Annotated in this window: 44 protein-coding genes (1 of these 44 running past the window's edge); 23 read left to right on the top strand and 21 right to left on the bottom strand. The window is 48.9% G+C overall.

The window, feature by feature from the left end; translation table 11 throughout:
* The 11 genes from IEV98_RS21420 to IEV98_RS21370 form a co-directional block, all read right to left on the bottom strand.
* Positions 1 to 373 carry the 5' portion of a hypothetical protein gene (locus IEV98_RS21420; RefSeq protein WP_188508102.1) on the bottom strand. It extends 92 nt beyond the left edge of the window, so the window shows 373 of its 465 coding nt (coding positions 1-373); the start codon lies at positions 371 to 373; its stop codon lies beyond the left edge, outside the window.
* Positions 374 to 658: 285 nt separating this feature from the next.
* On the bottom strand, positions 659 to 1,834 hold the full coding sequence (locus tag IEV98_RS21415; protein WP_188508101.1) for an AbiH family protein: 1,176 nt from the start codon (positions 1,832 to 1,834) through the stop codon (positions 659 to 661).
* Positions 1,835 to 2,477: 643 nt separating this feature from the next.
* A complete protein-coding gene (locus tag IEV98_RS21410; RefSeq protein ID WP_188508100.1) occupies positions 2,478 to 4,982 on the bottom strand; it encodes a S8 family peptidase in 2,505 nt (834 codons plus the stop codon).
* Between the two features lie 36 nt (positions 4,983 to 5,018).
* Positions 5,019 to 5,996, bottom strand: coding sequence for an AAA family ATPase (locus IEV98_RS21405; protein ID WP_188508099.1), 978 nt, complete (start codon positions 5,994 to 5,996; stop codon positions 5,019 to 5,021).
* Positions 5,997 to 6,235: 239 nt separating this feature from the next.
* Positions 6,236 to 6,979 (bottom strand): TIR domain-containing protein, encoded by a 744-nt coding sequence (locus tag IEV98_RS21400; RefSeq protein WP_188508098.1) that lies wholly within the window; start codon positions 6,977 to 6,979, stop codon positions 6,236 to 6,238.
* A gap of 107 nt (positions 6,980 to 7,086) precedes the next feature.
* The gene (locus tag IEV98_RS21395) at positions 7,087 to 8,139 is read right to left on the bottom strand and encodes a hypothetical protein (RefSeq protein WP_188508097.1); all 1,053 of its coding nucleotides are present in this window, start codon (positions 8,137 to 8,139) and stop codon (positions 7,087 to 7,089) included.
* 515 nt (positions 8,140 to 8,654) lie between these two features.
* On the bottom strand, positions 8,655 to 9,566 hold the full coding sequence (locus tag IEV98_RS21390) for an abortive infection family protein (RefSeq protein ID WP_188508096.1): 912 nt from the start codon (positions 9,564 to 9,566) through the stop codon (positions 8,655 to 8,657).
* 373 nt (positions 9,567 to 9,939) lie between these two features.
* The gene (locus tag IEV98_RS21385; RefSeq protein ID WP_188508095.1) at positions 9,940 to 10,443 is read right to left on the bottom strand and encodes a hypothetical protein; all 504 of its coding nucleotides are present in this window, start codon (positions 10,441 to 10,443) and stop codon (positions 9,940 to 9,942) included.
* A gap of 422 nt (positions 10,444 to 10,865) precedes the next feature.
* Positions 10,866 to 13,850, bottom strand: coding sequence for a hypothetical protein (locus IEV98_RS21380; RefSeq protein ID WP_188508094.1), 2,985 nt, complete (start codon positions 13,848 to 13,850; stop codon positions 10,866 to 10,868).
* A gap of 228 nt (positions 13,851 to 14,078) precedes the next feature.
* On the bottom strand, positions 14,079 to 14,561 hold the full coding sequence (locus tag IEV98_RS21375) for a hypothetical protein (RefSeq protein WP_188508093.1): 483 nt from the start codon (positions 14,559 to 14,561) through the stop codon (positions 14,079 to 14,081).
* Between the two features lie 547 nt (positions 14,562 to 15,108).
* Positions 15,109 to 15,624: a hypothetical protein gene (locus IEV98_RS21370; RefSeq protein WP_188508092.1), complete on the bottom strand. Its 516-nt coding sequence runs from the start codon at positions 15,622 to 15,624 to the stop codon at positions 15,109 to 15,111.
* A gap of 796 nt (positions 15,625 to 16,420) precedes the next feature.
* Between IEV98_RS21370 and IEV98_RS21365 the strand changes: the two genes are divergently transcribed.
* Genes IEV98_RS21365 through IEV98_RS21355 form a run of 3 tightly spaced genes read left to right on the top strand, consistent with a single transcriptional unit; the run spans position 16,421 to position 22,492 of the window.
* A complete protein-coding gene (locus IEV98_RS21365) occupies positions 16,421 to 17,869 on the top strand; it encodes a TlpA family protein disulfide reductase (protein ID WP_188508091.1) in 1,449 nt (482 codons plus the stop codon).
* Entirely contained in the window at positions 17,866 to 21,096 is a 3,231-nt protein-coding gene (locus IEV98_RS21360; protein ID WP_188508090.1) for a SusC/RagA family TonB-linked outer membrane protein, read from the top strand. The genes IEV98_RS21365 and IEV98_RS21360 overlap by 4 nt, the downstream gene beginning before the upstream one ends.
* A 7-nt stretch (positions 21,097 to 21,103) precedes the next feature.
* Positions 21,104 to 22,492: a RagB/SusD family nutrient uptake outer membrane protein gene (locus IEV98_RS21355; protein ID WP_188508089.1), complete on the top strand. Its 1,389-nt coding sequence runs from the start codon at positions 21,104 to 21,106 to the stop codon at positions 22,490 to 22,492.
* A 63-nt stretch (positions 22,493 to 22,555) separates the two neighbouring features.
* Here the strand turns inward: IEV98_RS21355 and IEV98_RS21350 are convergent, their stop codons facing one another.
* From IEV98_RS21350 to IEV98_RS21325, 6 genes are read right to left on the bottom strand one after another with little or no spacing between them, the layout of a single operon-like run.
* Positions 22,556 to 22,873, bottom strand: a complete 318-nt coding sequence (locus IEV98_RS21350; RefSeq protein ID WP_188508088.1) for a hypothetical protein — start codon at positions 22,871 to 22,873, stop codon at positions 22,556 to 22,558.
* 12 nt (positions 22,874 to 22,885) lie between these two features.
* Positions 22,886 to 23,413: a MauE/DoxX family redox-associated membrane protein gene (locus IEV98_RS21345; protein ID WP_188508087.1), complete on the bottom strand. Its 528-nt coding sequence runs from the start codon at positions 23,411 to 23,413 to the stop codon at positions 22,886 to 22,888.
* 5 nt (positions 23,414 to 23,418) lie between these two features.
* Entirely contained in the window at positions 23,419 to 23,649 is a 231-nt protein-coding gene (locus IEV98_RS21340) for a hypothetical protein (RefSeq protein ID WP_188508086.1), read from the bottom strand.
* Entirely contained in the window at positions 23,646 to 24,074 is a 429-nt protein-coding gene (locus tag IEV98_RS21335; protein WP_188508085.1) for a hypothetical protein, read from the bottom strand. Before IEV98_RS21335 ends, IEV98_RS21340 begins: the two co-directional genes overlap by 4 nt.
* A 4-nt stretch (positions 24,075 to 24,078) precedes the next feature.
* The gene (locus IEV98_RS21330; RefSeq protein WP_188508084.1) at positions 24,079 to 25,005 is read right to left on the bottom strand and encodes a hypothetical protein; all 927 of its coding nucleotides are present in this window, start codon (positions 25,003 to 25,005) and stop codon (positions 24,079 to 24,081) included.
* 52 nt (positions 25,006 to 25,057) lie between these two features.
* Positions 25,058 to 25,648, bottom strand: coding sequence for a Crp/Fnr family transcriptional regulator (locus IEV98_RS21325; protein WP_188508083.1), 591 nt, complete (start codon positions 25,646 to 25,648; stop codon positions 25,058 to 25,060).
* Between the two features lie 551 nt (positions 25,649 to 26,199).
* Between IEV98_RS21325 and IEV98_RS21320 the strand changes: the two genes are divergently transcribed.
* The 11 genes from IEV98_RS21320 to IEV98_RS21270 all read left to right on the top strand — a co-directional run bounded on the left by IEV98_RS21320 (position 26,200) and on the right by IEV98_RS21270 (position 33,365).
* Positions 26,200 to 26,367 carry a hypothetical protein gene (locus IEV98_RS21320; RefSeq protein ID WP_188508082.1) on the top strand — a complete coding sequence of 56 codons (168 nt, stop codon included), beginning with the start codon at positions 26,200 to 26,202 and terminating at the stop codon, positions 26,365 to 26,367.
* 49 nt (positions 26,368 to 26,416) lie between these two features.
* Positions 26,417 to 27,415 (top strand): lysophospholipid acyltransferase family protein, encoded by a 999-nt coding sequence (locus tag IEV98_RS21315; RefSeq protein WP_188508081.1) that lies wholly within the window; start codon positions 26,417 to 26,419, stop codon positions 27,413 to 27,415.
* Positions 27,416 to 27,481: 66 nt separating this feature from the next.
* Positions 27,482 to 28,537, top strand: coding sequence for a sensor histidine kinase (locus tag IEV98_RS21310; protein ID WP_188508080.1), 1,056 nt, complete (start codon positions 27,482 to 27,484; stop codon positions 28,535 to 28,537).
* A gap of 3 nt (positions 28,538 to 28,540) precedes the next feature.
* Entirely contained in the window at positions 28,541 to 29,320 is a 780-nt protein-coding gene (locus IEV98_RS21305) for a LytR/AlgR family response regulator transcription factor (protein ID WP_188508079.1), read from the top strand.
* 8 nt (positions 29,321 to 29,328) lie between these two features.
* Complete coding sequence (locus IEV98_RS21300; RefSeq protein ID WP_188508078.1) at positions 29,329 to 29,907, top strand: hypothetical protein; 579 nt, start codon at positions 29,329 to 29,331, stop codon at positions 29,905 to 29,907.
* A 46-nt stretch (positions 29,908 to 29,953) separates the two neighbouring features.
* Positions 29,954 to 30,298, top strand: coding sequence for a MerR family transcriptional regulator (locus tag IEV98_RS21295; protein ID WP_188508077.1), 345 nt, complete (start codon positions 29,954 to 29,956; stop codon positions 30,296 to 30,298).
* A gap of 619 nt (positions 30,299 to 30,917) precedes the next feature.
* Entirely contained in the window at positions 30,918 to 31,559 is a 642-nt protein-coding gene (locus IEV98_RS21290; protein ID WP_188508076.1) for a DUF6266 family protein, read from the top strand.
* A gap of 63 nt (positions 31,560 to 31,622) precedes the next feature.
* Positions 31,623 to 32,261: a DUF6266 family protein gene (locus IEV98_RS21285; RefSeq protein WP_188508075.1), complete on the top strand. Its 639-nt coding sequence runs from the start codon at positions 31,623 to 31,625 to the stop codon at positions 32,259 to 32,261.
* The gene (locus IEV98_RS21280) at positions 32,258 to 32,707 is read left to right on the top strand and encodes a DUF5675 family protein (RefSeq protein WP_188508074.1); all 450 of its coding nucleotides are present in this window, start codon (positions 32,258 to 32,260) and stop codon (positions 32,705 to 32,707) included. Before IEV98_RS21285 ends, IEV98_RS21280 begins: the two co-directional genes overlap by 4 nt.
* A gap of 273 nt (positions 32,708 to 32,980) precedes the next feature.
* Positions 32,981 to 33,205: a hypothetical protein gene (locus IEV98_RS21275; protein WP_188508073.1), complete on the top strand. Its 225-nt coding sequence runs from the start codon at positions 32,981 to 32,983 to the stop codon at positions 33,203 to 33,205.
* Positions 33,195 to 33,365, top strand: coding sequence for a hypothetical protein (locus tag IEV98_RS21270; protein WP_188508072.1), 171 nt, complete (start codon positions 33,195 to 33,197; stop codon positions 33,363 to 33,365). The genes IEV98_RS21275 and IEV98_RS21270 overlap by 11 nt, the downstream gene beginning before the upstream one ends.
* Before the next feature lie 53 nt (positions 33,366 to 33,418).
* On the opposite strand, the gene IEV98_RS21265 is transcribed toward IEV98_RS21270, so the two are convergent.
* The 4 genes from IEV98_RS21265 to IEV98_RS21250 form a co-directional block, all read right to left on the bottom strand.
* Positions 33,419 to 33,763, bottom strand: coding sequence for a HepT-like ribonuclease domain-containing protein (locus IEV98_RS21265; RefSeq protein ID WP_188508071.1), 345 nt, complete (start codon positions 33,761 to 33,763; stop codon positions 33,419 to 33,421).
* A complete protein-coding gene (locus IEV98_RS21260) occupies positions 33,763 to 34,044 on the bottom strand; it encodes a nucleotidyltransferase family protein (protein ID WP_188508070.1) in 282 nt (93 codons plus the stop codon). Before IEV98_RS21260 ends, IEV98_RS21265 begins: the two co-directional genes overlap by 1 nt.
* A gap of 151 nt (positions 34,045 to 34,195) precedes the next feature.
* Positions 34,196 to 34,489, bottom strand: coding sequence for a thioredoxin (gene trxA, locus IEV98_RS21255; protein WP_188508069.1), 294 nt, complete (start codon positions 34,487 to 34,489; stop codon positions 34,196 to 34,198).
* 20 nt (positions 34,490 to 34,509) lie between these two features.
* Positions 34,510 to 35,307 (bottom strand): META domain-containing protein, encoded by a 798-nt coding sequence (locus IEV98_RS21250; RefSeq protein WP_188508068.1) that lies wholly within the window; start codon positions 35,305 to 35,307, stop codon positions 34,510 to 34,512.
* Between the two features lie 163 nt (positions 35,308 to 35,470).
* Here IEV98_RS21250 and IEV98_RS21245 point away from each other — a divergent pair, with 163 nt between their 5' ends.
* The 9 genes from IEV98_RS21245 to IEV98_RS21205 all read left to right on the top strand — a co-directional run.
* Positions 35,471 to 36,790 (top strand): ATP-binding protein, encoded by a 1,320-nt coding sequence (locus tag IEV98_RS21245; protein WP_188508067.1) that lies wholly within the window; start codon positions 35,471 to 35,473, stop codon positions 36,788 to 36,790.
* 172 nt (positions 36,791 to 36,962) lie between these two features.
* Complete coding sequence (locus IEV98_RS21240; protein WP_188508066.1) at positions 36,963 to 39,311, top strand: ABC transporter permease; 2,349 nt, start codon at positions 36,963 to 36,965, stop codon at positions 39,309 to 39,311.
* A 155-nt stretch (positions 39,312 to 39,466) separates the two neighbouring features.
* On the top strand, positions 39,467 to 40,027 hold the full coding sequence (locus IEV98_RS21235) for a biliverdin-producing heme oxygenase (RefSeq protein ID WP_188508065.1): 561 nt from the start codon (positions 39,467 to 39,469) through the stop codon (positions 40,025 to 40,027).
* Positions 40,020 to 41,546, top strand: coding sequence for a GAF domain-containing protein (locus IEV98_RS21230; RefSeq protein WP_188508064.1), 1,527 nt, complete (start codon positions 40,020 to 40,022; stop codon positions 41,544 to 41,546). The genes IEV98_RS21235 and IEV98_RS21230 overlap by 8 nt, the downstream gene beginning before the upstream one ends.
* Positions 41,547 to 41,568: 22 nt before the next feature.
* Positions 41,569 to 46,386 (top strand): chemotaxis protein CheB, encoded by a 4,818-nt coding sequence (locus IEV98_RS21225; protein ID WP_229738892.1) that lies wholly within the window; start codon positions 41,569 to 41,571, stop codon positions 46,384 to 46,386.
* A 10-nt stretch (positions 46,387 to 46,396) separates the two neighbouring features.
* Positions 46,397 to 46,777 (top strand): response regulator, encoded by a 381-nt coding sequence (locus IEV98_RS21220; protein WP_188508063.1) that lies wholly within the window; start codon positions 46,397 to 46,399, stop codon positions 46,775 to 46,777.
* 324 nt (positions 46,778 to 47,101) lie between these two features.
* On the top strand, positions 47,102 to 47,935 hold the full coding sequence (locus IEV98_RS21215; RefSeq protein ID WP_188508062.1) for a sulfotransferase family protein: 834 nt from the start codon (positions 47,102 to 47,104) through the stop codon (positions 47,933 to 47,935).
* A 37-nt stretch (positions 47,936 to 47,972) separates the two neighbouring features.
* Positions 47,973 to 57,230, top strand: a complete 9,258-nt coding sequence (locus IEV98_RS21210) for an Ig-like domain-containing protein (protein ID WP_188508061.1) — start codon at positions 47,973 to 47,975, stop codon at positions 57,228 to 57,230.
* A gap of 142 nt (positions 57,231 to 57,372) precedes the next feature.
* The coding region (locus IEV98_RS21205; RefSeq protein WP_188508060.1) for a type IX secretion system membrane protein PorP/SprF at positions 57,373 to 57,671 on the top strand (299 nt) is incomplete at its 3' end.

Below are 57,671 nucleotides of genomic sequence, written 5' to 3'. Positions count from 1 at the left end.
TTCCGGTTTCGTACATCCCTTTTGCTTCGATTGTCAAATACGAGTTCCAGTAATTGTTATAAACAGTAGTGAACGCTTCTTTTGTACTGGGAGCAAGGGAGTCATAGTCATCACGTAAATCGAGCTCCACCTTGAGTTTGTCCGAACAATGAGTGGATTGCAACGAGTGGAGCGACCAGTATTCGTCGACGCCACTATATGTACATATCAAAATAACCTCTTGGTTCTGATAGTTGGGTAGGTCGCACAAGTCGACTACGGGCAATCCGTCGACCGTCTTGGGCGACATTTCGTTTATTTTCGGGGAGCATGAAAATATGCCAAGTAACCCAGTAAAAATGGCGATTTTTAGGTTCTTGGTTATATTTCCCATAGCCCTCAAATATACGAATTGATTTGTTGATTGGTGCTGCAAGTATTTGGAATAAGCGCTGTGTTCTTAGGTCGCATTTTGCGATCTTAGGATTTGATTGAACTCATCCCGTGTCGATCCAAACATAACATGTTAAAGCATCAGATTTTTTCTTTATTCACAGGCAAGCAATAAATTGGGTATTTACCAAAGCACATCATCATGTGGAAGACTATTTTTTCAAAATCAATCGGCTCATCTGCATTTTGCGGATTGGATTAGGAAAATCAGATTCATACCTCGTGATCATTGCGCAGCATTTGTTAGCGATTCATTTTGATTGTATTGAGGCATAGGTATTGATCTCGTAAACGGGACAATTTTCTTACGCATATCCGACTTGTTTCTAAAGTGTCTAGATATTTCCTCCGTCAATGTCGTGAAATTATTACCCATCTCGTTTTGGTGATAAAATATCTTGATTGATTTGCATTGGGGGTGTTCAAAAATCATGTTTAGCATTGTTCGGTCTGACAGCCCGCAGGAATGGCCCATTATGTAAACTTGATAATCAGAAGAATCAATAAAGCGGATGAGGTTGTGATAATTTTCTGTTTTAAAATATCCAAAAGATTTGATGAACTTAAAAACCCCTTTCAAGTTTTCAGTCTCCAGTTTACTATAATCGTTGTCTAACTCGTCCCCGAAGCCGAAAATCAGTGGATTGTTTTCATCATTGATTCGACCATGTATGTGGGCCACTTTCGGCTTGTTTAGTGAATTGCTGGCTCCCCTAAATGTTAAGGTATTATCTTTTAAATACATTTTGAGAGTATCTGTATAATTGAAGTCTAGAAACATGATGTCCGTCGGATTTTGAGAACTCCGTTGGTACGGTTTTATAAGTATGTCCTTCTTTTCAATTGGCTCCATGAACAAGTTATAATATGCTTGAATGGGCAGCGGAGCAGGCAGTGTCAATAAATATTTTTCGAGTCTATCACGCAGGAACTCTAAAATGTTATTCGCGCCATCAACCATTGCTTGGCTATTTTGATGCCTTTGAATAAGATGTTGTTTAAGTGTTTCGTAGTATAAATTTTCGATGTCAACCCATCGTTCATCACACCATTGCGAAATCCAGGTTTTCCAAATATTGGAAAAGTTTGAAGCCAATATGTAATGGTTAGCAATAAGTGAACGACCGACATGGAAAGACCCTTTGCCTTTCAGATATTCAAATAGCGCCCCTTTTCCCTGTTGGTGTAGATAGCGTACCAACTCATATGTGTTGGAAATTCCGTCGCAAATAACCGTCTGTTTTCTAGAGTTGGTTATGGTCATTACCAAATCTTTGTAGACCCCTTTGTCGTTTGCTTCATTTAAGCATTCACCGAAATGCCAAATGAGGAAGTCCGTATAGCTCGTTTTCAATCCATGAGCAAGGTCGAAACCGTTCCCAATTAATATTAAGCGATTCATAGTAGCAACAAATGTGCTAGGAAGAACAAAACTCCTATAATAAGCGAGATAGATTGGTTCTGCGTCCACTTTATCGATGCATCGCCTAAGTCTTGGGCAATTTCTCGAAGCGCTTTAAAGTGGTTTTTGAAAGCACTCTGGTTAGATGGAAAGCTATCAATTTCTTCCTGAGAGAACTTATGATAGCGTGCCTTCCATACTAATTTGAGTGACTCACACCGATTCCTTTTGGTGGTGTTTCTTAATATTTCATACCCCAACCTTTTGTTATGTTTGTCTAGAATCCTGACACGAATGTTTAAAATATACCGTGTTAACCTAAAATCATAAAGCCGTGAAAACATTACCTTAACACCCCAATAAATTGAAATGGTCATGGACCCGATAAATAGAACTAGAAAGACCTTTTCAGCAGAGGGGTCGTCTGTATACCGAAATGACAACGTTTTAAAATCTTCTTTATCAATGCCCAACGGCAAAAAGCCGACCGCTAAAGTTAACAGTAGATTGTTCGCGAAGGATAGTTGATTAATGGCAATCGTCCTATATTCGTTGCGTGCGGTTCGATATTTTTGTAATTGGCGCAGTTTCTTTTGGTCTTCGGGGTCACACATATGAATACAAATGATGTAGTAGTTAAAGATTAAGTTGTAATCTCCACTGGCACGAATGTCTCTATCAATTGCGCTACGGGGTTATAAATATCCACACCCACGTCAGGAGCCTCGATACTTACCACCAAGCTATAGCGTACTGTATTTTCATATCGCTTCAACTTCTTGCGAGTTTTCCACCATCCGCCTACCGGATGAATAGCGATGGCATTTCTCATAGCTAAGTCTGCCGCCGTACCTTCCCAAATATCTTTGTGGACTGACCCTTTATCTCGGCATTGTGCACCAAGCTGCCAGCCGGTCTCTTTGCCCTCAGCGACGTATTCGTTGTCCTTCATAGCCTCGCTAACACGCCCCATGAATGCATCCGGACTTTCTGTCGGGCTAATCATTTTGAACCGTAACCCGTGCGAAGCATAATTATTGGGTTCCACGTAACGCTTGTTGCCAGGGTTCGGTTCGATAAAATAAGATAACGTGATTTTGAGCCGAACCGTTGTAGCACCCAATTCCCATAAAGCATCAGTTGGCCACGGTAATTGGTATAGATGGAATTCATCCGTTTTAACGCGGGAGTCTCCCCATTTAAACGGTTTGAGCTGAGACTCCGCAATCAATGTTAATGCATTCTCGGCGCTATTGCTTGCGCGATTGAGATTAGGTACTCCATATCCAACTTGTTTTAATATCTCGATTCGTTCAGCTGGTGGCAAGTCGCCAATCTTAGCGTGTGCAATGCCAATCATCTGTGGTGTCCACTCCGCAGAATGAACGATTAACGCACGTAAGGTTTCCGGCCGCAATTCTGGATACCGGTAGTACAGTCGTGCGGCCAGTCGGCTCGCTAATGCCGTCGCCCCACTGGTGTCACCGAAAGTAGTAATCCATCGATTCAGTACACTTCCCTTCGCTGTCGACAGTAGAAAAAGCGAATCCGGTTCTAGTAATGCTCCATGTTGTTCGGCATAATTGCCGCCCTCCATAACAATATCCGGTTTCCGCGGCCATTTATTGTCCCATCCAATAGCTGTTGAATTACTGGGTGCCATTGCTCCCCGTTGTGCGAGGGGAGAAGTACCCGGGTATTGATCCAGATCAATACGATCTTTTTGCGTATAGCTGCCAACCGTAATGGCATTAAATGCTTGCGCCGGTTCGTGTATACTTGTTTCCCGATTTGACTGTGGGTAATTTTGCAGTTGCTCGGCGGTGAGGTTCCCCGAAGATACCATCGTCAGTCGTGCGTCATTCGGAAGCTCAACGCTTCCAAACGCATGCTGGTCAACCGCGGCCGACCAGGAAGTCGGCCCGCCGCCATGTTCTACAGTATCCGAGGTCACAGCCAAGCAATACACACGTTTATGATCAAAATTGATGATTTCTGCGCGATCCATTGCCTCTTGGGTCACATAGCCATAGTTTTGCGGGTTATGGGCATTCCCTGGACTGATTAATTTGACGCTTTCGAAATGGTGGTATACACGAATTCGGTCTTGAGAATCAAACGCATCTGTAAGATCCCCGTACAGCATTAGCCCTGCCATAGGTGTTCCATGGCCTGTCGTGCCGTTGCCACTATCATTGCGGCCGGCTTCCGGGATAATCGTGTCAAGATTATGCTCAGGAACTAAGTCTGCCAATAACGGATGCCCCCGATTTACACCTGTATCCAATAGACACACGGATATCGTGCTTCCTTCCGTCAAATTATCCACCCGTTGGCGCAGGTCATCTACCCAATCATTTTGATCTGCTCGCTCCAAGCCAGTGAAAAACTCCGCCGTTTCCCTTGGTTTCCGCAATTCGGCCAATCGGTTGGTATAGAGCAGTGACACGCTCAATTGCTCGGCGGTACCTTTCACGAGCCCTACGCTATGTTCAGGGAAGTGTAGCCACTGTATGCCAATTTGGATATCATAAGGTTCCAGTGCAACTGTCAAATAGTCAATGACATTTTCCAAGCCACCGTTATCCAGCCACACCTCCCACCACACTTCTTGATCTATCGGCGGGAAATCATCCTCGCCTTCCTGCCAGAAACTTCTCAGCGTAGCAGCTTGGATATCTTCAATATTACTAACTAGAGTATTGTATTGCGGTTTTGGATTGCCGGCCAGCTCACTTTGCCAGGTGTATTTGGTTAGGTAGTCCTCAATCATATTGAGGAAGCCAGCAATGGCTTTTTGGTCAAGGTAAATCGCGCTTTTATATACAATATGCTGATTTCCGTCGCTATCCGTAAATGGTGTTTTTTTTACGTAGGCGACGCGAAAGCTCTTTCTTGCACTGTCAAATTTATCGACATCTAATTCGAAGTCAATTGCCGATGTGAACTCCAAATAGACGAAATCCTGTTCGTCCCGACCTTCCCAGAAATCCTGTAATGCTTCATTAAAACGCACACGGATACTATTGCCATGTTGCTGCCGGTTAATATCACTTCGTGCCAAAACACCAGCGCCTCCGCCACCCGTTGTATACGGGTGCACGCTTAAAAACCGTTTGTCCACGAATAGATGGTCAAAATCAGGCATAGGCCAATAAAATTAGTTAGTCGCTAAGTCAGTTTCTCAAAACGGGTTTTTCCGTTCATTAACGTAATGCAGCACACGCTCCTGCGATACGGCATTTTCGCCATATACCAAAGCATCCTTTGCAATATCCGTGCAGATACGGTGCATATCTGCGAAACTCAAACCTATGGAGGCTTTGGCAATTTGGCTTATGTCAAATATCGGAAAAAATCCGAAACTTTTCAACTCTAATTCAAGGAGATGGGCAATGTCGCTTTCCGTCGGGAGGGGAAAGCGGATGATATCGTCGAACCGGCGGAACAAAGCGCTGTCCAACGATTCGGGCATATTAGTGGCGGCAATGATCAGGCTGCGCGAATCGTCCTTTTCAATCTGCAAAAGGAAGCTGTTCAATACGCGTTTGATTTCGCCCACTTCGTTGGAGGCATGGCGCGTGGTTCCGATACTGTCGAATTCATCGAATAAGTATACCGCTCGGAAATCATGCATGGCGTCAAACACTAAGCGCAGCTTCGCGATGGATTCGCCCATATAGCGGCTTATAAGCCCATCCAATCGGATAACGAAGAGGGGAAGGGCCAACTCGCTAGCCAGCATGTGGGCGCTCATAGTTTTGCCGCAGCCCGGTGCTCCAGTAAAAAGCAACTTCTTACGCGCTTTCAGTCCGTGGCTCTCCAATACGTCGATCTTCCGTTGTTCATCCAGTACGCGTTGTAGGCTTTGGTGTATAGCAGGTGCCAATACCATGTCTTTGAGCCTCACATCTGGATGGATCAGCTCCAGCAGGTCATTTAGTTCCTTTTGTGCGGCATTGACGGGTAGCTTGCGGAAAATGGTTTGTTGGGGTGTGTTGGCCTTGGCGTTATCGATGAGTTTCTTTAATTCTGCAGCCAGTGCGGTGTGCCCTTTACGGGCTTCATCGGCAGCGATCTGCATGGCTGTTGCGTAGAAGCGGGCGTCATCACCCGTTCCAAACGAACGTATCAAGCTTTTTATTTGTTCTGCCGCTGCCATGTTTTATCGAAGGTCGCTTTTTTATTTCGTTAGGTATTGCTCAACTTAGCAAAGTTAACATATTGTCGCTTTTTTCGGTTAGTCTATACAAAATATGTGCAAGAATAATGAAAGCTAACATACTATTCTATTATCTTATCAAATTTCGTGATCTGAGTGTTCTTTGATCTTATTATTCAACCAGACAAAAAGCTATCGATCAAATTGGTTAAGCAAAGGTGAAATAGATAGCTTTATAATCAAATCATTAGTACTTTTAGTTCTCTATTAAGAGCGCCAAAAGTTGCTTCTACTGTGTCTTTGGGAAACGCTATGTATACAAGTCCATGTATATTACTAGGAATGCTGACCCCTTCTTCGTGGAGTAAAACGACTTTTTCAAGACCCAGCTTTCCTTGAAAAAATCCAATCTCGTGTAGCACGTTTTCCCTAGCCCTTATCTCACTATTCTCGAATTTATCGTCGCCTGTCATTATTATTATAGCTATCTGACAACGTTGCGCCTCTTCGGCGAGTTTGTGCAAAATCGTTCTTCCATGATTTGGTTGTTGTGCTAACTCTATAGTCTGATAACCTAGATCTTTTTCCAAATGTGATTGCACTTTGAACCATTCCTTGCTCAAACCGTGACTAATAAAAATAAAATTCTTTCTTTCTATTTCCGCATGATTTTCCCCAATTCTCGAATTTGCAAATACTTCTAAAATATAATCTAAATTTTTTGCCAACCCTGTTATATCATGTTGTTCATAAATCGGCCCAGCACTCCCATTTCCAATGGAAGTGGGTATTTTTAATTCAGGCAAGTCTGAATATAGTTCGGGTCTTATCTCCTTTATCTCATTTATTAGCTGCGAATACAACGGAAATAAGTGTTTTACTTGGCTACCTATTACTCGTCTGGTTTGGCTAAATTCGATCGAATCGAAGCTCTTTTTTAATGCTGCAATTTTTGCAAATACAATGGCGGCCGTATTATTCATTATTTCAATGTTTATTCACTTCAAAATTAAACTGTAAATTCCCGTTTTGGATACTTTATAATAGGAACATATATGCAGACATAAAAATGCAATATATAGACGACAACCTATAGGTCATTAATGATGTCAATGTTTTCACCTATAGTGAGGCGACCGTCTTCAATTTTCAAAAACGGTAACCCTTTGATCAACATTTCCATCTGCCGTTGGCCTATTATTCCTTCAGCGAGCAACTCTTTTAGTACTTCTTTTCTTTTTTTGAATAGAATTAGTCTTTTTTCTTCATTTTCCAGTCTCTTTCTCTCAATGTCATATCGCAGAGATTCAACTTCCAATTTCTTAACTTCTTTTAGATCTTCAGCTGTTAATCCGTTTTCGTGTTCTTTTGAAGTTAATGTTCCCCGTTTATTGTCAACTTGCTCTGACTCTATCTTTTCAATTCCAGACCTATCCTCTTCAATTTTGCCCATAGCAAGCTGTCTCGCCGATTCGAGAAGCTCCATTGCTTCCTCTTTACTGCCGATATCGTCAAAGACGACTTTTATTCTCGCTTTAATGGAGCCAATATGAATATCTTCTAATGTTACGGATAAGCCATGTACAGTGTTTAACCCTTGAATAAAAGTGTGTAAGAATTCTAAAGGTAAATGTCTTTCATTGGTAGGAACATCAAAATTCATCTCGATAATCCATTCTTCTTTTTTCCTCCTTTTCGATTCACCGCTTCTAAAAACTTTATCATATACCGTTTGTAACAAATCCACAGTTATCTCCCCCTCCAACTTGTCATTCAATTCAGTATTATCTGAAAGTATGTACTTATGTAAATCGGTTATATCATTATTAGTTAGAGCGACACTTAGATCTTTTAATTGAGTCAAATTATCAGATATCCGAATAAACGATTTATCTTCATTATGTTCGCTAATTATCACATTAGCCTTAAAAGCTTGTAGAAGAATCTTTGATTTTAAATAATCGATATCAGACAAATCTTGGTATTTTCGTTCAAGGAAAAGAATCGTTTTTTCTAATTCATTCTTGTTGACATCCAATTTACCTTGTAAGCTGAGGTTCTCCACTTGAGCCATGAGGTCTTCGAATGGATTTTTTCCATTTCCTTCATCTATTAATTCTAAGTCAATAACTGCTGAATTCATATTACTGGGTTTATAAAATATTAGTAAGTATAACGGTCACATTAGCCGACTAGAACCTAGTTTGTCATAGACCAAAATTTACTCACATTGGCCCAGGCTGTACAATTGGTTTCGCTAAAATTAAAAACTTAAATATTGAAATCCAAACTTAAAGTAAGGGAAATGGCTACGCACTAGCCATTTCCCTAAAAATCAAAAATCAAAGTGTGTTTATGGCCTCTATTAATATGTAAAGATATTTACCTTGTTCTGTGTGGTCAATGGCTAATCAGCATTTTTTAAAATAGTCGTGCTGCATATAGCAACAGCATATGGGCGCTAATTGGGTGGGAATAGTTGAATGAGTTTTGAGTTTAGTGAGGTAATTTCTATCTTCGTCCTAGGTTGATAGCCCCTAACCCTTTGGGGCGGACAATACCATCCGGCAGCCTCCGGCTTCAGCAGCTGCCATAGCGGCGGTTGCATAGATTGAATAAAGTAGTTTCGCGGCCGCACATACGTAGAAAGAATCTCTGTTAGCTACTCTTGAGTCGATTTGTCTCCAGCAAGTAAATGGCTAAAGTCGAAGCGGCACCTACAGCTAATTTTGCATGCCGGGGTTGTAATCCCTTGAATTTGCCATCCTTTCCATGGCCGCTGCCATATTCATTCCTCACTTCGGTAATGCCTTGAACAACGGACGATAAACTGCCCAGAATTTGTTTGATGGAGGATGCAGCTCGCGTTTCATTTGGAATATCTTCGGGGGTAAGTTTCAGTGTTTTAGTGGTTTCTTTCATCAATTTCGGTAGGTCCCAAGCTTTGTCGTACTTCATTTCTCTTTCTTCGAGAATGGATTTACAACACGTTTCAATTAATTCCTTAGCGACACCAATCGCTACATGAGGTGCGCTCTCAATAGAAGACTCCATTAGGCTTATCTGCTGGGAAACATATTCCGCACTCATGTACGATTTTATCTCATGGCCCTTTTGGACAATAGATTCTTTACCTGTGATTTTAAGCCGTCCTACGAATATTGGTTTTCCTGCTAGCTTCGATTTTTCAACGATTTCGAAGTTATCTTCGGACAGAACCTCATTGTACAATTGGGTCAATCTAACGACTTGGGTTGGGTCAATACGTACAAGTGGGTGGGCCATCTCGCATATGAAGTTTAGGAAAATTGAATCATCGCAATGCAGGAGATCAAAACGTTTATCCTGATATACCCAATTGTCCGGCCAATCAGTCGGATTGTTTACACGGTGTTGCCAGATATCACTTGCAGCATTTGAAAACCGGCTATCATAAGACTCCATCTGTTCAAGGTCGAATATCCTACTCAAAAAGTCGATTTCATCCAAACGTCCGTGCCAACAGATGCCCTCAGCCTGGATGAAGTCAAATATGTTTCTGCGTGTTATCGGTTGTATTTGATTGGCCATCTTGATTCAGCTATTTGACATTATCATTTTGGTGCTTCATTCCTGTCTACGTTTTTCTTTCAGACTATTTTATCGAAGATCTCTGCTTTCCTAAGTTGATTTATAAGAATTTTTAAACAGTGGGAACAATGCTCAGTTACTAAAACCGCTAAACGCGCATGTAGGTTTTGTTGTTTGATATGTTCCATCAAATGGTTCTTTCTCTTTCATTTGTCACTCGGATTTACGAATCTATTGTTTTTTATCCGTTTATCCAGTGACACAATTTAAGTTACACTCTCATTTTTTGAGTTATTCAGATTTGGATTTTGAACTAAGAAGCTTTTTTAATGAATGCGGTTATTTTAGACATACAGTTTGCCGTAATGTGCAATTACTTTCGAATTCTTAATCCTTGTTCTTGTAATTTTAAAAGTTTACGAATTTCGGACATGTTTTTTACTTGAGAAGAACAAAATTCAATCAAATCGTATTCAATTAAACGTTGAATAATTTCTGCATTATCCGAAATAGATTTAATTTTATTAAATAATTCCTCATTGATATTCCCTGCATTTAAATTTTCTTCATTCCCACAGATAACCTTATGAATCAACCAATTTCTTTGCTTTAAAAAATCGTTTAGTGAATCTTGTAATGATGGACTGTACAGTTGCTCTTTGATCGCGATTTTTATGGCATGACCGAAAGTGTAGCACTGGTTTTGTTTTAAAAACTCATTCGCTTTTTCTTTAGTTTCTGTGGGATTCATTTTAAGAGTTATTGAATGACTTAAAGCTTGTTCAGCTAATTGGGTTTTCAATAAAGCTTCTCCTAAAAAACAATACAAATTTATCTCAATATCGTTGGCAGGTATTTTTGTAATATAATCTTTCATGTACTAAACGAATTTTTAAAATTATGCCTAACGGTTCGGGGCTTTGCGAAGTGGCGGGCAATGATTGTATGATGTCTCCGTTGATCATGTATTTAAAACCCCTATCGATTGCTTATGTTCTCTAAAACAGATGTAGCGGCAATATTAACTAATATTTTTAGCTTTGTACAAAAAATTACCAGAAAATACAACAAACCATGATAAAGGTATGGAATCATACTTTAACGATGCACTTTTGTTGAAATCTTACAATTGTTGATAAACTTTGTTTGAAAGGTCCATGACAATCACTATTTCTTACTGGCTTGATGGAGGTTTTCCACTGATTTTTGCATGTCCTCGCTTATTATTCTGCCAATGCCTAAATAATACTTCGTTTAGAACTTTAGGACAGTAGAAGATACAGATTCCGCTATGTAATCTTAATTAATCATTCCGATAACGTATGCTTTTTCATCGGTAACACTGAACTCGACCCCGACTCTTAATGTCAACTCGACCCCATTTTGTAATTCCAGTGTTTTCTTTTCAATCACATCTTGATTTTGTTCGTTAGGGATCCTTCTTTTGACTTTAGTCTTAGCTTTCTCTTTATTAATTTCTTGTATCGTTATGTCTAAGCTATCAACAAAATTCTCCGATAATGCAGCATATGTCATCTTAAAAGCTCTTTTAAAATCCGCAATTATAACCCGATTGACCAAACTATTAGAACTAAATGCATAGACGGGTGCTTCTTTGAACCAACCAACTATTCTAGGGCGTGAAGTGGAGATATCCCCCGAATAAGGCCTAAAATCCTCATGTTTACTCAATTCATTATCCATGTACCAATTGTATTGTTCAATCATAATACAATCTGTGTTAACACCTTCATCGACTAAATTAATGACCCCTTCAACCAAAATACTTAATATATTATTTCCTTTCAACACGGTGGATTTGTCCGCAACTCTGAAAAAAGTATCGTTAGTGTCCTGACCTACTTGTGATGCTATGCTTGGTAGAAAATCTAAATGTTGTCCCTTTTTTATAAAAAACCTTTTGTAATCTTTGTAAAAGTGTTTTGTTAGACCAATAAACGGTAAGCCAGTATCAGACGTTTCAGATATCCCTATTTCCTTAAAAAGCCTAAAGATTTGGGCTTTTTTGTTCCATGCAATTTTTGCTTTCTCCGTTTGTTCTGTTATGATTGATTTGTCCATCTTTGAATTCGCTATCCTTTTCAATTCATCAATTTCCTGATTCATAGCCAGCCAACCAAAAAAATCAATGACTTTTTGGGCTTTGTCTTCTAAATCTTTAAGATCAACAACCTTCAATAGGTCTTTCCAGTCATCGAAATGTTCGATAAAAAATTGTTTTGCTCCAAGCAAATCTTGTTTTAAGAATGAGATGCCATGAAGTTCTTCATAGTCCAGTTCATCAGTTGTGAAGGGTAGATAATATTGGATAATTTGTTCGGCCATAAAACCAAACGTAAGCCATTCCATTGGATTAGAAAAAGCTGTTTCTTCATCCTCATTAGTGCGAAATGTCCACCCTAACCAGCCGAAATAACCTGTTAAAGCAGGGGCGGCTCTAAAAAAGAAAATATCCTCCAAACCATCTTCCATGTCCGTATAGCGCATTGTCATTTCACGTATAATGCCCAAAGCCTCTGTACTACTTAAATTATTATTGCGCACCAAATGAAATACCCATGCTTTAAGACCGAACATGGTATGCCGCCTATATGTCTGTATAAGTTTTGAATCTCTATAGCGCTTTTTGAGTATTTTTATCTCTCTATAGTTTTCATCGTTTTGTTGTTCTAATAATTCGCGTATCCTCTCTTTGATTTGATAATCATAAAAAACTCCAAATTGCTTATCTAAGAGCTTAATAGCATTTTTTATCCCAGAAGCATCTCTATGATGTATCATATAGAATAGCAGCGACGAATAGTTTGTATAGGTCAATAAGGCTAGACGTATGGTATTGGCATCAGTACTATCTTTCTGCTCTTTTGGAGATAGCAAATCGAAATATCGATCATAATATCCCGAGCCATCCAAAGCCAGGGTTAGAATGTCGCGAAAAGCGGAGCTGCCTTTTAGTGGAATTGCTTTAAGATAAATGTAAGTATGGACATCAATTAGATCTTCAAAGACTTTAGTGTCGCCTTGGGCGAAAGCTACGTGAGAACGGATAAAAAAGAAGCGAACCAAGATCTCAAAACAAGAGTAATTATTACTATTGATGCTTGCAAATAAGGCCTTCTGCAATATATCTTTAAAATTCAACATTAGGTCAAAGGCACCTGTCGTGCCATACTTCATCTGCAAATCATATAATTGAGTGATTCCATGAATTATCCTTTGCAGTGCTTTGGAATTCCCATTTTCGCTGTATTGGATAAGCTTTTCATCAAAATGATTACGGACTTGGCTCACTGTTGGCACTTCGCAGATTCGTTTCGTTAACTTTAACGCTTTCCTCAAGATAGTTTTTTCTTGCTTAGTCGTTTCCTGATCTTTTTTGAACAGATAATTGTCGACCCAATCAGTTTGTACATTTAGATGCAAGGGATGGAAATATAACGGCTTATCTTTTCCCTCTAGATAATTTGCTAACTCTATCAAATTAATATCTTTAATGAATAGCTCTTCCTGTTCTTTTTTTATGACCTCGTCTTCACTGATTATACTAACAGAATAATCAAACCAAGACCTATCAAAATGGTCTCCTAATTTATACTCTTTAGCTCCATGTTGCCGCATGACCTCAAAATAGCGTTTCCCACTATATTTCCTCATAAGGCCCTCCTTTAATATCATAGAGGCATTTAATAAAAGTTCTTTTACCATGAAGCTGTCTATTTTTTCTGCATTAGTGAAGTTAATCGCTTTGCTGAAAAGATATCCAATCACGATAAGTACCATGATAAATACTAACGAACTGCCTATTACCAGGTTGTCATAGTAATCCCTCGATATAGTTTCTCGGAGAGAAGATAGTATCACAAGGCAGGCTAGTGAACTCAAAGTAAATATTATAGCTGCATACATTTTAGTGCTCGTGAACACCACCCGATAAGCATAAGGATCCTTGATCGCAATGTTTGACATCATAAATGCTATTACCGCAAGGCACATACTTGAAATGGTAGAAAGGTTCCCAATCCGTTGATCTATAAATGCTCCATAGTCTTTTAGACATATCCCAGTTAAGTATACAAATAAACCACAGATCAAGAAGAAAATAATGGCTATGAACGCTGTTAAATACCATTTTTCAAAGCTGAATAAGGCATTTATTCTGTCGACCCGAATTTTACTTTTTGCATCGGACAACAAATCACGATGTAAACGCTCAATTTTTTTTTCTGTTTGGTAACGGAGCCAATTGTTGTGTTTTCTCGTCATTGAGGTATTGTAAGAAGGTTGTTTATCTAAACTAGGATTTCATTTTCCATTTTGTCAATGGATTAATTAGAGTTTCCTTATCTATGCTGTTTACTGGCCCGTCAGCGATTTCCTTTGTCTGGCTATTGACAAGAATCTTTCTGTTCATGTGTTGTTAGCTGTTGGTTTTCTCATGACTTGGTTGGTTACTTTAGTATGCTGCAAGCACTGCGGCTTTCGGCATGCCTATCATTTAGCAGCGCCTAAATTAATCTTCTTAATCTTTCCCCTCTTATCAACCAGAAGGACAAAAAAATTGATATGGAAATTGCGAAAGAAAAGTGAAAATTCTTTGGCCAAATCCATGTAGACTTTTTTCTTGGGCAACGCAATCGCTAATTTCAGTTTTTCCTGCTTATTACAATGTCTGCGGTAAAACTTCATACAACCAACCAGTGCTTTCCCAAACCAAATCTTCGCTTGATCATCTGGTCTTGTTTTCTTGGGTTCGCCTTTTCTTTTTCCCCTCGTTATTACGTTCGCAGGGTAGCCCTTTACTTCTATCACCCAACGGGTGTTATGTTTTACTGCAACGATATCCTCACCCTTATTTTGTATTTTGTCGGAATTATCTTTTTCAAAGGTGTAGCCCATTGCATTTAAGTGGTTGACGATTTCAGTACTGATTTTACTTTCATAAAACCATTCTGTAGTATAGTCATATCTTTTCATTTCAGGGTTTTAGCTTAGGTCAATATGTGGTGTTTGCTCGCTTCAAATTATTTATTGATAAGGTTTCTTGAGTTCATTTTCTGCAACACTAACTAAAAATATTAAATTACATTTTTAGTGTTAAGCCGACACTAAGACGCTGAACAGTGTTGAGGACTACGTCGTCTGCAATTGCTGCGGTATGTACCTGTGCTTTGCTCTTACCCACAATCCCTAGGTTTAAATCAGCGCCTTGATATCACAATTTTGCGATATCAAAACTCATCGGCAGCTTATCACAGATTGTGACAACCATCAATCCATAATCGGTTAGTATATAAATTATCTATATCTTCTGTTTTAATAGGGCATTTTACTTCTTTCACTGATCTTAGTATACTCCAACCACCCCCCCATTCCTCTCACGTTATCGACCAATCACAAAATTAGGGAGAGAGAACTCATACTTCTTTTCAATTTTCATTCTCCAACCAATCCCAACCAATATCCCTCACCCCTCAATCTCTCCAACTTGGATCATTTTCCCCCAGCTTTCTCATACGGTATGTCACTCCTTCAACTTCTTCAAAGCTGCCTCATATTGCCGCTGAGTATTCAACTTGATCTTCGAGAACCTCTTCTTGACCAAGGTTCCAAGCGGACGCTCAAGTGCGAGCTCGATTTTTGTCAGTTCATCTATTTTGATAGTTTCGTCCTCTTCTTCTACAATATAGTTTATCCTTGAAGATGGTAAACCAGTAGCCCTACTTAACTCTTTTTTCGGGAGTTTTTCATAGCTATACTGATCTGTTAAGATCTTTCCGAGTTTTGTTAGTTTGTCTGGTCTTTCGACTTTCCTAACAGAAGAAAAATATTGTTTACCAAAAATCTCATATACGAAGTCCTCATGGTCTTTTTTGAGTAGAAGTTTGAGTTTTATGAACTGATCTACTTTTAAGCTATCATGCTTCTGATTGCTCATATTGCTGATGACAGGCGTTGAAATACCTGTCCAAGCAAATATTTGTCGGTCAGAGTAACCTGATTCATTGATGATTTTAGCTAAGTTTCCTTTCCAAATCATTGGTGTTTTAAGATTTCTGTTTTTATGTTTTTGAAAAATCAAAAACTATTTGTATGTTTGCTTTGTATTAAAAGCGAATGAGTTATGTAGAGGTTTTTGCTCTACTTACTACGATGTTTGCTCGCCCACATTCCGCCAGAATCACCAGCGAGTTAAACCTTGAGTTCGCCTATACGCTGGATTTCTCATATCTTTACAATATGTAAGTCCAGTATGGCGACCTCTTGAACTTGGTGGTTCTTACAGCCTTTGGTTGTGAGCGGCGCTGGCGGCGTCGAAATGTGGTCAAGCTGAAGGAGGTTCGCCTGCTGGCATTTTTTACCTAGCCAATAGACAGTTTCCTTTAAGCTTTACTGAGCGTCATCGTTTTTATAAACTAAATGATTATGAAAACGAAAAAACTAACCACCCAAAGCCACCCAGACCCAATCCCCGATCAGCGTCTCCGGTTTTCCCGTAAACAACTTTTCAAATGCATCATCCGTTCGCCGGATTAGCGCGCTCATAACCAAACCGGCCGGTGCAGATGGATAGGTGAGGGGTTAAAACAAAATGCCCCCCGCCCGGTATTCCCTTATAAGGAACCTCATTTGCCTGGCTGTACCGACCCCAATGCTGAAAGAAAAAACCCGTTTTTGTCCAGGTGGGAGAAGGTCCGTTTATTTTCGGTTATCTAGCAGTAGCTAAAAGTAGACGCTTTTTTCCATACTTACAAATAAAGGAGTAAAATTTCTTTCGCGTTGGTGGTTGGTTTTTGACAATTAACTTTTCTTAAACCGTTAAAGACCAATGATAAATGAAACGATTTTTACGCGTAGGGGAGAGGTATGCCCTTTCAAAAATATATAGCAGCCTATTGGCTGTAGCAACGATCATGTGTTTGTATGCCGTGAAGCAGGTCTCCGCCCAAGAGGCGGAGCCTGCGTCTACGGCAGTCGCAAACGTCAAGCCCTTGCAGATTAGGGAAACCATTCCCGAATACTTATGGCACTTGCCATTGCAGGTGGTGAACCACCCGCGAGTTGGCGGGAAGGATACAATAACCTTAAATGAATATCGCGATAAGCTGATCATCTTGGATTTTTGGGCCACGTGGTGTAAACCGTGTATTTCATCACTTTATAAACTCGATACACTGCAAAAGCAATTTACAGATCAAATTGCCGTAATACCGACAACGTATGAAGCAAGAGAAAAGGCGGGCGCGTTCATAGCCAACAAGGGCTGGTCTTTGCCCTCTGCGGTTGGTGATATCATATTGAAAAAATACTTTCCCCACCAAAGCATCCCCCACCAGGTATGGATTAAGTCGGGTAGGGTAGAGGCCATAGTGGGGCCGGAGTATGCCCGGGCGGACGTTATTGACAAAATCCTGCAAGGGCAGCAAGTAGACTTCAGTCAAAAATCAGAGGTGGCATTCGATGCCGCTAATCCGTTGTTTCTAAACGGCAATGGCGGTGATGGCTCGAACATGCTTTACCAATCGGTTATATCGGGAAGATTGCAGGCTAGGGTTGCTGGCGCTGCCAGGCAATCGCCGAATGCGATAATTGCTTACAACCAAAGCGTCGAGAATTTATACTGTATTGCTTTTCAAAGCCGCAGATTGCCTTACTTAACTCCATCGGCCATCGAGAGATACATTAAATATGAGATCGATGATAGCCTAAAATACCGGGTAAGCTCACAGATGCGCCCAACAGATGATACCGAAGCCAGGGCGCGCTGGGCGATGGCCAATGTTTATTGCTACAACTTGGTTTTGCCCAAAGGAAACAATGAAATAGATGTGGATGAAAGGATGGTCAGCGATCTCAATCATTTCTTTGAAAGTCACCTGAATCTAACGGTAACTTATGAAAAGAGAAAAGTAAAGGTGTTGGCCCTCGTAAAAACCGAAGACTACAAAAGCATAACAACCCGTGGCGGAGAAAGCTATGACTACGCGGATGCGAAACAGCCTATACTGAAACTTCAGAACAAATCCCTTTACACATTAATTGATTACCTAAACGTTGCCCTGCAGCATAACCTAAAACGTAATCCCGAGATATACCGTTTGCCGCTGGTTGATGAAAGCGGTATTGACGGCAATGTCGATTTATCGCTGGAGGCTGATCTTGGCGACCTTGAATCCATACGGAAAGCACTGCGGAAGCACGGGCTTAATCTGGTGGAAAAATTCGCCACGATTAACATGATCGTTTTCAAGAATTATCAACACCCCAAACAAAAGACGAGATGAAAATACTACCGTTCCTATCCGTATTTCTATTATTTTATATACTGAGTCCGGTTGCCGGATACGCACAAGCCACAAGGACCGTTGCCGGAACCATCTATTCCGCCAGCACGAAGCAGCCTATGCCTGGTGTAAGCATTACCAGCAAAACCACGGGCCAAGTCCTGGTTTCAGGCAATGGGGGTGCCTTTACTTTTTCCGGCCTGTCCGATGCCGACACCTTGGTGTTCGCATCCATCGGTTATGTTACCCGGGCAATCCCCCTCTCCGGCATCGAGCAAGGCCCGCTTGATGTATATCTGGAAGAATCCATCAGTCTTATCGATGAGGTGCAGGTAAATACAGGCTATCAGTCGCTGCCAAAGGAGAGAGCGACGGGGTCGTTCACGCAGATAGACAATGACCTATTTAACCGCAGTGTAAGCACCGATTTGATAAGCCGCTTGGAGGGTGTTACCAGCGGACTTTCGTATGAGTTGCCACGGACAACCGGCGAACCATCATCGACCCCTAATCTCCGTGTGCGGGGATTGAGCACCATCAATGGAGAATCCGAGCCCCTTATCGTGGTGGATAATTTCCCTTACGAGGGAGATATCAATAACATCAACCCCAACGATGTGGAGAGCATCACCGTGCTGAAGGATGCCGCAGCCTCGTCGATATGGGGTTCTCGGGCGGGCAACGGTGTAATCGTTATCACGACGAAAAGTGGTTTGACATCCCGCCGGCCAACCATTCATATCAACAGCAACGTTAGCATTTCCGACAGGCCCGATCTGTACTACTCAAGGGATTTCTTGCCGCCCGCCGAAGCAATTGAGTTGGAGGGGGTATTGTTTGACAAGGGGCTTTACGTACAAAATGATTGGACGGCCTATACGCCGGTAGTTGAAATACGCTATGCGCTTGATGAAAAAAAGATAAATGAGGCCACTGCAAACCACATGCTGGATGAGTTGAAACAATACGACGTCAGGGCCGCCGCCACTGAGAAACTCTATCGGCAAAGCATAAACCAGCAATATGCAATGAACATGAGCGGTGGATCTGAAAAACACCATTACTACCTATCGGCGGGATTTGACGATAATGCCATGCAGCTAATCGGAAATAATTTTGAACGGCTCACGCTGAGTGCCAAAAACGATTTTCAACCCCTGCCGAAACTAAGCATCAGCACATCGATCAACTATATGCAAAGCCGGTCTTCCACGAATGGCATCAGCTTGGGCGATCTAAGCCCGGCGGGTATGGTCAATATATACTCGTACGCGAGGTTAGCCGATGAAAATGGAGCCGCGCTGCCCATCGTGAGAAATAATCGAATTACCTATACCGAAAATGCCCAACAGATGGGGTTGTTGGATTGGCATTACCGTCCCCTTGACGAACTTGGGACGAATGACAATACCTCAGGCACAAAAGAGGTAAGGCTAAACGCCGCATTGCGTTACCTGCTTTTCCGCAATTTACAGGTGGAGGCGCGGTACCAATACCAGGATATAGGCAGTAACACACGGAGGCACTACACGCAAGATAGCTACTTTGCCAGGAATGAAATAAACCGGTTTACACAGGCCGATGGCGCAAGACCCGTACCATTGGGCGGAATGCTGGATAGGGGCGGCAGCGCTTTTCAATCGCACTACGGTCGGCTGCAAATCGACTTCGATAAGCGTTGGGCCGGGCGGCACGAGCTCAACGGGCTGGCGGGGTTTGAACTTAGACAGGATCGCAACACAAATATCGGCGGTTCGCGCTTGTATGGGTACAATGATGAGGTGCTCACACATGCAACCGGCCTCGATTTCGCGTCCAGCTTTCCCACACGTCCCCGGTTTTCGGGTATTGTACCCTACCTGAACGCTCCCGGCCGACAAACCATTGATAGATTCGTATCGTATTATGCGAACGTCGGTTATACGTATGATAGCAGGTACATACTTTCCGCAAGTACAAGGTGGGATGCCTCGAATATCTTCGGAGTGGCTTTCAACCAAAAAGGGGTTCCCCTTTGGTCCGTCGGGGGGGCATGGAATGCCAGCAACGAACTGTTTTTAGCTGCAGATTGGATCAACTTTGCAAAATTACGGGTTACGTATGGTTCCAACGGGAATGCGATACGTTCACTTTCCTCATTGCCGTTTATCAACTATCAAAGCATGAATCCGATAACGAGTTTGCCAATGGGGATACTGAGCAGCGTGGGCAACCCAAACCTGAGCTGGGAACAGGTTAGTACAATTAATCTGGGTTTGGACTTTGCGGTGTTAAACCGTAGGTTGTCAGGCAGTGTGGAGTGGTACAATAAGAATAGTTCCAACCTGATAGGAAACGACTTGTTCGACCCCACTACGGGAATCATCCCCACGTCGGGTGGCTTCTATAATTTAGACACCCGCAGGAACTACGCCGACCTGAATACTAAAGGTATCGACATCGAGTTGAATACGCTGAACGTTGACAGGAGCGTTAAATGGCAAACCTCATTCCTATTCAGCAAAGTAAAGAATGCGGTCACAAACCACCACACTCCTCAGGGTATCCAAACCATAAACTACTTTGGCGCGGAGTTAATACCGGTCGTAAAGGGTGTATCAAGAGACCAGCTATATGCGTTGCCCTGGCATGGGTTGGACGATACGGGCTCGCCCCTGGTTTTGGTTGATGGAGCATTGGGCACTGAATACAATGCTTACTTCAATAGCTTGGCGTATGAGGACCTGTTAAAGGCAGGCGTTTCTGTACCGCCCTATTTTGGCGCTATCCGTAATACATTTAGCTGGCGTTCACTTTCGGTGAGTGTCAATCTACTCTGGAAAGCCGGTTATAATTTCCGCCGTTCAACGATCAACTACAACAGCCTGTTTGGCACGGGGTTGACAAATATCGACTATTTGAACAGGTGGAGAAATCCCGGCGATGAGCTAACAACCAACGTGCCGGCTATGCCGGAAACAACCGATTTGAGGCGGGACCAAGCCTATATATTCAGTGAGGCGACGATGGAAAAGGGCGACCATATCCGGTTGCAGGATATTAGCCTTTCCTACCAATTGCCGCAGCAGTATATAAGTGGTGCCGGGATTGCCGAAGTTCGCCTATATGCCTACGCAAGGAATTTGGGACTACTATGGAAGCGTACGGATTACGACATCGACCCGGATGCGCGCGCACTGTATCCACAACCGCTACAGCTATCTTTCGGTTTGCAGATCAAATTATAAGACAACCATGAAAACAATCAAGCATAAGGTGAGGGTAACCATCTTCATCACCCTCGCATCGCTCATGTCAACAGCATGTATGAAAGAGTTTTTGGACTTAAAAAGGGATAAATCACAGGTTATCCCAAGAACAATCCAAGATTACCAAGCGATATTTGAAAACAATACGATGAACTATTATTCTTCTCACCTATTAGGCGTCATTGCCAGCGATGATTACTATGTAGCTGCGGAACAATGGCAGGTTCTATCAAATCCTATTGAGAAAAACGGCTACATATGGGCCGATGAAGTTTATCAGGGTACGACAGTAAGTGACTGGAACCGGGCTTACGAAAAAATACTTTATGCCAATTTTGTGTTGGAGGGGGTAACCGGAATCGATGAAACCCCCGCAAATAAATCCCTGCGGGATGAAGTGATGGGTGCGGCGCACTATTTTAGGGGAGTAAACTTTTTCCTGTTGGCCCAACTATTCTGTAGGCAGTATGATGCAACCACTGCCAACGAAGATTTGGGGCTGCCGCTTAACACGGCTTCAAATACCAACGTACGGTATAAACGGGCGTCATTGAGCGACACATACAACCAAATAATCTACGACCTGGAAAAGGCAGGTGAATTGCTTCCGCATACCATGTCTTTAAACACAAGGCCATATCGGGCGGCGGCCCTGGGTATGCTGGCAAATGTTTACCTGCAAATGGGCGATTATTCCGCTGCCCTGCATTATGCAGATGAAGCGATCACTTTAGCGCCTCAAATCTTTGATTATAACAGTATAGATGTGTCTCCAAGTGCACCATTTCCGCGGTATGGACGTTCAAACACAGAGATTATTTTCTATTCGCACATGACCAACGCGGCTATTCTTGCAAGTTCCAGATTAACAATTGATAGTTTGCTTTACGAATCGTACGATGAAAACGACTTGCGAAAACAGGCTTATTTCTCCGTCAACGGAGAAAGATATACATTCAAGGGCAGCTATTCAGGGATTTCCTCCTTCTTATTTTCCGGCCTGACCACCCCCGAATTGCTGTTGGTCCGCGCGGAGTGCCACGCAAGGCTTGGAAACACCGGGGATGGTATGGCGGATTTGAATAGACTGCTATCCCATCGTTTCAGGCCTGAACACTTCGAACCTGTTGCTGATGATATTTCACAAAGCGAATTGTTGCAGCTCACGCTGTCTGAGCGGCGAAAAGAACTGGTGTTTAGGGGTAGGAGGTGGCACGACTTAAAGCGATTCAATAAAGACGAACACCTTGCTGTGCCACTAAAGCGGATATTGGATGGAACCGAATATAACTTACCAATTGGTAGCGAAAAATGGGTTTGGCCCATCCCTCCCGATGTGATAAGCCAGGGAGATATTGAACAAAACCCAAGATAGCAATTGTCAGTGTGAAATTTACAGAAGTGCCCAAGTCATGCCTCGCATAACTTGGGCACTCGTTTAGGGCTCATCCGTACCGGCTACCCGTGCACTCGGGTTATCGGTCTGAAGCTGCTGTAGCGTCGCAGGGAAGGTACCGTTGCCATCCCATTCGGCAGCACAGATTTCCGTTTCCAAGTCTGCGATGCAGTTCCCTTCATCAGGTGGATTTACACTGATGAAATCACCCATAGCTTGCTGGCCAAGCCCGTCTGGTGGTTCAACTACATACCAGCCCGCTTGCATAGCGTTGTTCGTAGACAGCTTAAACGACATCAAACCAAAGGCGGCAAAAAGCGCCATGACCACTCCTAAATTTACTTTAAATACCTTCTTCATTTTTTTAAGGTTTTACTGTTCGAAATAAAAATTATCTATGCGTCTTTTGGCCGACACGCCCTCGGCAGCGGTGCCCTCGGCTCCGCTGCCTTGATTTCGTATGCGTAAGGATAAAAGCAGGCCGGTGATGGCCAGCAGTAGAAAGCTGAGGTTGAACCAAAAATGCGTCATCCACGTCCATTCGCTGTTGAACTTGCTGCAAAAGCAGTCAAAGGATACCCACCCGGCAAATAACGCCGCTGCGATGTATCCGGTAAACGTGAGCAGCATGGCCGCCGAAAGCAGAAACCCCCAGTGGTTGGTTTTCGGGATCACCAGCAGTACGATGGCGGTGGCCTCGGCCAGCGGCAAGAGCACAGAAAACGTGTAACCCAGCCAGTCCGGGAAATCATGCTTGAGCATGCCATTCACGAATACTTGATGCTCAAAAACCTGGTCATAGAGCGCTACCAGCCATAGCCCCATGACCACGATTGTGGCCAAAAAGCGCCACAGGTTCAAGCCTGTGATGGGACCGCCGTATGTAAGTTCGATTTTCATGCGTATTATCGTTTTGCGGGTTTATATTTTATCCATAGGGTATCGGCTTCTACCATGTTGTCTGCCCCCAGCGAATCCGGGCAGCCGCAGCCCTGATCGACCTCTTCGTAGGTGAACATCGGAGGTTGTTGGTGCGCAGGCGGGTCTTCCCGGTGAAATACGGCGACCGCAATCGCCACACCGGTCATGAAGACCACAATGTGGGAAACGATGAGTGCTTTTGTGTTCGTTTTCATAGCCAAGCGGTTAGATATCGTGTGTTTGGGATGCTTTTCGAAAGGAATATCCCCCCGAAGGTGATCAACAGCAAGGTGCCCGTCCGTACAAATGAATCGGGTGCAATCCAATCCGCACTCCAGGCCAATCCGAATAGGGTTGTTAAAATGGAAAGCAGGAAAAAAGCAAGAAAAAGCCCGATGAGGTTGGTTTTGGGAATCAGCAGTAAGAGAACCGTCGCAGCGGCCAGCAAGGGTTGCAGACCGAGCAGCGCGTAGCGGAACCAGCCAAGGAACGTATGCTGGATCATAGAGCAATAGTATTCCTGTATATTCGCGGCGATTTTATAAAAAAAGAACCCCCAGTATGCCGCGACAAGGAGCGTGCACAGGATCAGTCCGGTGATCCGTGTGCGGTGCAGCCATATGTTCTTTTTTTGCTTCATGATATCAGCGTGGCGTGGGATAGACCAGTCGTTGTTTTTTTGGCGCGTGCGTGCTGCTGAACCGAGCTTCAATAGCCATTGGCCCATAGGCGGTGGTCAGCGTTTCCCAATCTTTTGGCGTCAGCGGCATCAGGATACCATCTTTGCCCAACTTTTTATCCCGGAAGCGGCGCAGCTCATAGTCGGGTTGCAGGATGCTGTTGACGATCCCGGCCAGGTAGCGGATTGGCTCCGGCTGCCCGGTAGGGAAAGCCATCGCCTCGCGCTCGCCGTAACGCAGAAAGTAAAACTCAGCATCTTCCCCTTCGCAACAGGCGGTGTAGCGGAAGTGCTGTCCGTCTTTATCCAGCCCCTCACAAACCCAGGCTAGAAATTGGTTCAGTGGTTCCCCGCAGTTGACATCATAGACCCACACGTCGATCTCCTCGCTGAGCGTTTCGCCGGGGCGGCCGCCCTCAAAGAGGTTGGTCTGCACCCAACGAACGCGGTCCCACGGGCCGAGCATTTCAAGGGCGCCATTCAACGAGCCGGGCAGGCCTGCATCGAGGTAAAAGGCTGCAAACAGGCCATCCAGCCATTGCATCAATACCGGGTCATATACAATGGGGCAACGCGTGTGGCGTATCCACGAGTGGTGGTAGCGCCATTCAACCGCTCCGTTGCGCAACAGGAGGTAGGCTACACGGCCTTCGGTGCGGGTCGGATCGGAAATTCGGATGACAAACGGATCGGCATCCGGATTGGCGGTAACCTCCGGGCCGAGGGGGATGAACGGCGACAACAGCAGTAGTTCCCTGTCCTGATGACCTAGCTGAAGGTAACGTCGGTAGTGGGCGATCATCTCTGGCGTGGTGGCCGGAATGGGCGGGAGGGCCTCGGCTCGTGCGATGATGGCTCTTGCTTTGATGATGGTATCTTTTTCGTTCTTCATGAAAGCAAAAGTAGGGCGGGTTTTACTGCTGGTAGGTCCCGCCTTAGGGAGACTAATTGCGCGAACGGTCTCTGAGGTATCGGCTTTTCATCCGGTAGTAGGTGCTACGGCCCATGCGCAGCAGCTGCCATTGGGGCTTGTCGGGCAACTGGGGGGCTCGCTGGCCGAAGCGATCCATATACGTGCAGTACCGCGCGTAGCAGGATGTTTCAGTGCCGAGTGCAATCAGCAATTCGAAAAAGTTGATCTTTCGTTGCTTCATCACGTGCAGGAGCTCGGCAAAGGCGGGGAAGCGCCGCTGGGCGTCTCGGGCTTCTGCTATGGGAACCAATAGCAATGTGGTGTTTTCGATAGCTTCGTATTCCGCTTCGCGGAGACGCGGGGTAAAGGGGTGCTGCGTGCCGGTAAAATAATCCATCGGTAGCATGAGCTCGCAAAGTATAGGTTTGCCGTCGCTATTCCTACGGTAGCCGGCCGCTAAGCCCGACAGTACAATGCAGAAGAACGGAAAGCGCTCGGCTTCCAGCTTGATGACCTGCTTTTTCGCGTACTGCTTTACATTCGATCGGTCAATGACAAATGATCGGCTGTCAGCGCCTAATGCAGGGCAATGCTTGGTCCAGTAGGTGAATAGCCGTTCCATTGATTAGTTAGTTAATGGGCGGAAATTAAGGCTTTGTGAAAGGCGCGTCAATGGAACGGGTGGAACAGCGGGGCGTACACCAGGGGTTAGGCCCGCTCGAAAGTGATTGTTCCCCACTATTTGGGTGGAACCCGGACGTTAAAAAAAGAAAAAAAGCAGTTGAACACAGCATGTGGTGTGAGCGTATTTGGAAAGGTGTGTGTTTTCCGTAGAAATGCTGCTGTAATGGCATGCCTCTTTATGAAAGAGGTTGCCTGAACCCGGCGATCCGCTGGGCGTATGGCTACCGTTACCTACTCCTAAATCCGATGGAATCACTTGGTTAATTTGCGGGGCACTTGGTATGCAAATTTGGGGTTTGGTGGAACAAAATGGGTTGCCGCCGGAATTTCATTCCGGAATTCGGGGGTGTTATTCCGCTATATCCCATTTGGTTCTTTTGTCTTTGACCGGTGGAATCGGTGTTGCATGTTTGCAGGGTGATCACAGTAGCTAACGCCTCGAAATCAAGCTTGTAAGGGGCAATCTATTGAACTTAAAAATCAAGAAAAATGGAAATTTCAGATTTGTTAGAAATGGTTAATCATACCGATGCATTACAGGTGGTGGCCGATAAGTTGTCAGCCGCATTGCCGATCAGTGAGTTTATGGCACGGAGTAATCCGTTTATACCGGATTACACCAGTTGCGAAACGCCGATAATCAGGATATTCACGTAGCAGGTAGGGGCATGCATCATATGGGCATGCCCCTTTTCAACGACAAGCCATGAAAAAAAGATACCAAGCACATCGCGAATCGATCCGTAAGGAGGTCGATCAGCTGGATATCACAGCCGCAGCGCAACTGCATAACCAATTTACCTTTTTCAGTGCAAATATGGAGCATTTTATGCCTGTATTGCCGCCCAGTGAACACGAAGCGCGCTTCCGCGAAACGATCTTCCATAAGCGGTTGAGCCGCCTCGACCTTTCGTATGCCGCGGCAGGTTATATGCCCCGCATCGCGGGCTGGGATGCCGCATGGGCGGATAGCTTGAAACAACAGCCGGCAATCGTGGCATGCGCCCATATGGGCGCGCACATGCTCATCGGCATGCTGCTGGCCAAAGCGGGGGTACCGCTGGCGGTGTTGGTGGTGGGGCGGCTTCTACCTTCGCTGACTGAAATCTGGAAGGCCGCTGCCCATGCGGACCCGACCTTGAAACTGCCCGAAATTATTGATGCAGGTGCTAGAACGTCTTTGCGCCGGTTGATGAACCTGGCAAAGGCTGGCGTAAGTTTGCTCATCTATTGGGATGGTGAGGAGCATGGCGGCAATACCAATTCGCACGTTTGTGTGCCGCTGTTGGGGCAACATATCGTCCTCCAACGGGGTATGCCGTTTTTGGCCAGAACAACGGGGTTGCCCATCTATCCGCTGACGGCGTTTCGCCAGCGGGATGGGTCTGTAGGGGTGAGCCGTGGCGGCTGCATTCGGGTGGAAGATTACCGCGGCCCGGATTTCTTCCACTATACCATGCAGGCTGTTGTGGATAGCTTTTCGTCATTACTGATCCACTTTCCGGCCCAGTGGAATAATTGGACACACCTGCACCGGATGATCCGCCCTGATAGGCTGTTTGCAGATGCGGGGCGGGAGCTGAGCAGCCGCTACGGGGTGCTCAAGGGAACGGATGCCTATTACCTGCTTAAACGGGATGATTTCCACGCCATGGAAATCAGCGAGGGATTGTTGGCGAAGCTTGGCAATGCAACTAATGTGTGACGGAATATTGATTGTCAGGCTGACTTTTTTAACTTTAACGATTTCAGCAAACTAAACTTCACGCCAATGATGCTTCGCCAACGCCTAAAACTCGTAAACGATTGGATATCGGAATATCACTTTGAGTATTACCAAGCCGTCTATTGGATCTGCTATATCGGACTGACGTTTGCCAACAATAGCTTGATGGCAGAGCCGTTTAGCTGGTGGGGAGTGCTGGTTACGATTGCCTTCGTCATGGCGATCGTGTATTCCATCGTCTATGTGTTTATGCGGGGCTTCGACCCGGCGATAAAGACCGCCGCGGTATTGATCGGGATGTTTATTGCGTATGCGCTGTTGTTTTACCTCGTTGCTTTTGTTTGGCACAAACCGATCGGAGAACGGATCGTCAAGCCGGGGGCAGCGCTGACCTTCGCGGGCTACCTGTTTGCAATCTTCATCCACTGGTATCATTCCATGTTGGATGCCGGATTACTGGCGGCGATATACCGCGTGCGGAAAGTGGAAAGGCAGAAGCGTGAGCTTTTGGAAAAAAGCCACCAAACGGAAGTACAATTTCTAACCGCACAGATTGATCCGCACGAGTATGTTAACCTGCTGAACATCCCGTATCAAATGGCGCTTTCGGCGGGCAATACGGAATTGGCCGGGGTGTTATTGAAGTTGAATGAGCGATTCCTGTATGTGCCGGAAAAAGTGAACGATGTGAGCACTGAGGTGCCGCTGCACAAGGAAATGGACCAATGTAACCGGATTCTATGGCTGAACGGCAAGCGTTACCCGGGTTGCTTCGTGACCATCGATGTGCCTGAAGCCCTCCATCATTGGGTTGTGCCGATATTTTCGGTATCGGCACTCTTACAGAATGCATTTAAGTATGGCGTGTCGTCGGACGAACATACACCGATCAGCCTGCGGGCGTGGGAAGCGGATGATCAGTTAACCATCCGCTTGCGTAATAAAATTAAACCCAATAAAGCTGACGTCACATCATCAGGCATAGGAAACGAGAACATCCGCCAGCGATTGGCCTTACTGTATGGGGGGCTCGCGAGCTTGGATACTTGCGCATCGCCGGATGGCTGGTACGAAGCGACACTAACTTTAACCAAATCATAACACATGGACAAACGGAAAGTACTGATTGTTGACGATGAATTGCCGGCGCTGAATGTGCTGCAACTGATGCTGGCGAAACGGCCTGAACTGGAAATCGTGCTGGCCACGACCGAATACCAGGTGGCGTATGACTACCTGGATGAATACGAAGTGGATTTGCTGGTTGTAGACCTTGATCTGCGGGTCGATACCGGATACAACCTCATGGCAGCAGTAGAGCCACCCACGCAGATCATTGTGTGTACAGCTTCGGAACGCGAGGGTTCGGATGCGATCTACAACGGAGCCATTGATTTCGTGGTGAAATTGGTGCAGGAAGAACGGCTGGATTTTGCGGTAGACCGGGCGCTGCGGCAGCAGGAACTGCTGGAGAACGAACAGTCTAACCGGGTATACCCTTCAACCGTTGCCGTGCAGTTGGAAACGTCGGATGCGTTTGTGAATGTGCGCGTCAGTGAATTGGTATATGCCTGCGCTGAGGGCAAGATGACCTGGCTGTATTTCGGAAACGGAAAGGTGCTGGTGGCCAAGAAGCTGCTACGCAACCTGCAGGACCTGCTGGATCCGACCGAGTTTATCCGCATTCAAAAAAAGTATATCGTAAGAAGAGACGCCATTGGCCAATACCTGCCGGGAATGCGAACGCGCCTTAAAACAAAGCATTGGTGGGTGGAATTACTCCCAGAGGCGATCGCCGGCTTAGCGGAGGAGGAGGAAAAACGCAGGCTGCCGGTAGGCGAGCGGTACCGGCACCGGGTGGAAAAAGCATTGGGAATCCGTTAGTCGTTGTGATGGTTAGCAAACACCTCAACCGGATTAACCGTGACGTGGACCGGATATGGAAATCGAACGGTGGGGCCGAGTGCTGGGATGGTCCCACCCTGGAACGGTTGAACGCCGACCTTCACCGCGTCATCGCGGAGGCTACCGGTCAGTTGGAAGAATGGAACGTGGAGCTGGGTGCCCGCGAGGAACTGCAGCAGCGTATTCTGTCGGCGCTACCCGAGTCAGACCGGATAAAGGAACTGTGGTGGAATGAGCAACGGACGTTTTATACGGATCTGCTGGAGCGGATGGAGACCTACGTTAACTACGACGAAACGGCGGTGGTAACGTTTTCCATCAATGCGTTGGAAGTGCTCTTCCTGATACGCCTGCTGGTCGAAGAGGGGGTGCTCCGCACCGAAACCCTCCGACCGGTTTTTCGTTACCTGAGCCGTTATGGACATACCGAGCGGTATAGCAAACTGTCTTTCGATAGCCTGAAAAAGCGGTACAGCTTGCACCATGAACAATCTCGCAAAAAAGTAAAACAGCTCCTGATGAACCTCGTCAGGCGTATTGACCAGGGGCCTTCCCGCGGCGGATAGCTTATCCCGCGGCTCCGGCCTTTATTCCAATGAATTCCTAGTACCTATGAAAAAAAAGTTAACCCGCATCTGCAGGGCTGTCGAAGACATGCACCAACTCATGGAAACGCTCGTGGCACTGCAAAAGGAAAATCATCAATGCTGCCGGGCGGTTACCCTGCCCGAGGTGGCCATGCCGGTATCGCAACCGGCTGAACCCACCGAACGCCAGCCGGAAATCCTATCCAACCGCAACGAAGCCGCGGCATTTCTGCTGGTGGATCCCCGCACGGTAACGCGCTACCGGATCAATGGCAAACTTCGCTTCGTGCTCAACGAAGACAACCGGATCCGCTACCGCGAAGAAGACCTCAGCGACTGCTATTTCTGGAAATGGGGTAAACGACCCTAAGGCTGTGCACCCGCTGCCGAACCGCTGCCGGACTGCTGTGCGTGGCCCGGCGGCCTGCCTGCTGTGGCCTGGCTGTGTCGCGGCTGTTTAAAGCACCGTTACAGCAAAGCCACAGCAGGGTGATAGCCAGCTGACCCGTCTGTGATGCGGTGCCTTTTGGCGGCGTGTGCCCGGCGTGTGCCCGCGCCAGTAACAGTCGCCGATTGGTGGTTTTTGAGCGTCTAGAGGTGGCCAAACGTGTAGGTATTTTGGCCAAACGTGTCGAAAAATTTGTGGCCAAACGTGTAGTTAAATGGGCCAGACGTGTCATGAATAAATGTGGCCAAACGTGTAGGTATTTTGGCCAAACGTGTCGAAAAATTTGTGGCCAAACGTGTAGTTAAATGGGCCAAACGTGTCATGAATAAATGTGGCCAAACGTGTCTTAAAATGTGCCAAACGTGTCACTAAAATCTAGCGATCGGTGACAACCTCCCCGAGAATAGGTGACAACGGGGTGACAGGGCTATGATGCTGTGATACAAGGGGCTATGTTTGCCTTCGTCAGTCATCGTACCGGTACATCGAAATACTGGCAGGAGTATAAATTGAAATAATAAATTTTAAAATAGTAGAAACAATGGCAAAATTCATAAACGGTGCCAACGGCACCTTTTCCGGAAAAGTGGGGAGCGTCATCGGCGCAAGCTGGCGGGGCATTCATTACCTGCGCGGGCTGGCTAAAAAGAGTAAGGTGCCAGCCACCGAAGCGCAGGTGGCCCAGCGACTGCGCTTTGCGCTGGTCACCAAATTCCTCTCGCCCCTGCAAGGTATCATCGCAGTGGGCTTCCGCAACGTGCGGCGACTCACGGCAGTGCAGTTCAGCATGGCGGTGAAGCGCAACATCGAGCAGGCAGTCACCGGCGCAGCGCCGGATTTTGAGCTGGACTATCCGGCCATCTCGCTCAGCGAGGGCAGCCTGTTCATCCCGCTCACCAATTCGCTGGAGGTGGCGGCCGGTTCGATCACGCTGACGTGGGATCCGGCACCCAACCAGTTTGGCGGGGCTAGCACCGATGTGGCTTACATCGTGGTGCACAACGTGGAGCGGCAGCTGTTTATCACCACGGAGACACCCGCCACGCGGGATGATGCTACGGCGGTGGTGGATGTGCCGGCTCCCTTTGTGGGGCAGACCGGCCACGCGTGGATGTTCTTCGCAAGCCACGACGGCAGGAAGGTTTCAAACACGGTCTACCTGGGGGAAATCACCTTCCAATAGGCGGACCGATGGTATCACCGGTAGGGGGGCTATGCCCCCTTGCCTTACTTAACCAACCAGATTATGGCTATTCTCAAAGGGGGATTCCTGCACGGCAAGGTGGGCAACCTCATCTACTATACGCGAAACGGGGTTTCTTATGTGCGGTCGGTACCCAAGCCGCGCACCACACCGCCAACGCCTGCACAGCTGGCCCAGCAGCTACGGATGAAACGGGCAATGGAGTTTCTCGCGCCATTGGCACCGGTGCTGGAAAATTCGTTCAAACCGGCCAACAGGCACGTGCGCTCGGGCCTCAATTGGGCGACCAAGCAGGTGCTGCTGGATGCGATAGCGGGTGAATACCCCGATTTGTACGTCGATCCCGGGCAGGTAAAGGTAAGCTGGGGCGGGTTGCCGCGATTGCGCAACCCGGAGCTATCGCTGGACGCAAGTGGGTTGTTTACACTCCACTGGATACCCGGCAGCAGTCCCTTCATCGATAACAACGAACCGGTATTCCTGCTGATCTATAACGAGACGCAACGGCGGGTGGTGGTAAGTGAAGGCTTGGCCTGCCGGGGCGACGGACAGCTAACGCTGCAGGTGGCGCCGGAGATACTGCGGGGTAAGGTACATGGCTATGGCTTCCTGGTCGATCGCTCTCGCCGGTCGGCCTCGGAAAGCGTGTTTCTGGGAACACTGGTAAATGGAGAATTATGAATGCGATAAAAATCATCCGCGTGGCTGAGGGGAAGAACAGTACCCTTAGCCACTTATACATCGGCGGCCTTTTCTGTTGCTACCTGCTGGAGGACAGCATCCGCGAGGAGAAAATACAGGGGCTCACCTGCATCCCCGAAGGGGAGTACGGCTTGTCGCTCAACCCTTGGGCGGGCATGAATGCCCGATACGGACCGAAATACCCCAAGCTGCACGAAGGCATGGTGGAGATTACGGAGATACCTAACTACCAGTTGGTCTTCATCCACATCGGCAACTACCATACGCAGACGGCGGGTTGCCCGCTCACGGGGTCGTACTGGCAGCGGCTGGATGGCGATTATCAGGTGCTTCATTCGGCTGCGGCGTACAAGTACATGTATCCGCTGCTGGTGGAGGAGATTAGGCGGGGTAATGCTCGGGTAGTAGTGGAGAATCGGTTTTAGCCTGCTGCTCACCAGCTGGATCTCCGGCGCTATGCTTGGATCTCCTAGGCTGGCTCTGCAACAGGCGTAAAACCGAATGAGTGGGTAGGGTTTTTTCCAACTCCCCAAGCTGTTTAGCAAGCCCATAAGGAACCTAGTGGCGTGAGCGGAGCGAGCGTTACAGTTCCGTTGGGCTTGCTAACAGCGTCTCCACGTTACAGTTTCGTTGGGCTGCTAACAGCACCCTCGCGCATGCAAAGTGCCCTATCACCCGTAAAACAAAAAACAAAAAAGATGAAAGAAAACAAAGAAGCCGTCGGACTTCCCGAAGCGGAGAAGCCGACACGATACGACAGAATCAAGGAAACGCTGGCCATGGCCAGTCAATTGATTATTACCGCACCGCTGAAGCTGCCACCCAAGGTGGTGATCGTAGCGAGGTACGTGGCGCTGGCACTCGGTGTGCTCGAAGCCGTGGAAAGCGCAGCCAAGGATAGGAGGGAAGGTGATGAAGAATAACCAGCAACTCGGCATCGGCACCGGCAGTGGAACGTTGCTGAGCGCAATGGGTTTCATTGGCGAGCACGATGTGCTGAAGACTGTCACACTGGCTGCCATCGGCGCGGTGGTCAGCTTCGTAGTGAGCTGGATGCTGCAACGATGGCGCAAGCGCAAGTAATTTTTCAAAAGCGGGTGTGCAAGCACCCGCTTTACAATAACTTAGGAAGCTGCTTATTTAGCGATGTGATCGATAATGCGCTTTACTTGCCGTTCAAAGTCGGGTAATACATCTTCAACGACGCCCCATACCGCTCGCACATCTACGCCCATATAATCGTGTATCAGTTTATCACGCATCCCAGCTATGTTTTTCCAAGGTATCTCCGGATACCGTTTCCGAATGGTGGGATTTACCTTTTTTACCGCTTCACCAATTACTTCGAAATTTCGGATAACGGCATCTTGGATCAGGAAATCTTTTAAAAAAGCCTGCTCGTCGATCTGCTCGGTGTACGCACGGATTCGTGAGATGCATGTTAAGATATGATGGAGATAAACGGAGGGCGATTTTTCCATTAAGTGATACGAATCAGGTCGCGCTCAATAATAGGCCGCAAATGTTGATGTAGGGAATTGGCTGTCACCAAGTCCACCTTGATACCTAATTTTTTAGACAATTCGTTTTCAAGGCCAATAATATCTAACAAATTGACCCGATGACTGAAATCAATCAGGATATCAAGATCACTTCGCACCCGCTGTTGACCTCGGGCATACGAACCGAACACGCCAACCAGTGAAGGATTGAATCTTGCGGTGGTTTCTTTAATAATCTGCTGTTGCCTCAAATCAATCATTAGCTCAAAAATACAAAATTCAGTCCAATCATTCAAAATAATTTGCCGAAGCCGGTAGTCGCTGCTAGTTGGCAAATACGCCGTATGGCTGTTTTAACAGTTCATACGGCGTATCTCCGGCATTGCCGGGCGCATGCCTGGCGGTAGGTACTTACAGATTTTCGTTGATCAAGCGCTCCAGCTCGTTGGCCTGGAAAACGCCGGACTGCCGCCACCGGATTTCTCCCTTTTTGAAGATGATCATCGTGGGAACACCCCGTATGCCGAATTTCGAAGCAGCCGCCGGGTTTTTGTCTACATCGACCTTAATGATCGTTGCTTTATCCCCCATACGTGTTTTCAATTCTTCCAGAATGGGGGCCTGCATCTTACAGGGGCCGCACCACTCGGCAAAAAAATCGACCAGTACCGGCTTGTCTTGATTGATGGTTTCTTGAAATGTCATCGCGCTATTAATGATAAATTTTATTTCTTTTGAAATCGCATGATCGCAATATCATCCATGATCAGGTTTAACGTATTGTCATGAACATCGTATTTGGTCACCTTTTTGAGGATGTTGAAAAAGGTAGCTTCTCCATCGCCGGGACATGCCATGCGTGTAGCGGCCGGGTCATTGAATTTGATGTTATTGCCATCAATAGCAAACGTAATGTTAAAGTTGTTGCAGCTTCCGTTGCCCGTGGCTTTGGTTTCGGGCAGGTTGAACGTAATGCTTGGCTTTTGGTCCGGAAACAAGCCGTCAAATGCAATCCTCGAACCCGAAATATAATCCAGCTCCCAATTTCCGTTCAATAATGTCGTTTCATTTTCTTCGATTACCTGAAAACGAGCCAACGGTGCCATACGGGCTTTATTCAAGGAAAGTGTATCGCCATTAACCGTATAGTTATCGGCTTGTTCCAATACGTTCTTGAATTCCGTTTCAATTTCCATGTTATCGCAAAACATCATCGTTGACATCCCCAGCGTAAATTTTACCCGGTTCCTTTTGAGCGTAAAACTTCCCCCCAATCCGTTACAGCCTGCTGTTGCAGAATAACGGCCATCTTCATCAGACAACTGGATAAAAGGCATTTTTCCGTTAATCGTCGCCGCAACAGGTTGACCACCGAGCTCAACAAGTTGCCATTTTTTGCCGGTAATGCGGGTTGCTGTAGCCTTTGTTGACGGCTTGGTATCAGTAGGTGCCTTTCTAAGGCTATGGCAGGCACTAAATAGTATCGCTGCTCCGATAAAGATGGTAACCAAATGCTTTTTCATGCCCTTACAATTTAATGGTTAAAGATACATCATTTTAATGCAACAATTAAACACATTTTCGGCAGTTATATGGAGTTGTGTAAAAATTATCACATAATAACTATGAATTATGTGAAAAAAATCACATTTTTGGCACTTATGATGTGAAGGAATCGATAGTATAATGAACATACAACGGAATATCCAGCAAAAGTTGGCGTCATGGAAAAACGATCCAAATCGTAAGCCGCTCGTATTGCAAGGCGCCAGACAAGTAGGCAAAACGTGGCTGTTAAAGCAATTGGGTAAAACGGAATTTGACGACGTAGCTTATTTCAATTTTGAAGAACAGCCCGAACTCAAACAATTTTTCGAAAGCACAAAAGACGTGCAGCGAATTGTGCAAAACCTTTCACTGGTACACGGAAGAACCATCCTCCCGCAAAAAACGTTGTTGATTTTTGATGAAATACAGGAATGTAACGATGCATTAAATACGCTCAAGTACTTTTGCGAAAACGCTCCTGAATATGCCGTTGCAAGCGCTGGTTCGTTATTAGGTGTAGCGATGTCAAGGGGCCAGTCGTTTCCCGTAGGCAAGGTGACTTTCATGCAGGTCAATCCTATTAGCTTCGCCGAATTCCTCTCCATAGACAGTCCACAGCTATTCGATTACCTGAATGGTATAGATCAGTTGACGCCACTGCCCGATATATTCTTTAATCCGCTCGTAGATAAGCTTAAAACCTATTTTATTTCCGGCGGCATGCCCGAGGCGGTAGCTACCTTGGTAGCAACAGGAGATGTACAGGCCACACAACGGGTATTGCAGGATATATTGAATGCCTATGTGCTCGACTTTTCAAAACATGCAGCCAACAAGGATATACCGAAAATCCAATATATCTGGTCTTCCATCCCGTCGCAATTGGCACGTGACAATAAAAAGTTTCTGTATCAAACAGTACGTGAAGGAGCGAGGGCCAGGGACTATGAGGATGCGTTGCTTTGGCTTACGCATGCCGGGCTTATCCACCGCGTATTTCGGAACAACAAACCTGGTCTGCCTTTATCGGCTTATGATGACTTAGCTGCATTTAAAGCCTACTTGTTGGATGTCGGGCTGCTGCGCCGTCTCTCCTTGTTGGACCCCATAGCCGTAAAGGAAGGTAACCGCCTATTTACCGAATTTAAGGGAGCGCTTACTGAAAATTTTGTGTTGCAGCATCTGGTAACCTGTTTTGAAGGCATGCCTCGGTACTGGACGTCGGGGAATCAAGCTGAGGTCGATTTTTTGCTGCAAGTGAAAAATGACATCATTCCCATTGAAGTCAAGGCAGATGAAAATGTGAGAAGCCGAAGTCTCACCATATACAATGAGCAGTATCAACCCCCTGTACGGGTTCGGTATTCCCTGAAAAATCTGAAAATGGATAACGGGATGTTGAACATTCCATTGTTCATGGTTGATTATACGGAAAAATTACTCCGGATGCTGGATTAAGGCCGAATGCCAATGAACCTGTCCGTTACTGAACAACGGGTGTTCGATTTCGAACACCGCTGGATAGACCTGATGTTCTTTCTCTGTTAATTATCAATAACTTATGATTTTGGCGTAATAACTGTCTACAGGTAAATCCGATGGCTGTTGTCTCATGTCTAACGTCTAAAGAATGATCAGGAACTACTTCAAAACCGCTTGGCGGAATCTATTTCGGAGCAGGCTCGTTGCACTGATTAATATCGGCGGGTTGGGCATCGGCTTGGCGGTGGCTTTTATTATCATGGCATGGGTGGTGGATGAAATGAGCTATAATAAGTTCCATAAAAATTTGCCGGATATCCATGCCGTTATGGAAAATATCTGGCAGGGCGGTGAAGTGTTTACAACAGCGTCTGTTTCCGGACCATTGGCGGCATCGCTGCGGGATGAAATCCCGGAAGTAACCTATGCCGCAAGGGTAAGCCATTCCAGCCAGCAGCTGGTTTCCTATCAGGATAAGGCGATATCCGAGGAAGGTATCTATGCGGAACCTGACTATTTCCGCATCATGACATTCCCTGCGATTGCGGGAGATCCGCTTACTACATTAGCGGAATCCAATGCCATGGTCATTACGGAATCGACAGCAATAAAATTGTTCGGCACTGAAAATCCGATAGGAAAGATCATTACACTTAACGGCGAGCAAAGTGTTGCAGTCGGTGCGGTTATAGCGGATGTTCCTCCAAACAGCTCGTATAGCTTCAATGTTGTGCTCCCGTTTAGCCTGTTTGAAAAGGACAATAGTCCGGCTATCTCCAGCTGGAACAGCAATTTCATGCTGACCTGGGTACAACTCAAACCCGGTACAGACAGGGAGCAATTGAATGCCAAGCTCACGGCGCTGATCCGGGATAAAACCGATAGCAAAACAACGGAGTTGTTTGCGTATCCGCTTGCTGACCTCGCGATGCATGGCAAGTTCAAAAATGGGAAGCCCGCTGGGGGACGAATGGAAATGCTGGTGATGATGGGGGCGCTTGGATTGTTTGTATTGGTCATTGCCTGCGCTAACTTCATGAATTTAAGTACAGCCCGCTCCGAGCGCAGGGCGAAAGAAGTGGGTGTGCGAAAAGCGGTCGGTGCACGGCGAAAGGACCTTGTCATCCAGTTTTTGAGTGAAGCATTCCTGACTACTTTCCTGGCGTTGATAGCGGCTGTTGTCGCGTCCAAATTGCTGCTGCCTGCCTGGAATAACCTCACCGGGAAGCATGCGTCGCTGGATTTCAGCAATTGGAAAATACCGGCTGTTTTGCTGGCGACTGCCTTGATAACCGGTCTCATTTCCGGGCTGTATCCGGCATTTTTCCTGAGCCGGTTTCGGCCCGTTAAAGTGTTGAAAGGTTTTGTTACGGCTACCCGCGGCGGGTCATGGTTGCGGAAAGGCCTGGTCACTTTTCAATTTGTCATTTCTTCTTTTCTCATTGTGTTTACGATGGTTATTTACCGGCAGGTCCAATACGGGCAACAGCTTCCGGTAGGCTATGACCTGCAGTATCTGATTGACATACCTGCCAAAGGAGACATGGCGGATAAGTTTGATCTGTTCCGGAGTATTTTGGTACAGCAGCCCGGTATTCAGGCGGTATCCGCTTCGTCAAACAACATGGTCGGGATAAACGGTTCCAGCAATGGATTCCAATGGCCGGGAAAAACCACGGATCAGGATTTTCCCATATTTATGACGCACGTTCACTACGATTGGGCGAAAACAACGGGTGTGAGCATCGTGGATGGCCGCGACTTCAGCCGTGAACATGGAAGTGACACGCTCACCTGTATCCTTAACCAGGCTGCCGTGAAGCGGATGAACCTGAAGGAACCGGTGATCGGTACCCTGGTGGATAACCACAAGGTCATCGGCGTAGCCGCGGATTTCGTTTACAACGATGTGTTCGGGTCGCCCGCACCCCTGATTGTTTTTCTCGGTACGGGAAAAATGAACCATTTTTTTGTCAGGCTGGATAAAAATGCCGACATGCAGCAGGGCCTTTCAACCATCGAGGATGTCTTTAAGCAGGTAGGGCCGGGCTATCCTTTCGAATACAGACTGACCGAAGAAGTGTATGGCAATAAATTTACCGGTATCCGGTCGGGGGGCCAATTCTCAAGCATGGTCGGTGTATTGGCGATCCTGATATCGTGTATGGGATTGTTTGCACTTTCCATGTTTATAGCCGAAAGACGCACCAAAGAAATCGGTATCCGCAAGGTATTGGGTGCTTCTGCATGGCGGATCGGGCTGTCACTTTCAACGGATTTTCTCAAACCTGTCGCATTGGCATTTCTTATTACCGTACCGCTTGCGCTGTTTGTGATGCAAAAGGTGCTTTCATCAATGGAGCATCGCATCTCGCTATCGTGGTGGATGTTCGGATTGGCTGGTCTGATGGTGATCCTGCTGGCATTGGCTATCGTGAGTTTCCAGGCCGTCAAAGCGGCGGTGGCTAATCCGGTGGATTCGCTTCGCGACGAATGATGTTTTAGCTTCATGCAGACCCGATTCGACTTTCTAATCGATAAATTGTAATACCCCGCAATAGCTGGCGTGAAGGAAAGGCGGCTTCCCCGTTTGATGGCACAAAAGGCCTTAGCTAAAAACCAAATGGAGGGCAAATTGTTATATTTGGCGGTATGATAATGGAATCCCTGAAAGCAAAGACGCTTTCAAGTCATCGTGAAACAGAAAAATACATTGCCCAAAAAATCAAACGTATCCGAAGCGTAGCTGATTACATAGCGCTGCTTCAGATTTTCTACACGTATTTTGGTAACCTGGAACGTAAAATTGCGCCATTTCTCGGTACGGATTTAATACCAGACATTAGCCAACGCCGCCACGTAAAACGGCTTGCGGAGGATATCGCAAGTTTGGGGGGCACGCCAACGGCCGGGGATAAAGGCATTGCCCTACCCCATATTCGGGGCTGGCAGGAAGCGATAGGCGCGCTGTACGTAGTGGAAGGCTCCACACTTGGCGGTAAATTCATCATCCAGCTAGTCGCCAAGCAGGCCGAAATAACGGAGGGGTTTTCGTTCTTTTCTGCATATGGCGAGCATACGGCTCAGCGTTGGGAGGAGTTTAAGGAGATCGTTAATGCGAAAGTGACAACGCAGGAAGATATGGACCGAACCGTTGCAGCTGCCGATGAAACATTTACTTATTTTACGGCGTTTATCAGACAACATGGATAAAAAGAAAACCTACGATTCCGATTTTTGCGGTAGTGTGCCCTTAAATCACATCAATGTAATCCAGTCTTATGGTTACTTGCTGGTGCTTGATAAGCAGGCCCTCACCATCGTGCAGATCAGCGAAAATATGGCAGAGCTGCTGGGAAAAGCGGTGAGCGAGGTGATCAACCAGCCCATCTCAACGTACGTACCGGAAGAAGATATCGAAAAGCTTATCGCCCGGTTTGATGTACAGCATACCAGCAAACTCCCGCAAAAACTCACCATTGGGGGGTACAGCATGCGGGCAGTTACGCACGTCAAATCCGCTTATTATTTGATGGAACTCGAAAAAATCCGGAGTGACGACGAGCGGCCGTTCAGTGATGTGTTTGAAGAAACCAAGTACATGATCGCTGCGATTGAGTCGGCAACGACAATCGAAGAGGTAGCACAGCGCGCCGTTAGCGAAGTAAAAAAGCTAACCGGTTTTGACGGCGTGATGATGTATCAGTTTGACACCGACTGGAACGGAACGGTCATCGCCGAAGAAAAGGAGCCCGGCATGGAAAACTACCTCGGCCATACGTTTCCGGCATCAGACATTCCGCAACAAGCCAGAAAATTATACCTCAACAATCCCTATCGGTTGATTCCGGACCGGGATTACAAGCCCGTAAGGCTTTATCCGATAATCAATCCGGCTACAAAAGCCTTCATCGATCTCTCGGATTGCAACCTGCGCGGTGTGGCAGCGGTGCACTTGGAGTATTTAAAGAACATGAATGTACAAGCCTCGATGTCTATCCGGGTGCTGAAAGAACAACAGCTATGGGGGCTAATAGCCTGCCATCACCGTACACCCCATTTCCTCAGCTTTGAACTTTGCTCCGTACTGGAAATGCTGTCTTCGGTGGTATCCAACAAAGTTGCTGCCTTATGCTATGGAAAGACTTACGAAGTAAAAGTAGCGCTCAACGACAAATTTGCGATGATTGCCGAACGGCTTTACCGGCAGAAAGACCTCGTGGAGATACTCTTTGATCCGGCAGCTGTCAACGTGCTCGACTTGTTTGGCGCGCAGGGAGCGGTCATCGTGCTAAACGGCGAACAGCGCACGTTGGGCCATGTGCCCGACCGCGACTTTATCGAAGACCTCATGCTATGGTTACAAAACCGGGCATCAAATCAGGTCTACCATACGAGTAACCTAGCCGGGCAGTTTGACGAAGCGGTTGCGTATGCAGACACCGCCAGCGGCATACTGGCCATTCCGATCAATCCCGAAAATGGGGAGTACCTGGTGTGCTTCCGCCCCGAAATGATAGCGACCATCAAATGGGGGGGTAACCCCAATGAAGCCATTCAGTTTGAGGCCGACGGAAAAACCTATCATCCCCGGCATTCATTTGGTATTTGGCTGCAGACCGTACGGCAAACGGCCACCCCCTGGCAGGAGGAGCAAGTGGAACTGGCAGCGAATATGCGAAACCTGATTAACGAATTCCGTGTAAAAAATTCGCATTTTCCCCTATCTTAAACCAGTGTAACCCTAGCATAGCGTGCAAAACAAGCAGAATAGTGAACCCCTACCAGCTCGGTTTATCATCGCCATAGGTGCCTCGGCCGGCGGTTTAGAAGCGATCCATGAGTTTTTTGACCACATGCCTGCGCAGACCGGTTTTACCTTTGTGGTCATCCAGCACCTATCCCCCGATCACAAGAGCCTCTTGGTTGAATTGGTGGGAAAGCATACCAACATGCAGGTACTGGAGGCCACCCATGACCTGGACTTATTCCGCGATCACGTCTACATCATTCCGAATAAAAAGCTGATGACCATCAAGGGCAACAAGCTCAAACTGGTCGACAAAGTGAAGGACAAGCTGCCAAACACGGCAATCGATACCTTTCTGTTTACCCTGGCGCGCGAAAAGCGCGAAAAAGCCATCGGTATCATTCTTTCGGGCACAGGCACCGATGGCACGAAGGGCGTGGAAGCCATTAAGGAAAACGGGGGGATGGTTATCGTGCAGGACCCCGACACGGCCAAGTTTGACGGTATGCCCAAAAGTGCCGTGACATCTGGCAATGCCGATTTCATCCTGCCACCGGCAGCGATGTGCAGCGAGGTGATCAATTATGTGGCCCAAATCCAACTGCCACGGCTCCAACCCGAAGGGCAACAGGGCGATACACTCAATGCCTTGTTCAACCTGGTATTGAAACGCGGCGGTTTGGACTTCAACTTATACAAAACGCCCACGTTGCTCCGCCGGATTTATCGCCGGATGGCTGCGGAATCGATCACCACGCTGGAGGATTACGTAGCCTACCTGGAAACTCATCCCAGTGAAATCGATTTGCTGGCGAAGGATTTTCTGATCGGCGTGACCAAATTTTTCCGCGATTGGGCGGCTTTTGAAAAGCTGGCGACCGACGCCATTCCGCGGATATTGGAGCAAAAGCAAGATGGTGAACAGCTGAAGGTATGGATATGCGCATGCAGTACCGGAGAGGAGGCGTACTCCATCGCGATCTTGATCGACGATCTATTGGAACGGACGGGGCGAAAGCTCCAAGTAAAGATTTTTGCTTCGGATGTGGACGAAGGGGGCATCGAAATCGCTGGACGGAATACGTACCCGCACTCCATTGCCAAAGAAGTACCTGCAGCGCTGCTTAAAAAGTATTTCTTTAAGGGACGCGATCATTACTCGGTCATCACACGCATACGCAAGCAGATTGTTTTTGCCCGCCACGACGTCATCAAGTCGCCGCCGTTTATAAAAAACGACTTGATTGTATGCCGCAATATGCTGATCTACATGAATAACCTGTTGCAGCAAAAGGTGCTGGCCACGTTCCACTATTCGTTGAATATAGACGGGTTTCTTTTCTTGGGGCCGAGCGAGAATGCCAATCCGATTAAGACGGGGGTAACCGAAATCAGTGCCAAATGGCGGATCTACCAAAAAACGGGCATCATCAACTATGGGGTGTTGCATACCTACACCACGGTAGCCGCGCCGACCAGAACGGCGGGTCGGCCGGTGGTGGCCAATAAGCCGGATCGGACGATCACGGATGACTTGCAGATGCTGCTGATAGCGGAGTTTGGTGCCGTTGCCCTGTTTATTGATCAGGATTTCGTCATCAAAGAAACCCTCGGAAATTTTAGCCGATACCTGCAGCTCCCGGAGAAGAAACCGGAACTGAATGTGCTCCACATGTTGAGCAGTGACGTTTCGATCTTATTGGGCACAGCCATCAGAAAGGCCTGGCGTACGGATAAGACCGTACACCTGCACAAAGTAAAACTACGGAAAGATCACAACGAATTGATGGTGCATTTGGTTGTGCGGCCGCCTGCGATGGGTTCGACACACGGCTACACGCTGGTGATGATCCACGAGTTGATGGAAGAGGAACAGCCAGCCAGGGAAAGCCTAACGCTCCAAAACCAGGCTTTTGATGAAAATCAGCAACTGTATGTGATGGAAATCGAAGCCGAGCTGACAGAAACCAAAGCAAACCTGCAGACGGTGATGGAAGAAATGGAGACCACCAACGAGGAGCTCCAGTCTAGCAATGAAGAGCTGCTTTCTGCCAATGAGGAACTGCAGTCCAGCAACGAAGAGCTGCAATCGCTCAACGAGGAACTCCACACACTGAATGCCGAGCACCAAGTGAAAATACGGGAACTGCAAGAGCTCAATGACGACCTCGATAATTATTTCAGCAGCACCGATATCGGCCAGATTTTCGTAGACGGCAACCTGCGGATACGCAAATTCAATCCCGCCGCCATCACCCTCGTGAATCTCATAGACTCCGACGTGGGTAGACCCATCAACCACATCTCGAGCAATATACAGGATAGCACATTAACTGAAAGCATCCACAGTGTGCTCGCCAACGGGCAGGTGATTGAGAAAGAGGTGCAATTAAAAAGCGGTACGCACATCCTGATGCGCATCATGCCTTACCAAAAAAAGAGCGGCATTCATGACGGTGTCGTGATCTCATTTATCGATATTTCGGTCATTACCGAGCTCAATAGTATAATCGCTGGTGTTTTCAATGCGACCGCATCAGCGATTTTGGCTTTCCGGTCGGTCGCTGGGACGCATTATAAGCCCGATTTTAGGTGTGTGGCGTTCAACAAAGCGGCGTTATCGCTGGTCAACCAACCTGCTGAGGCGCTAGAAAAACATCCAGCTATTGCAGATTTTCCGGATCTCGCTCCCCTCGCTACCGATGAGGTATACGCCAAAGTAATCCGGGATGGCCAGCCACTGCAGACCGAGCTTTTGATCGGTAACAAATGGTATCATGTAAATATGGTTAGCATGCAGGATGGATTTGTGGTCAGCTTTGGCGACGTCAGCGCACGCAAAGCTGCCGAGCAGAAGCTTCGGAAAAATTACAACGAATTGATCGATACCCGAGAACAATTGCGAACGCTAAACCGGGAGCTCGAGGACAAAGTGACAGAGCGTACCCATACGTTGGCGCAAAGTGAAGAGCGGTTTAACCTGGTTGCCAAAGCCACCAACGATACCATCTGGGATTGGGATCTGGTGAGCAATACGATATGGCGGAGCGACAATTTTACGGCGATGTTTGGCTATGACCGGACGGAAGCGAGCAAGGACATCTCGTATTGGTTTGCGCATATCCATCCAGACGACCGGCAGCGGGTAGAGGACAGTGTAAACGACGCCATCAATAACTACGCCGAGCAATGGTCGCAAGAATACCGTTTTCGGAAGGTAGACGGTACTTATGCCTTTATTCTGGACCGCGGCAACATTCTCAAAGACGAGTTTGGCACCCCATACCGTATGGTCGGTTCGATTGTCGATATCACCCAGCTGAATGAAACCGAGAAAAAGTTTACGAAGGTCTTTGAGTCAAACATGATCGGCATGTTCTTTTCAGATTCCGAATGCCGGATCACGGAAGCCAACCAGGCATTTATGGCCATGATCGGGTATTCGCAAAGCGATTTCGTACCTGGTCGGATCAAATGGAATGAGTTAGCTAGTGATGCGTATCGGAGCAGCTGTGACAAAGCCGTTGAGCAGCTCAATAGGGATGGAGTGATCCCGCCGTTCGAAAGTGAATTCAAGAAATCAAATGGCGAATTTATTTCGTTATTGATGGGGTCGGCGCGCTTGGATGACGAAGAAGAGGACAGCCACTATGTTTCTTACATCATCGATATTTCTAAGCAGAAAGCGGCCGAGAAGCGACGCGCCGAATTGCAGCGGCTTATTGAAAAACAAAAGGACGAGTTTCACCGTGTTTTCCTCAATGCACCTGCCATCATATCCATCCGCCGCGGACCCGAACTGGTCTTTGATTTTGTAAACCAAGCGTTCAAGGATTTTCACGGTGGCAGCAGCTACCTGGGTAAACCGACTGCTGAAGTATATCGGGATGGCGAGTTTGATGCGTTTACGAAAATAGCGCGCGAGGTGTTTAAAACAGGTGAGGAACGGTCGTTAAGCGCGCAGCATCTGAGGCATCGCAATCCCCAATCAGGTGAGGAGCGCGATTACTGGTTTGACATCGTATACACGCCTATTTACAGCGATGACGAAATGGTAGGGGTGGCCACATTCAGCTTTGACGTGACGGATTTGGTTAAAGCCCGCCAGACTAGCGAGGAGCTGCTGGTAAAAAAAGACGAATTTATGAGTATCGCCAGTCATGAGCTCAAAACACCCATCACCAGCCTGAAAGGGTCATTGCAGATCGTTTCACAACTGATGCCAAGAGACGATGGATCGAAAAAAATCCTCACCTTTATCGACCGCGCTAATAAGCAGACCGACAAGCTTATAGCGTTGGTGGAGGAGTTGCTTGATGTAACGCGGATCCAAGCCGGCAAGATGCTGCTTAACTACGCAGCCTTCAACCTGCATGAAATGCTGCAAGAAAGTGTGAATGAAGCCCAGTTACAAAGCAGTACGCATCAGATCAACTTTAATTGCAATCGGGAAATACCAGCTTATGGCGACCGCTCGCGGTTGGAGCAGGTGATCCATAACTTTTTGTCTAACGCGATCAAATATTCACCCGGTGCCAATGTGGTCAATGTAACGTGTGCGCTGACCGACCGCGAAGTGACTGTACTGGTTCAGGATTTTGGGATCGGTATAGCAGAAGATAAAAAGAAACTCCTTTTCAGTCGGTTCTACCGGGTGCACGATGCATCCTCGTATTTCACCGGCCTGGGGCTTGGATTATACATTTCGGCGGAGATTATCCGTCGACATGGGGGAGAGGTCGGCGTGGAAAGCCGCGAGGGCGAAGGATCAACGTTTTGGTTTTCACTCCCCGTGGATGATGGTACTAAACACATAAAATAAGGAGGGTATTTTGACGGCAGCGAAGTCACAAAAAAAGATTGCTATTTTCGATGATGATGATGATATTTTAGCGATTTGCGAATACGTACTCAGCGAAGACGGCTGGGAAGTCCGTACATTTCTGGAATGCGACAACGTGGTCGAGACCGTAGAAGCGTTCAGTCCAGACGTGATTATCATGGACAATTGGATTCCCAAAATCGGCGGTATCGAGGCCACCAGGCAGCTCAAAGCATCCGCATATAATCAAATTCCGGTTATTTATTTCTCAGCCAATCGCGATGTAAAGCAATTGGCCGAACAAGCCGGTGCGGAAACTTTCCTCGCCAAACCGTTTGATGTGGAACTATTGAAGCAACTCGTCAACGATACGGTAGCCAGATTTGGCTAGACTGGCGCGTCGCCGGTTGTTTTTTTTAGAAAAATTTCGAATTATCGAAAAAAAATTATCATTATTGCAACCAGAAAGTCACCTAAACCGAAGAATCCCTGGGAAGATTGTTGTGTGAGCTGATGAGGTGGAAACCGGTAAAGTGGTGGCTCAATTGGAACTACCAGTACGAACAACACGACATCTACTAACTATGGATTTTACCTTTACCTCTATTGCATGCAATTGCATATGGCGCCTTCATCATCATCGCCGTTTTCAGCCCGCCGTACTGACAGCTACCTGGAACGCGTTAAGGCCTAAGTCAAAAAGGACGTTAGCGGCATGAACCAGATCCACTTTATATCGGGCTTGCCGCGTTCGGGATCGACGTTATTGTCGGCGATACTGACCCAGAATCCCATGGTACATGCCGGGATGAGCAGTCCGGTGGCCTCGTTGGTAAACGGTTGTCTCGAACAAATCGGAGCCGGAAGCGAATTCTATTCGTTTTTTGATGAGAAGAAAAGGAAGGCGGTCTGCTCGGCGTTGTTCAACGCTTACTACCAGGATAACCCCAAAGAAATCATTTTCGATACCAACCGCCTGTGGACAGCGCGTATGCATCAACTGGTGGAGCTGTTTGATGATTTCAAGGTTGTCTGCCTGGTGCGCGACCCCGCCTGGATCATGGACAGCTTTGAGAAAATCTACCGCAAGAATCCCTTCGATTACAGCCGGATGTTTTCCGCGGGAAACCGGGCAACCGTGTACACCCGCTGCGAGAGCTTATTGAATGGGGTGGTGGGTATTGCGCTCACTGCACTTAAGGAAGCGTTCTATGGCGAATATGCCGACCGACTGCTGCTGGTGGACTACGAGCTGCTGGCCCGTTTTCCCGAGAAGACCATGAAACTGATTTATGAGTTTACGGGGTTGGACTCCTATCAGCACGACTTCGACAACGTAGACTACTCGCAGGATGAATTTGATTATACACTGGGTGTGAAAGGCCTGCATACGGTAGGCCGCAAAGTCGAATTCAAGCAGCGGCGGTCCATCCTGCCGCCGGATTTGTTCCAGAAATACAGCGAAATGGCGTTTTGGAAAGATACGGCAGGAAGCGACGCGCACGTTATTGCAGCGAAAGATAACAACCTCAAACAGACAACCGAATAAACGTAAACTTACAATGATGAGTTTCACCAATCGTACGATGAAAAGCAAAAAAATCAGTACAGCTTTGATGCAACTGGCCATGGTGGCGAGTCCGCTTTCGCTCAGTGCGGCCACCTCGGCCTATTACAGCAGCCGGCGGAGTGCATATGGCTCGGGCAGCAATAAAACCTATTGGGTCGATCCGGCATTGGACCGGATAGCCAAAGCTTGGGTTGATAATGGTAGTTCCCGTCCGAGCCGGATGCCGACATTGCCGCCGACTGAGAAGACCGAACTGGCCATCCAGAAGGCGTCGGTGAAAGAAGTATTGGTGGTTGACCAAAATATAACGGATTACCGGCAGTTCAGTCATTTGATAAAACCGGGGGTCGAACTGGTGGAGATTCCGCGGGATGCGGACGGGCTAGCGTTCTTGATGCATGCCCTGGCGCAATACGACGGCTTGAATGCCCTGCATGTGGTTTCGCATGCCCGTGCGGGGGAGTTGTTGCTGGGTAATGCACGCATAACGGCTGACATCCTGAAAACTCATTCCGAGTTTGCAGGGGCGGTTAATAAGGCCGTCAAAGCCGGCGGTGACTTGCTGTTATATGGCTGTGAGCTGGGCAAAGGTGCGGCGGGCGATGCATTCCTGGAAATCATTAAGGGAAGCACGCATGTGGATGTGGCCGCTTCGGACAACCTCACGGGGAACGCGGCTTTCGATGGCGATTGGGAGCTGGAAATCCAGAAAGGGGATATTGAGGCAAAGCCTTTGGCCAATTCGGTGGCGATGAAGGATTTTACGGAGGTGTTGCAGCTAAGCGGAACCAAAACGTTTGAAGAGTGGAATGGAGAATATAACGCAGACGATCCCACCAAAGACTGGGACGACGGTTTTACCACTTACATTTCAACGCCGGGGTCTTATCAAGAAGTATTGGGAGGGTTGGCGACGGATGGCATTTATGTGAGTATGTACAGTGATGATTCGAAATTTCTCATCCGATCAAACCCTGCTGGAGATGCTTTTGGGATGAGCAATTTGAATATTGCTACACCGGATAGGGGTGGGAATCCTACCACGGAGGTCACCATTTACGGGTATGAAGCCGGTAATGCTACACCCGTGGTCACAAAGAGTAATGTAAATGTGGCCAGTGACAGCGGGACTGAAATCGATCTGACCACAGGGATTAGCGGGACAGGTTCCTTTTCCAATATTATTCGGCTACGGATAAAGCAAAACAATGGTGATTCTTTCGATCTGATGTCGGTGACGTTTACACCGGTAAATAACGCCCCATCAGCCCCAGACCTGACAGCCAGCAGCGATAGAGGCTCCAGCAATACCGACAACCTCACGAACGATACCACGCCGACCTTCACCGGTACCGCCGAAGCAGGAGCGATCGTCCGGCTCTACGCAGACGGTGTGGAAGTCGGCTCTGTAACAGCCGACGGGTCCGGCAACTGGACCATCACCTCGACCCCACTCAACGAGGGCACGTACGACATTACCGCGCGTACCGACGACGGCGCCGGCAACCTGAGCGCGCCCTCGTCTTCGCTCTCCGTTACCATCGACGTGACCGGCCCGGCCGTATCCACACCGGACCTGGCCGACGCGTCCGACAGCGGCAGCTCGAATACCGACAACATCACCAACGTGCGCCGACCCGAGCTCACGGGCACGGCCCCGGCCGGAACCTTCATCCAGCTCTTCATCGACAATGCCGGCAACGGCGATGCCACCGACCCCTTGAACGAATTTATCGGCACCGGCACCGCCGGCGCGGGAGGAACCTGGTCGATTACCCCTACCTCGGATCTTTCCCCGGGAACCTGGTCCATCAAGGCACGCGGCCAGGACGATGCGGGGAATTTCGGCGCGGCTTCCTCCAGCGTGAACGTCACGATTGACATCACACCACCGGCGGCCGTCCCCGCTGTACCCGATCTGGCGACGGGCAGCGACACCGGTTCATCCAGCACCGACAACCTCACCAATGATACCACCCCGACGTTCAGCGGTACCTACACGGCCAATAATGTGGTCCGGTTGTACGCAAACGGTGTGCTGGTTGGGTCCGCGACCGCCGACGGCTCGGGGAACTGGACCATCACCTCGGACGCCCTTGGTGCAAGTACCTATTCCTTTACCGCACGTGGCGTCGACCTCGCAGGCAATGAAGGCACGGCCTCGTCTTCCCTCTCCGTTACCATCGACGTGACCGGCCCGGTTGTATCCACACCGGACCTGGCCGACGCGTCCGACAGCGGCAGCTCGAATACCGACAACATCACCAACGTGCGCCGACCCGAGTTCACGGGCACGGCGCCGGCCGGAACCCTCGTCCAGCTCTTCATCGACAATGCCGGCAACGGCGATGCCACCGACCCGTTGAACGAAATTATCGGCACCGGTACCGCCGGCGCGGGAGGAACCTGGTCGATTACCCCTACCTCGGACCTTTTCCCGGGAACCTGGTCCATCAAGGCACGCGGCCAGGACGATGCGGGGAATTTCGGCGCGGCTTCCTCCAGCGTGAACGTCACGATTGACATCACACCGCCGGCGGCCGTCCCCGCTGTACCCGATCTGGCGACGGGCAGCGACACCGGCTCTTCCGATTCCGACAACCTTACGAACGACACCACCCCGACGTTCAGCGGTACCTACACGGCCAATAATGTGGTCCGGCTGTACGCAAACGGTGTGCTGGTTGGGTCCGCGACTGCCGACGGCTCGGGGAACTGGACCATCACCTCGGACGCCCTTGGTGCAGGTACCTATTCCTTTACCGCACGCGGCGTCGACCTCGCAGGCAATGAAGGCACGGCCTCCAACGGCTTATCGGTGACGATAGACAACGCCGCTCCCACCGCGCCGTCCACGCCCGACATGGATGCGGACAGCGACACCGGCAGCTCCGACTCGGACAACAATACCGACGACACCACTCCGACCTTCAGCGGTACGGGCGCGGAAGCCAACGCCATTGTGTACCTGTACGTCGGCGGGGTGGAGGTCGGCGAGAGCACGGCGGATGGCTCCGGCAACTGGAGCGTCACCGTCAGCGCCGGCATGGCGCTGGACGCTGGCGACTATTTCGTCGTGGTTCGTACCATAGATGCGGCCGGCAATCTCAGCAACGCTTCGGGGGCGCTGCCAATACACATCAATACCGCCCCAACGGCCAACGGCAATCTCTCCCAAACAGTCAGCTACACGGAGGATCCGGGCGGCAGCGTGGCCTTGGGCGACATCGTCGTCTCCGACATCGATCCCGGCGATGCCATCACCGCCACGCTCACGCTATCCGATCCATCCGCTGGTACACTTTCCACCGGTACGTACGGTTCGGCGACATCAACCTATAATGCCGGCACCGGTGTATGGACGGTAAACGGTTCGGTAGCCGACGTGAATGCGGCACTGGCCACAGTGGCTTTTACACCATCGGCTGATCATGATCAGAATTTTACGATTACGACACGCATCCGCGATGCCGCGGGTACGGGACCTGCCGATGGTACGATCAGCGTTACGGTTACCCCGGTGAACGATGCACCCACGGCAACCAACCTAACGCAAACGAAGTCCGCGACAGAAGGCGGCAGCACCGTTGCTTTGGACGATATCGTGGTGACGGATGTGGATGCGGGCGAAACGATTACCGCCACGTTTTCGCTATCCGATCCATCCGCTGGTACACTTTCCACCGGTACGTTCGGCTCGGCGACATCAACCTATAATGCCGGCACCGGTGTATGGACGGTGACCGGTTCGGTCGCCGACGTGAATGCGGCACTGGCCGCAGTGGCTTTTACACCATCGGCTGACAATGATCAGAATTTTACGATTACGACACGTATCCGTGACGCGGCAAATACAGGGCCCGCCGATGGCACCATCAGCGTTACGGTTACCGCGGTGAACGATGCACCTGTGGTAACTGCACCGGCCACCATCGCAGTGAATGAGGACGTACCGGCGGCGCTCACGGGCATCAGCTTTGCCGATGTGGATGCGGGATCGGGGACGGTAACCGCGACCCTATCCGTTCCAAGCGGCTCGCTGTCGGCGACCGGCGGGGCCGGTGTGACCGTCGGCGGCACAGCCAGTGCGCTGACCTTGACGGGAACGATGGCCGATATCAACGCTTATATCGCGGCAGGCAACGTGACCTTCACCACTGCACCGGATGCGACCGGCAATGTAACGCTGACCGTGGAAATAGACGACAGCGGCAACACGGGGTCAGGCGGGTCCCAACAGGATTCCGGAACGGTTACGCTGCAGGTTACCGCGGTGAACGATGCCCCCACGGCAACCAACCTGACGCAATCGAAGACCGCTGCCGAAGGCGGCAGCGCCGTTGCGTTGGATGATATCGTGGTGACTGACCCCGATGCGGGGGAAGCGATCACCGCAACACTGACAATGAGCGATCCGGCGGCGGGCTCGCTGAGCACAGGCACCTTCGGCTCGGCGACATCAACCTATAATGCCGGCACCGGGGTATGGGCGGTAGCCGGTTCGGTGGCGGACGTAAATGCGGCACTGGCAGCGGTGGCTTTTACACCATCAGCCGACAACGAACAGGATTTTACGATTACGACGCGCATCCGCGATGCCGCGGATACGGGGCCTGCCGATGGCACAATCAGTGTCACGGTAGTCGATATGACGCCGCCTGTGGTGACGGCCATCGAGGTAAGCGGTACGCCTTCGGCGAATGCGGAGGCCATCCAGTTCACCGTTTACTTTGACGAGGTGCCGGCGAATATTTCGATCAGTGATTTTACGCTCACACCGTCGGGTACGGCGAACGCGGATATTGCCAGCAATTCCCCGGTGAATGCGAATACCGTGACGGTGACGATCGACCAGATCAGCGGTACGGGTACGCTGCGGCTGGACGTGGTTGCTAACCCGGGGATTACGGATACGGAGGGCAACGGTGACGGCACCAACGGTTACGTGGCGGCCTTTACCGGTGGCGAACTCCATACGGTAGACCGGGACGCGCCCGGCGTACCGGCCGGCCTGGCATTGGATGCCGGCTCCGATTCGGGTACCGCGGGCGACGGCATCACGAATGACAACACGCCGGCGCTGAACGGGACGGCCGATGCCAATGTGACCATCACGGTCACCTCCGATTTGGACGGCGTGCTGGGTACCACCACCTCCAACGGCAGCGGCGAGTGGAGCTATACGCCCACCACACCGCTTACCGATGGAGCGCATGGCCTTACGGCCACCGCCACGGATGGGGCGGGGAATACTTCCGGGGCGTCCACTGCCCTGGGAATCACCGTGGATACCACCCCACATCCCAAACCTTCATCCCCGGTATTGGCGACGGCCTCGGATACGGGCGAAAGTAACTCGGATGGCATCACCAACCTGGCTGACATCACCCTTCAGGGCACCGCCGGCTCGGTGGAGGCAGATGCGCGGGTACACGCCCGGTCCGATCTGGAGGGCGGCCTCACCAATGCCACGGCCAATGCCGACGGCAGCTGGAGCCTGGATGTATCGGGCTTGGCGGAAGGTACCCACCAGCTGCAGATTACCGCCACCGATGTAGCAGGTAATACAAGTGCTTACTCCGATGCGTTGACCGTGACAATTGACAGAACCGCCCCGCCCGTCAGCGGCGTGGCCTTCGACCAGGCAAGCGTGACGGCGGGCAACCGGACGGCCATTAGCCTGACCCTGGCCGGGGCGGAAGTGGGTACGAGCGCGTCACTCACGATTACCGGTAGTGATGGCGGTACGCCGGTCGCCGTTTCGGGATTGGCGGTCGGTTCGGCAGCGCAGCAGTTCACGGGGATTGATGTGAGTGGCTTGAACGACGGCACGCTCACCGTGAGCCTGACAGTGGTTGATGTTGCTGGCAATGAATCCGCATCGGTAATCAATACGGTCGGCAAAGATGCCGTTGTACCGTCGGTATCCGGTGTGTCAATTGCCGATGGCAACTACACAGCAAGCGACTTGATCGACATCAGTGTTGCATTCGACGACGATGTCACGGTGGGCGGCACGAATTCCACGCTGGCCATTGCGATTGGCGGGGTGACCGGGCAAGCCGTCTTTGTCAGTGAAAATGCCGGGGTGCTGCTTTACCAATATACGGTACAGGCGGGTGACAATACGGATGGATCGGGCGTGGTTGCGCTGGCCAATGGCATTTCCCTGAATGGGGATGTTATCCGCGATGCGGGTGACAATATTGTAAACTTATTCTATGCGCAAGTCGGCAACGCCGATGCGCAGGTGGATACGGAAGCTCCGGTACCGCCCGTGGTGGGACTGCCGGATGCGGCTACAGTGGTCAATGCCACTGATTACGTAATTAGTGGTACGCATTCTGAAAGCGGGGTAACCCTGAGGCTCTACCTCGATGCAGATGATGACGGTGTGCCGGATAATGCCGTCGCGCTTGATTCGGATGTCGTGACCGATGGTTCCTGGAGCTTGGCCGCTCCGCTGGTTGCGGATAGTGACAATAATTTTGTGGTCGTGGCCGAAGATGCGGTGGACAACAGGTCGGCGGCCGTGGATGTGCCCACCATCACGGAAGATTCGGTGGCACCAGCAGCACCGTCCATGCCAGCCCTTTCGGCAGCTAGCGACAGCGGGGTGAGTGACAGCGATGGTATAACCAATATTACTGTGGTCACCCTGACGGGCACGGCTGAACCCCAGAGTACGGTGACATTGACCAGCAACCTTGACGGTATAGTGGGGACGGCAGTTGCCAATGGTGATGGCAATTGGAGCCTGGTCACAGGCACGCTGGTCGATGGTGTCCGCAGCCTGACAGTCACCGCTACCGATGCGGCGGGCAATGAGGGTGTCCCATCAATGGCCCTGGAACTCACCATTGATACCGGGGAACCGGCACTGAGCGCGATTGCCGACCAATTCCTGGATCCCGGCGTCAGTAGCGATGCTCTTGATATCACGTTGGTCGATGGTGGCAGCACACCGGAAAACCTGCTATTTACCGCGGCGAGTTCTAATCTGGCGGTAGTGCCTTCAGCGAATCTGGTGCTAGGAGGTTCCGGTGCGAGCCGCACGGTGACGGTAACGGCATTGGGATCGGGAATGGCTACCATTACGTTGAATGCCGAGGACGAAGCGGGTAACATGGGCAAAGTTTCATTCGCGGTACAGGTGAATAGCACACCAACGATCAGCGGCACGCCGGAAACGAGCGTGGACCAGGATGTGGCTTACAGTTTCATCCCGGTAGCTGATGACATCGACGGTGACGAGCTGACGTACAGCATCACAAACAAACCGGATTGGGCGGACTTCGACACGGCCACGGGTGAGCTTGGCGGCACGCCGGGCAACAGCGAAGTGGGCATCACCACGGGCATTGTGATCGCGGTGAGCGATGGTACGCTTAGTGCGGATCTTGCTGCCTTCAATCTGGAGGTGGTGAACGTGAATGATGCGCCGACCATCAGCGGTATACCGGCTACCAGCGTGGAACAGGACGTGGCGTACAGCTTCGTGCCCACGGCATCGGATGCCGATAACGATATGGAAGAACTGACCTTCATGATCGCGAACAAGCCCGATTGGGCAGATTTTGATACCGCGACGGGTGAGCTATCCGGCACGCCGGGCAACGGTAATGTGGGTGTGACCACGGGTATCGTGCTCACGGTGACTGACGGGACGGAGTCGGCGGATCTTGCTGCCTTCGATCTGGAGGTGGTGAATGTGAACGATGCACCGACTATCAGCGGCACACCGGGAACGAGTGTGGACCAGGATGTGGCTTACAGTTTCATCCCGGTAGCCGATGACATCGACGGTGATGAGCTGACGTACAGCATCACGAACAAACCGGACTGGGCGGATTTCGATACCGCCACGGGTGAGCTATCCGGCACGCCGGGCAACGGTGATGTGGGCGTGACCACGGATATCGTCATCTCGGTGAGCGATGGTACGCTTAGTGTGGATCTTGCTGCCTTCGACCTGGAGGTGGTGAACGTGAACGATGCGCCGACCATCGGCGGTACGCCGGCGATGAGCGTGGATCAGGGTATGGCCTATAGCTTCATCCCCGCAGCCGAAGATATCGATGGGGATGAGCTGACATTCAGCATAACGAACAAGCCTGATTGGGCGGACTTCAACACGGCCACGGGTGAGCTATCCGGCACGCCGGGCAACGGTGACGTGGGCATCACCACGGGCATCGTCATCGCGGTGACCGACGGTACTGCGTCGGCGAGTCTGGCAGCTTTCGACCTGGAAGTGAACAGTGTGATCATTTCGGGCATAACATTACCGGACGGCAGCTTTGTATACGACGGAACGACCAAATCCTTGACGATTGTAGGGATGCTGCCGGAGGGCGCATCGGTAAGTTATGCGAATAACAGCCGGACGGATGCGGGCACCCAGGAAGTAACGGCTACCGTGAGCGGCGGTAACTACGAAGACCTGGTGCTGACGGCCACGCTGCGGATCACGCCTGGGATGCGGACACTGGCCTTCCCGGTACTGGCGGAACGCACCTACGGGGATGACGATTTCAGCGGGGATGCCAGTACCAGCAGCGGGGAGGGGATCACCTACACGAGCAGCAACCCGGCGGTAGCGGAGATTACGGCAGACGGGATGATCCGCATCACGGGCGCGGGCGAGGCGATGATCACGGCCACGGTACCGGCGAACGGGAACTATGCGAACCGCCCGGAGATCACCCAGGCATTGGTTGTGCGCAAGGCCAGCCAGACGATCATGTTCAACGCCCCTGCGGAAGTGAACCGGGATGCGGGCACGGTACAGCTGGACGTAACGGCCTCAAGCGGGCTGCCGGTATCCCTGGCAATCGACGACGAACAGGTGGCCACACTGAGCGGCACGGCACTCAACGTACTCCGGCTGGGTACGGTACGCATCACGGCCGCGCAGGCGGGCGACGGCAACCATGAAGCTGCCGGACCGGTGACGGTGACGGTACGGGTGGTCGACCCGGCCTCTGACTTCCCGGTGCGTGTGCATCAGGCGGTATCGCCGAACGGCGACGGCATCAACGAGTTCCTGATCATCGAGGGTATCCGGGATTACCGGAGTAACCGGGTGAGCGTGATCAACCGCAACGGCACGGTGGTTTGGGAGGCCAGCGGCTACGACAACGACCGGGTGGCGTTCCGCGGCGTCGGCACGGGGCAGCAGCAGCTTCCTGCGGGGACGTACTTCTACATCGTGGAACTCCAAGCGGGCAGCGGTACGGAATACCGGAAGGGTTACTTTGTGTTAAGGTATTAGTGGAGAGGTTTTACGACAGTTGCTCCACGACTGGATCCGGTGCGCTGTGCTTCCGTCTCCCAGGCCGTGTCTGCAACCGGCGTAAAACCGGCAGGGGTTTGGTTGGTGATTTATGAAAGGTAATAATCGAAAAAGCAGTAAAATGAAAAGGAATATAATCAGCGTCATAGTGATTTTGCTGGCGGTGGGCCACATCCGGGCCCAGCAGCCGCTTACGCACACGCAGCACGGGCAGCTGCGTACGGTGGTCAACCCGGCGGCGAGCCTGATGAGCCGGAACGGTGAGGTGTCGGTGATCGGCCGGCGGCAGTGGGTGGGCATGGACGGTGCGCCCACGGTATTCTGGGGCAGCGGCCACGTGGGCTTCGAAAGCTTCGGTGCGACGGCTGGGCTGAACATCCGCCACGAGAGCCTGGCGGTGGAGAAACTGACCGAAGCCTC

Source organism: Parapedobacter pyrenivorans (assembly GCF_014636865.1).
Taxonomy (GTDB): domain Bacteria; phylum Bacteroidota; class Bacteroidia; order Sphingobacteriales; family Sphingobacteriaceae; genus Parapedobacter; species Parapedobacter pyrenivorans.
This window is presented reverse-complemented; position numbering and strand designations above follow the sequence as displayed.

Bases quoted from the DNA above. Each gene is read 5' to 3' on its own strand.
- IEV98_RS21415 (WP_188508101.1), bottom strand. From the start codon at position 1,834: ATGAATCGCTTAATATTAATTGGGAACGGTTTCGACCTTGCTCATGGA.
- IEV98_RS21410 (WP_188508100.1), bottom strand. From the start codon at position 4,982: ATGCCTGATTTTGACCATCTATTCGTGGACAAACGGTTTTTAAGCGTG.
- IEV98_RS21405 (WP_188508099.1), bottom strand. From the start codon at position 5,996: ATGGCAGCGGCAGAACAAATAAAAAGCTTGATACGTTCGTTTGGAACG.
- IEV98_RS21400 (WP_188508098.1), bottom strand. From the start codon at position 6,979: ATGAATAATACGGCCGCCATTGTATTTGCAAAAATTGCAGCATTAAAA.
- IEV98_RS21395 (WP_188508097.1), bottom strand. From the start codon at position 8,139: ATGAATTCAGCAGTTATTGACTTAGAATTAATAGATGAAGGAAATGGA.
- IEV98_RS21390 (WP_188508096.1), bottom strand. From the start codon at position 9,566: ATGGCCAATCAAATACAACCGATAACACGCAGAAACATATTTGACTTC.
- IEV98_RS21385 (WP_188508095.1), bottom strand. From the start codon at position 10,443: ATGAAAGATTATATTACAAAAATACCTGCCAACGATATTGAGATAAAT.
- IEV98_RS21380 (WP_188508094.1), bottom strand. From the start codon at position 13,850: ATGACGAGAAAACACAACAATTGGCTCCGTTACCAAACAGAAAAAAAA.
- IEV98_RS21375 (WP_188508093.1), bottom strand. From the start codon at position 14,561: ATGAAAAGATATGACTATACTACAGAATGGTTTTATGAAAGTAAAATC.
- IEV98_RS21370 (WP_188508092.1), bottom strand. From the start codon at position 15,624: ATGATTTGGAAAGGAAACTTAGCTAAAATCATCAATGAATCAGGTTAC.
- IEV98_RS21365 (WP_188508091.1), top strand. From the start codon at position 16,421: ATGAAACGATTTTTACGCGTAGGGGAGAGGTATGCCCTTTCAAAAATA.
- IEV98_RS21360 (WP_188508090.1), top strand. From the start codon at position 17,866: ATGAAAATACTACCGTTCCTATCCGTATTTCTATTATTTTATATACTG.
- IEV98_RS21355 (WP_188508089.1), top strand. From the start codon at position 21,104: ATGAAAACAATCAAGCATAAGGTGAGGGTAACCATCTTCATCACCCTC.
- IEV98_RS21350 (WP_188508088.1), bottom strand. From the start codon at position 22,873: ATGAAGAAGGTATTTAAAGTAAATTTAGGAGTGGTCATGGCGCTTTTT.
- IEV98_RS21345 (WP_188508087.1), bottom strand. From the start codon at position 23,413: ATGAAAATCGAACTTACATACGGCGGTCCCATCACAGGCTTGAACCTG.
- IEV98_RS21340 (WP_188508086.1), bottom strand. From the start codon at position 23,649: ATGAAAACGAACACAAAAGCACTCATCGTTTCCCACATTGTGGTCTTC.
- IEV98_RS21335 (WP_188508085.1), bottom strand. From the start codon at position 24,074: ATGAAGCAAAAAAAGAACATATGGCTGCACCGCACACGGATCACCGGA.
- IEV98_RS21330 (WP_188508084.1), bottom strand. From the start codon at position 25,005: ATGAAGAACGAAAAAGATACCATCATCAAAGCAAGAGCCATCATCGCA.
- IEV98_RS21325 (WP_188508083.1), bottom strand. From the start codon at position 25,648: ATGGAACGGCTATTCACCTACTGGACCAAGCATTGCCCTGCATTAGGC.
- IEV98_RS21320 (WP_188508082.1), top strand. From the start codon at position 26,200: ATGGAAATTTCAGATTTGTTAGAAATGGTTAATCATACCGATGCATTA.
- IEV98_RS21315 (WP_188508081.1), top strand. From the start codon at position 26,417: ATGAAAAAAAGATACCAAGCACATCGCGAATCGATCCGTAAGGAGGTC.
- IEV98_RS21310 (WP_188508080.1), top strand. From the start codon at position 27,482: ATGATGCTTCGCCAACGCCTAAAACTCGTAAACGATTGGATATCGGAA.
- IEV98_RS21305 (WP_188508079.1), top strand. From the start codon at position 28,541: ATGGACAAACGGAAAGTACTGATTGTTGACGATGAATTGCCGGCGCTG.
- IEV98_RS21300 (WP_188508078.1), top strand. From the start codon at position 29,329: ATGGTTAGCAAACACCTCAACCGGATTAACCGTGACGTGGACCGGATA.
- IEV98_RS21295 (WP_188508077.1), top strand. From the start codon at position 29,954: ATGAAAAAAAAGTTAACCCGCATCTGCAGGGCTGTCGAAGACATGCAC.
- IEV98_RS21290 (WP_188508076.1), top strand. From the start codon at position 30,918: ATGGCAAAATTCATAAACGGTGCCAACGGCACCTTTTCCGGAAAAGTG.
- IEV98_RS21285 (WP_188508075.1), top strand. From the start codon at position 31,623: ATGGCTATTCTCAAAGGGGGATTCCTGCACGGCAAGGTGGGCAACCTC.
- IEV98_RS21280 (WP_188508074.1), top strand. From the start codon at position 32,258: ATGAATGCGATAAAAATCATCCGCGTGGCTGAGGGGAAGAACAGTACC.
- IEV98_RS21275 (WP_188508073.1), top strand. From the start codon at position 32,981: ATGAAAGAAAACAAAGAAGCCGTCGGACTTCCCGAAGCGGAGAAGCCG.
- IEV98_RS21270 (WP_188508072.1), top strand. From the start codon at position 33,195: ATGAAGAATAACCAGCAACTCGGCATCGGCACCGGCAGTGGAACGTTG.
- IEV98_RS21265 (WP_188508071.1), bottom strand. From the start codon at position 33,763: ATGGAAAAATCGCCCTCCGTTTATCTCCATCATATCTTAACATGCATC.
- IEV98_RS21260 (WP_188508070.1), bottom strand. From the start codon at position 34,044: ATGATTGATTTGAGGCAACAGCAGATTATTAAAGAAACCACCGCAAGA.
- trxA (WP_188508069.1), bottom strand. From the start codon at position 34,489: ATGACATTTCAAGAAACCATCAATCAAGACAAGCCGGTACTGGTCGAT.
- IEV98_RS21250 (WP_188508068.1), bottom strand. From the start codon at position 35,307: ATGAAAAAGCATTTGGTTACCATCTTTATCGGAGCAGCGATACTATTT.
- IEV98_RS21245 (WP_188508067.1), top strand. From the start codon at position 35,471: ATGAACATACAACGGAATATCCAGCAAAAGTTGGCGTCATGGAAAAAC.
- IEV98_RS21240 (WP_188508066.1), top strand. From the start codon at position 36,963: ATGATCAGGAACTACTTCAAAACCGCTTGGCGGAATCTATTTCGGAGC.
- IEV98_RS21235 (WP_188508065.1), top strand. From the start codon at position 39,467: ATGATAATGGAATCCCTGAAAGCAAAGACGCTTTCAAGTCATCGTGAA.
- IEV98_RS21230 (WP_188508064.1), top strand. From the start codon at position 40,020: ATGGATAAAAAGAAAACCTACGATTCCGATTTTTGCGGTAGTGTGCCC.
- IEV98_RS21215 (WP_188508062.1), top strand. From the start codon at position 47,102: ATGAACCAGATCCACTTTATATCGGGCTTGCCGCGTTCGGGATCGACG.
- IEV98_RS21210 (WP_188508061.1), top strand. From the start codon at position 47,973: ATGAAAAGCAAAAAAATCAGTACAGCTTTGATGCAACTGGCCATGGTG.